Here is a 57,671-nt window from a genome sequence, read left to right as displayed (position 1 = left end):
TTGTCCATCAGTTAGCGGCAGTACGTTTAGTAGTTTATCAGTGTTCAGAGGCTTCACTACTTTTACAGTATCGTTGTAGGTAATCTCTACCTTAGCCTCCTTGTTGCCTGAGCGTCCGTAATAGAGTGCAGGAGCATATAAACTACTGATATGTTGTTGGTTAGACGATTTGTATTGCACCCACGTACCATTGCCTTGAGTGAAAAACACCTGCCCACACACCCCAAACGGACGTGTAGGGCGTTTTACATTCACATACGATTGTGTACGCCAAGTGTTAGAATAGGTATGCCATACACTTGCACGCGATTTAGCAGACTCAGAGGTGATAGGTAGAAAGCCGATTCCCGTACCCCCAAAAGCATCTTGAAAGAGCAAGCGCAAATCTTGTACTATTAGGTCGCCGTCTGTCATCGAGTCGCCATAATAGCCTATTCGTATTTTTCCTTCTTTGGTGGTTTCTAAATGTTGTAGTTTTTTGAAGAAAGCCAACAAATACTGGTCAGATTTCTTCAAATGTTTCTTTTTAGCCAATGAATCATTAGCCTGATTAAGTACTTTTTCTATTTCTTTACCTGAGATAGCCTCAAGCATAAGGCTATCAACCGCAGCATTTTCTACCTTACTTTCAGGAAAGATACGTGCAGGTAGCCACTCTTTGAAAGCCATAAAAATGGCAGTTGCTAATATAAGGGTGAAAAAAGATTGTTTAAAATAAGATGTTTTCACAAACTGAGTTGCTATTATGTTTAGTTCTTTTCAGGGGGCAAAGATAAAAAATAATTTTGAATTACAGTATATTTGTTATTTCATTTATTATTTGTACCTTTGCCTAAAATAGAAAAAATATGAGAACTACAAGTTATAACAAGATGATAAATTACAATGTGAGTATTCCTGAAGTTGATATTCCTATTTTTGAGTCTCTTTTCAAGAAGTACAATGTGATAGCAGAGCCTGTACATATAGTGTCTGATGCTATTGAAGAGTATATTCCCAATAAAGAAACTATTGAAGCTATTGAGGAAGGTGATGAGCTGGTAAAAAAGTATAAAAAAGGACTTGTAAAAGGGTATACTAACGCAAAACAGATGTTTAATGATATATTAGAAGAAGATGAATGATGAAATTGAAGACAAAGAGGCGCTATATACTGTTATCCCTACAACTCTTTATAAAAAAGAACTAAAGAAATACCTAAAGCAACCTAAAAAATTAGATAAAATAGAAAAGATAGTACAGATACTAATTGAGAAAGGAAGTGAAGGTATCCCTACAGATAAGAGTCCTCATATGTTAATAGGCAATTACAAAGGCTGTATGGAGTGTCATATAGAGCCTGATTTACTTCTGATTTGGAAACAATATGAAGAAGATAAACTTATCACTCTTAATAGAATAGGTACACATTCTGAATTATTTAGTTAATAAAAAAACATAAAAAAACCGCTAAGCACTCGCTTAGCGGTTTTTTTATATATCTATAATTTCCAAATCGGCAAATCGTCTTATGCTTTTGAAGTAAGCGACTTAAAGAATACAAATCCAAAGCCTAAAGTAAGCATACAGTGGAAAGGAAACATACCAAAGTCGTTTAGCTTTACAGCGCTATACAACCCAAAAGCAAAGTACAGCATTAGCAAAAACTCTACTATCATATTAGGTGATAGTTTGGTGTTGATATACTTATTATTTTTCCAGCTATCACTTAGCGAACTGATGTTAAACTTAGGTGTACGCACAAATTCACTTCGTTTGCCACTATGTCCTTCAAGTACGGCAATAGTATTGTGGAAAGAGAACCCTAAAGCTACCGAGAAGAAAGTAAAGAACAACTTCACATAGTTCAAAAAGTCATCAAAAGTCTTCCCTTGTAAGTTCTTATAGGTAAACCAGTAACAGATAAACAAGATAATAGTACTAGTGATAAAAAAGCTTGTAAAGTGGAATATCCATCCCAAATGTCCGTACTGATTTTTAAGGTATAGCATCGGTATACTAAAGATAGCGGTAATAAATACCCATAAGAACATCGAGCTGTTCAAAAGGTGCATTACCCCGTGGAATTTAGTCTTCCAACCAATATTTTTAGCAGCGAGCAAGCGACCTACTGTCTTGCGGAAGTTCTCAGCCCCTCCCTTGTTCCAACGGAATTGTTGAGAGCGTGCTGCCGAGATAACTACAGGAAGCTCAGCAGGAGTTTCTACATCTTCCAAATATTTAAACTTCCAATTCTTTAATTGCGCGCGATAGCTAAGGTCAAGGTCTTCAGTTAGAGTATCACCTTCCCAGTTTCCTGCATCGTAAATGCACGTTTTACGCCAAATACCAGCAGTACCATTGAAGTTGATAAAGTAACCTTTAGAGTTACGCCCAACTTGTTCAAGAGTGAAGTGTACGTCTAAAGCAAGCGCCTGTATTTTAGTAAGGATAGAATAATTGCGGTTGATATGTCCCCAACGAGTTTGCACCACCCCTATTTCAGGGTCTTTGAAGTAAATAACAGTGCGTTTAAGCCAGTCAGGTTGAGGCAAAAAGTCAGCGTCAAAAATAGCTATAAAATCACCTTTAGCCACAGCCAATCCTTCTTTCAGCGCACCAGCCTTAAATCCTTGGCGGTTCTCGCGGCGTATGTGTTGAATGTCTAAGCCTGTAGCTTGTAGTTTTTTGATGATTTCAGCTGTTTCTGCTACCGATTCGTCAGTAGAGTCATCAAGCACCTGAATTTCAAGCTTAGTGCGTGGATATTCAAGTTTGGCAATGTTTTCAAGCAGACGAGGTACTACGTATTTTTCGTTGTAAAGTGGTAGCTGAATGGTTACGTAGGGTATCTCCCTAGGGTCTAGTAGATTGAACTTAGGAGACTCGTCATTTTGTTTGCGATGCTTCAGATAATTCAGCAGCAAACTAAGCATTGAAAGGCTATACAAAAAGATGCCTATCAAAGCAGTGCAATAAATAATAATAATTGCGTAATTAATAAATGTTGCCATAAATTATTGTTTTATGTTCTTTCATTTTGCAAAAGTACGTGTTTTTTTATTACTGCCAAGAAAAAAGAAACATTTTTTTGAATAAAAAACTGTAATGTATTGTTAATTAGTTAATTATGTTTTTTACCAATTATGCATAGCGGCAAGAGGCAATTTACCTATAGGATGAGCGAAGGATCACCGAAGGATGAGCGAAGGATAAGCGAACAATAAACGAAAGATAAGCGAGCCTTATACAGCCTTATCTCATACAATCTTCGTATAGATTACTTTATTACTAACTTCTGATAACCAATAAGTTAAACGTTCTTGTTTAAAAATTATTGCTTTTTCTTTGGCTATTCTAATAAAACATTGTATCTTAGCGCGCTAAATTGTAATAAAAACCCTTACTTTCAAAGAGTAAAATAATTATGACAGAAGGAGAAAAACTAATTCCTGTAGATATCAGCGATGAGATGAAATCTGCGTATATCGACTATTCGATGTCCGTAATCGTTTCGCGTGCCCTACCCGATGTGCGTGATGGTCTCAAACCCGTACACCGCCGCGTATTGTACGGTATGTACGATATGGGCGTACTCAGTAGTAGAGCCTATAAGAAATCAGCCGCTATCGTGGGTGAGGTGCTCGGTAAATACCACCCACACGGCGATACCGCTGTCTATGACACTATGGTGCGTATGGCACAATATTGGAGCCTACGCTATATGCTCGTAGACGGGCAAGGTAACTTTGGCTCTATGGGGGGCGACTCTCCCGCGGCTATGCGTTATACCGAAGCACGTATGCGCAAGTTCTCTGAAGATATGCTTATTGATATCGACAAAGAAACAGTGGATCACCAGCTTACTTACGATGACTCTCGCGAAGAGCCTACCGTACTCCCCACTCGTATCCCCAACCTATTAGTAAATGGTTCAGCAGGTATTGCCGTGGGTATGGCTACCAATATGGCGCCTCATAACCTTTCTGAGGTCATCGATGGTACGATAGCTTATATTGATAATAACGATATAGAAATTGACGAACTTATCAAATATATTAAAGCACCTGATTTCCCTACAGGGGGGATTATCTATGGCTACGAGGGCGTAAAAGAGGCCTTCAAAACCGGTCGCGGCCGTGTGATTGTTCGTGCTAAAACCGAGTTCCAAGAAGTAAAAGGCAAGGAATGTATAGTGGTTACAGAGGTGCCTTATCAAGTAGATACATCTGTATTGCTTAAGAAAACTTCAGACTTGGTCAAAGAAGGCAAGCTTGAGGGTATTACCGATGTACGCGATGAGTCAGCACGTGGCAAAATACGCATTGTCTATTTCCTAAAACGCGATGCAGTGCCTAATGTGGTGCTGAACAATCTTTTTAAACACACCGAACTGCAAACTTCTTTCAGTGTCAATAATATTGCTTTAGTAAAAGGTCGCCCCGAGTTGTTAAACCTCAAAGACCTTATTTATCACTTTGTAGAGCACCGTCACGATGTCGTGTATCGCCGTACTGATTTCGAATTGCGCAAAGCCAAAGAGCGTATCCATATTTTGGAAGGGTTTATGAAGGTGATGGCTACTGAAGATACAATGGGCAAAGCTATTGAGATTATTCGTTTTCACGATAAGCCAAAAGAAGATTTGATAGCTGAGTTCGACCTTACTGATGTACAAGCCGAAGCTATTCTGGCTTTAGCGTTGCGTCGTATCAACAAAGCCCTCATTTTGCAAACCAAAGAGGAATACGAACAGAAGTTAGCCGAAATACGCGACCTCGAAGATATTTTAGCGCGCAAAGAACGCCGTGTCGAGATTATCAAACAAGAGTTATTAGAGATTAAAGAAAAATATGGTGATGAGCGCCGCTCTGTTATTGAGTATGCTGGTGGTGAGTTTAGCGTAGAAGATATGATACCAGACGACAAAATGGTGATTACCATTTCGCACGCAGGCTACATCAAGCGCACCCCACTAAGCGAGTATAAAACACAAAGCAGGGGAGGGGTAGGACAAAAAGCCTCTACCACCCGCGATCAAGATTTCTTAGAACACCTATTTGTAAGTTCAAATCACCAATACCTATTATTCTTTACCCAAAAAGGTAAATGCTTTTGGATGCGCGTATACGAAATACCAGAAGGTAGCAAGACTGCTAAAGGGCGTGCTGTACAGAACCTTATCAATATAGAGCAAGACGACAAGATTAAGGCTTTCGTGAGTGTGCAAAATCTCAAAGATGAGGACTATATCAGCAGCAACTACCTAATTATGGCTACTAAGCAAGGTATTGTAAAGAAAACACTACTCAAAGAGTACTCACGTCCGCGTCAGAATGGTATTAATGCTATTACTATTAAGGAGGGAGACGAACTGATAGAAGCAAAACTAACCTCAGGCAGCAGTCAGCTAATGTTAGCCGTGAAGTCTGGTCGTGCAATTCGTTTTGGTGAAGACAAAGTACGTGCGGTAGGGCGTAACTCGCAAGGAGTACGTGGTATCGACCTCGATACCGAAACTGATGAAGTAGTAGGTATGATAGCTATCGAAAACCCACTTGAAGAGACAGTATTAGTAGTGTCAGAAAACGGATATGGTAAGCGTTCATACATAGACGATCCTGAAACTCACGAGGCAGTATATCGTATTACTAACCGTGGAGGTAAAGGGGTAAAAACCATTTCTATTACTGATAAAACAGGGCAGTTAGTAGCTATTAAGAGCGTAGCCGAAGGCGAAGACTTAATGATTATCAATAAGTCAGGTATTGCCATACGTCTTTCAATTGATACCTTGCGCATTTCAGGGCGTGCTACCCAAGGCGTAAAACTCATCAACATCAAAGGCAAAGACTCTATAGCCGCTGTTACCAAAGTAATGAAAGAAGATGACGATGATAATAACGCTACTGAAGAAGTAGAACTTTCTACTGAAGAATAAAAATCTGTGTTTATTATAAAGAAAGGTCAAACGGAAGTTACTTCATTTCTCTTTAGGTAAGAATTACTTCCGTGATTACCTTTCTTTTTTTATTTTATACTATGGAAAAAACAACCGCTTTACTAAAAATTGCACTTAGGCAAAATGCGCTTTATATACCTGATAGTATGGTCGCACAAAGAGCTATACAACCAGGAACATTGGAATTGGTAGCTGCCTTGCGCCGACACGGCTTTGGTGTTAGCGAAGACCTCTTGCACGCTATCAACGGTACTAATAACGAGTATCGCCAATTGGTAGTGTGCACTATTAAGCAAATACTTAATGTAAAACTCAACTGGGCACCGCTTATTAAGAATTGGGAAGTGCCTACAGGAGAGAGTGCGGTAGACCATATCATCACTGCTTTCTACAACCAATTTCCTGATTTGGTAAAGAATGATGATTATATTTGTTATTGGTATGATTACGATGATTATTATGAGGCAAACGATATTAAATACTATAATAGAGAATATTTCACACCTAAACACGAGCGCTTTTTAGCCTGCGGGCACTATATTCCTTATGGTACCTTTCCGCTGTGGCGTTATAATGGTTGTCCTTTTTGTGGTACGCCTTTTCAGTTAGGTAAGATAGAGAGTACCGAGCAGGGTAGCAAACTCAAAATCCTCGATCTTTGGCGCGAACATGATGCAAACGCCTATTACCAAAACCTATTGGCTTCTAAAACAGCTTTAGATGCTACTCAAGTAGATTCGCTCAAACGTTTGTTGCCTTACTTTTCTGTAGATAAAAAAACTACTATCGAGATGAAAGAAACCCTTATCTTAGTAGTGGATAGTTATCTTCTTTCAGAAGGCAATGAAGTAGCAGCAGGAGCTTGTTTTCGCACTCCTACCGATATTCTGCGTTATTTGTGGTATAAGAAGACGGGGTTCTTGCAGCTATTACCTCCTAAAACAATTGTTGCTAAAAATGCTAAAAACTACAGTCATATTGTTTATCCTTTAAACAAGAGTGAAGAAGCAAAGATAGAAGCAAAAGAAGAACTTCGCTTGAAATACTCGCGTAAGGAATGTGCAAGAGTGGCGCGTTGGCTCAATACCTTGCCTCTCTCTGCAGAAAAGGCTTGCGAACTGATGCACCCCAAGCGCGAGATGTGGGTGCGCTTTATTCGCGCCTTGCGCTTGGCTGAGTATAGCAAGAAAAAAGGCTTTGAAAAGCTCGCTATGCTGTTAGATGTTTTTTATCATCAGAAATATGAGGTATGGCAAAGCAAGGTACAACAGGCTTACCTAAATGTAGATACGAATACTGTTTTGGGGTATCTAAAAGAACGTCCTTCTCAGTTTGCGCGCTCGCTATTTGCTACAATGTTATGGGTAGGTACTGAAGCTACTATTGCAGCTTTCAAAGAGGTAATAGACCAAGTACCTATGCGCTTGCTTTTTACCCTCAATAATTACGCCGACCTTTATTTTACACCACACGGTACGCGTTCTGTGAAAATCATTACGGGTGATTATGTAGAGGTGCCTAAAAACCAATGGGTGAATTTAGGCTATAACGAGGAACAATTAGCCCAGATGAAAACAGCGATAGAAGAGCTTTGCTTGTGGGTAATACGTCGAAAGTTCGCAGCATATCCCAATCCGCATAAAACGATATTTATAGACGAACAACTGTATCACCTTCCTTTGCCTATAGGCGATAGAAGTACTACTATACACGACTTTAACGCGACCTTAATGGGTACTAAATTCCCTTTAGAAGGCAATGAGGTACGCCTCTTTATGCAATGGGGTAAAGACCTACCTGCGCAGCATCTCGATATGGACTTGTCGTGCCATATCATCTTTGAAGAAGGGTGCAAAATGAAAAAAGATATATGCTTTTTTGATAGACTTACCGCTACGGGTTGCCAACATAGTGGTGATATTCGCAGTATTCCTAATAAAGTAGGTACTGCCGAGTATATCAATATCGATATAAATATCTTGCGCCGAAAGAAAGCTAAGTACGTAACTTTTGTGTGCAATGCTTATTCTAATGGGGCACTATCACCTAATTTAGTAGTAGGCTGGATGGATAGTAAACATAAGATGAAAGTATCTGAGCGCACGGGGGTAGCTTACGACCCTTCTACGGTTATCCATCAGGTGCGTATTACTCAGCCGTTGCAAAAAGGATTGCTGTTTGGAGTTTTAGATGTAGAGAAGAAAGAAATAATATGGTTAGAAGTGCCTTTTCAAGGGCAAGTAGCCAATGACTTATCTTTAAGTACAGTAAAAGCCTTGTTAAGCAAGTTGAGTGCTAAAACTACTATCGGCAACCTGCTAACCCTTAAAGCCGAAGCTCAAGGGTTGCAGGTAGTTAGTGATAAAGCTCTTGCCGATGAGGTATATGATAGGCAATGGGTAGCTCAGGGTAATGTGAGTGCTTTTTTCTTTTAAAACCGATAAGTTACACTGGCATTTATGTTGCGTGGAGCTCCAGGGAAGTTGCGTAAGTTATCATAACCGCTTATCCAATAAGTACGATTTAGCACATTATTAACGTTTAGCTGTAGCTGTACATCTTTCACCTTATAATAAAGTACCGCATTGAGTAGTGTATAGTCGGGGTAAGAAGCAGCGGTAGCACGGCGCCCTACCTGTCCGAGGCGTTCGCTGGCGTAGCTAACCCCTATACCTGCTCCGAGTCCTTTTAAACTACCATTTTCAAAGATATACTTCGTCCAGAGGTTAGCCGCGTGGCGGGGAGTACTAGGGCGTTGTACGTTTAGGTCTTTAATAGCTCCTTCTTCTTTTAGTTTCACAATACGAGCATCAGTATAAGCATAGTTCGCTACCACACTAAAGTTAGGCAATATCTGTCCCGCTACGTCCAATTCAAACCCGTTAGATTCTTCATCTACTGGCACACGCCAATCAGCTTTACCTGCTTTCGGACTTTGCTCTAAAGAGTTCTCTTGCATAATCTTAAATATGGCTAATGTAGCACTTAAGCGTTTGTTAAACCATTCGGTCTTCAATCCAACCTCGTATAATTCACTCTTCATATAATCAAAAGGCCCTCCATAGCGGTCAGGGTCAGATTGTATATTAGCCTCTTGTGGCTGAAATCCTTTTACCCAAGTCGAATAAAGATTAATGTTCTCCGATGCCTCTACTACCAATCCCACACGAGGTATAAAAGCACTTGTTTGCCTACTTATCTCTTTAGTAGTCTCTTTGTTTAGTGTTTCGGTGAACCACTCTTGGCGTAAGCCAATAAGCAACTTCACAATACTGATGTCTATCTGCTCTTGCACATATACCCCGTGAGAGTATTCCTCATAAGGGTTTAGCGTGTTTTGTTTCCAGATGTATTTGCTAATATCTTTATACGCATTGCCTGCTATAGGGTCGTATAGGTCAAATACAGGTACGTTAGTAGTAGGAGTCTGTACTGAGCCTGCCAATACATTAGCAGTAGTAGTATAGGTGCCTACGACTTTAGTTTTATCCTTGCTCAAATAACCTTGTGCCGAAATAGAAGATGAACCTGCTTTTTGTTCTGAAATAAAATAGTCATAACCTACTAATAGCTTGTGTTTCAATATACCAGTATTGAAGTTGAAATTGAAGTAAGTGTTGAAGCTATTGTTAGCAAAATACCGTTTGCGTTGATTAGCAGTCATCATCACTTTGTTAGGGTCAGCATAGCGGAAGGCGTTAGCCCCGTTGCCTATTTGCTTGTAGTATAGGTTAGCTTGGGTGTGCTCTAACATATCTTCGCTGTAAGAAGAGTTAAGGTAAATAGCGTTTAGCGAAATATGGTCAGAGAATTTATGAGTGAGGGCTATGGTAGTATTGAGAGTGTTTTCCTTTAAGAAATCATTAGCAGCACTTAGCGAGCGGCTGATAGGGGTAGAGTACACATTGCCATCAGCAGGCACAGACTGTCCGCGGTCTATCTTGCCGTTAAAGTTCTGATACACAAAATCAACGTTGATATGCGTTTTCTCGTTAGGAATATAAGAGAACGAAGGGGCAGCAATAATGCTTTCAGAGCCTTGCAAATCGCGGAAAGAGTCAGTTTTCTCATAACCTAAGTTTAGGCGGTAAAGCAGCGTTTTCTTAGGGTTTAGAGGGCCAGTAAAGTCACCGTAAGTTTTCAGGGTATTCCAGCTACCCACCCCCACGGTGATGCTATTTTTGTTTTCAAAAAGTGGTTTCTTAGTTACGCGGTTGATAACTCCTCCTGGGGCAGCATTGCCAAAGAGAGCAGAGGCAGGGCCTTTGATAACCTCTACACGCTCGATATTAGCAAGCGAAGACTGTTTCCACAAGCTCGTTTGGGCACGCATACCGTTTAGCAGGTTGCCCGAATTGCGGTTGCCTGTAGCGCGAAAACCACGAATAGAAAAGTCGTTGTACGAAGAGTTTTGGTTTACCCCGCTAATGTTTTTCACCACCTCATTTACGGTTGTAGCTCCTTGGTCTAAGATGAGCTCTTTGGTAACATAGCCTACCGATTGGGGTACTTCTTTCAGCGCAGAGGCTGTTTTGGTACCGATAAAAGAGTTAGTGTTTTTATAACTACTCTCTTTGCGCCCGATAACCTCTACTTCTTGCAGTGCAGTCAATTCTTCAGAGAGTTGTACATCTAAGTGCGTGTGGGTACCGCTGGGGTTAGGAGCTACATCGGTGCGTATTTTTAAAGTTTGAAAACCGAGGTAGCTAAACACTATAGTCTGTTTGCCTACAGGTACATTATGAAGCTCGTAAAAACCTTTGTCGTTGGTGCTAACACCTATAGAAGTGCCTTCTAGTACGACATCTACCCCTATAAGAGGTTGTTTATTTTCATCGGTTACCTGACCGCGCACTTCAGTAGTTTGTTGGGCAAAAACAGTAGTAAGGCTGAAGCAACAAAACATCAGCAAAGAAAAGAGTTTTTTCATATAGATTATTTTATTTAAAATGTTTCTTGTTTATTTCGGGGTGCAAAGATAATAAAATCATTATAAATAACAATTTTTTAGTAGTTAATCATTAGCTGAAGCTATTCTATTTACCTTATAAAAGTAGTATAAGAACAAGCCATTCAAAGCGAACGATGAGCGAACGATGAGCGAAGGATAAGCGAAGGATAAGCGAAGATTTAACTTTTTTCACTTTTTTCTTTTCTTTTCTATCTTTTTTTGTACCTTTGCAAAAATATTGAGATTAATGAGTAGAAAAATACTTTTATTAGGGCTGCTGATAGGGTTTTGCTTAGTAGCTTGCAATGATGGTGATTTAGAAGTTGAAACTATTTCGTTTGATAATTCTGATGTGCTTTCTTGCTCTAGCAATGATACAGCAGTGTCTTTTTTGTTTAAATACAGTCAAAAACAGGCACTTATACTTAAGTTGCCCGCTAATGTACTCGAAAATAAAGAAAAGACCGTAAGTGGTACAATACCTGATAGTTATAAATTGTATTACCGTACGTTCGACCAAGCTCCTACTACCTCTTATTTCTGTGCAGATTTTCCGCCTGCTTCTCCTATAGTAACTACTCAGATAGAAGCAACAGGAGGCACAGTATCTATCACCACAAGGGCTATTTATGATGAAAATACTCATACATTACTGCGTTATGACCACCTTATCCGTATCAATGATTTGGTGTTAATAAATAGGCAAGGCAACAAAGTAGTAGATTCAAACTTTATTTTTGGTACTTACCAAACGAGAAAATAAATCGTATTTTTCACCTTAGTACAACTTTATACTAATGAGTCAATTTGTAGTTTCGGCACGGAAATATCGCCCACAATCATTTAGAGATGTTGTGGGGCAGCAGGCTATTACCAATACACTGCTCAACGCTATCGAAAACAACCACTTAGCACAAGCACTCCTATTTACAGGACCACGTGGGGTGGGTAAGACTACTTGTGCGCGTATCCTTGCCAAAAAAATAAACGAACAAAGTGGGGTAACAGATGATAACGACTTTGCTTTCAATGTGTTTGAACTCGATGCTGCCTCTAACAATAGTGTAGATGACATACGAAAGCTCATAGAGCAAGTGCGCATCCCTCCCCAAGTAGGCAACTACAAAGTGTATATCATCGATGAGGTGCATATGCTCTCTACAGCGGCTTTCAATGCTTTCCTGAAAACGTTAGAAGAGCCACCTAAGCACGCTATTTTTATTTTAGCGACTACTGAAAAGCACAAGATTATCCCTACTATTTTGTCTCGTTGCCAGATATTTGATTTTAAACGTATTACGATAAGTGATATACGCGAATATTTGAAATATATAGCAGAACAACAAGGTATTGAGGCTGAAGATGAGGCACTGCAAATCATTGCTCAAAAGGCTGACGGAGCTATGCGCGATGCCCTCTCTATTTTCGACCGTGTAGTGAGTTTTTCAGGTGATAAGATTACCCGTCAAGCCACTTCCGAAATACTGAATGTGTTAGACTATGAGGTTTATTTTAAGGTAACAGACCTTATTTTAGATAATAAGTTACCAGATTTACTGCTTGAGCTCAATACGGTTATAGCGCAAGGTTTTGATGGCAATCACTTTATAGCAGGCTTGGCAAGCCACTTTAGAGATTTGATGGTGTGCAAAAATCAGGCGACTATTAGCTTAATGGAGGTAGGCGAAGAGACTCGAAAGAAATATACAGAGCAGAGTGAGCGTGCTACAGTGTCATTCTTAATGGAGGCTATACGCATCGCTAATGATTGCGATTTGAGCTATCGAAACAGCAAAAACCAACGTTTATTGGTAGAAATCGCCTTGATGCAATTAGCATCACTGACCTATGAGGGGGATAAAAAAAAAATGATGGACGCTTCATAATACCGGCTTATTTATTTAATGTTGAAGCAGCTCCTGTTGCTACACAGTCTCCGCCCCCAGCTCCAGCACCTACGCCGGTAGTTAGTGTGCCTACTATTACTAAGGCACAGCGCTCGGGAGTGGTGTCGGGCTTTTCAATAAAAAGTGTACACCTGAAGACTGAGCACCAAAGGCAGGCAAAAGAAGATACGATAGACCCTAATTCGCTACCTCGTGAACCTTTTACCTCAGAGGCTTTCCAGCAGTATTGGCAAGCCTATATACAACAATTATTGAGCAGAGGCGAACGCTTGCAAGCATCTATTTTGCAGATAGCCAATAAGCAATTAGAGGGTACCGTACTACACTTAGAGGTAGGTACTCAAACGGCTAAAACAGACGTAATAGAGATGGAGCCAAAATTATTGGCTTATTTGCATAAGCAATTGCGCAATTATGACCTGAAGATAGAAATACAAGTAAATGAAGAGATTAGTAAGCGTATATTGGTAACTCCTGAAGAGAAATACAATAGGTTGCTACAGCTCAACCCACTACTACAAGATTTTAGAAATGCATTTAGTTTAGCGATAAGCTAATAATGATTGAAGAAAAGATATTTTTGAAAAAAATAATAAAATTAGATAAGATATGAGAGTACTAAATGAACGTCAGGCTAAGATTTTAGAGAGTTTAGAGACTAAAAGATATATTAGCGTAAGTGAGCTAAGCGATAAGCTAAAGGTTTCGGTAGTAACTATCCGAAAAGACTTAACTCTTTTAGAACAAGAAGGCTATTTACACCGCACACACGGGGGAGCAAGTAAGCAAATGCGCTATGTATTTGACCAAACAGTGAGTGAGAAAGAAACGCTAAATGTAGAAGAAAAAACGCGCATCATTGATAAAGCTTTAGATTATATCAAGGAAAATGAGTTTATCATTCTTTCATCAGGCTCTACTGCTCATCTATTGGCACAGAAGCTTTATGGGTTGCGCAACCTAACAGTATTAACTCCTTCGTTACGAGTTGCTTTAGAGGTGTGCAAGAATCCTAATGTAAATACAATTCACTTAGGGGGTGAGGTGCGCAAGAACTCTACCTCTACAGTTGGGGTATTAGCAGAAGAAACCTTAAGCAATTTCTCTTGTACCACTTTATTCTTGGGTATTGAGGGCATCGATTTAGACTACGGATTGAGCTCTACTAACGTAGGTGAAGCCCATTTAAATAAAAAAATGATGGAGCGTGTAGATAAAACTATCGTTCTTGCCGATTCATCAAAAATACACAAACGCGGATTTGGGTTTATTTGCTATGTAGAAAAGATTGATATGCTTATCACTGATAGCAATGCCGACCCAGAGTTTGTAGAAGAACTTGAAAAACGCGGTGTAGAGGTAGTTATTTGCTAATTGACTAGACTATTGTAGTAACATTAAAATATGATACAAATATATCACAATCCTAAATGCTCCAAATCGAGATGTGCTTTGGAGCATTTAAAGAATACAGACAAAGAGTACGAGGTAATCGATTACCTTAAAAAAGGTGTAACCACAGATGAGCTGAAGTCGCTGCTTATTAAGCTGCAAATGCAGCCTATAGACTTGGTACGCACCAAAGAAGCTATCTGGAAAGAGCTTTATCAAGGTAAGACTTTGACAGACGAAGAAGTAATAGCCGCTATGGTGGCACACCCTCAGCTCATACAACGACCTATAGTTGTGGAGGGAGACAAAGCGCGCATTGAGCGATAGCTGATTTGTTAAATTGTAAATAAGTAATAAATATAAGAATGAAAAAAAAGTTATTGAGTGTAGCTGCAGTAGTATTGGGTATCGCAGCAATGCACGGACAAGCATACGTATCGCTAAGTGGTGGGTATGGATTTCAGTCAAACCAGAAAGTGGTAGGTAGAGATGCTACCAATCCAGCAGCCATCACCGACTTAAAAGGAAGTTATGGTGAGGGGTATCAAGCACAATTGCGTGGAGGGTATTTCTTTACTAAACGTTGGGGAGCTGAATTGGCATTAGGCTATCTGCACGGTGAAGATATAGCTACTAACAAAAACCAAATCCTTGATATGACTGCCCACGGACGTGCTTTCGGAGCATCGCTTTCAGCAGTATTCAATATTACAGATAATCTATATGTACGTGCGGGGGCTGTAACCAAAATAGGAGGGAAGACTGAGAGTACTACTAAGCTAAACGCTAATTTACCTTTGCGTGTATTTAATCCGTTGGCTTCTCCAACCGATGTTGTAAATATGAAAGCTGATTTCCAGACAAACTTTCACGGTAAGATACCTTTTGGCTTTATTGGTGGGATAGGCTATCGCTTCAACATAACCGATAAGATAAGTCTGTTTGTAGAAGGTGAATACCTCAATATCAATGTGCCTCGCAAGACTTCAAAATTAGAAAGCTTTTCAGCTTCTCGTACTATAGGTAGTGCAACTACTGAATTGAAATTGCAAGAATTTAAAGGATATATGGAGGTGCTTAAAAGAGTACCTTCTCTTCCTCAAACAGAAAGATTAAAACAATTAGCGAATCAGATTTCGCCCCTTTTGGAAGATGAATATAGCTGGGAGGGTAAAGGAGCTCCTGATGCACCTTATTCGTCTATAGGGTTCCACTTTGGAGTGACTTACAAATTATAATTAGCAATAAGATAATGAAAAATAGGCTGCTGAAATATAATCAGCAGCCTATTTTTTTGAGTATTTCATTTTGTAGCTTATAGTAGTTTATGAGCGATGAGGTACTCGGCTATCTGTATAGTATTAGTAGCAGCCCCTTTACGAAGGTTATCGGCTACAACCCATAGGTTAAGCGTATTGGCTTGCGACTCATCACGGCGGATACGCCCTACAAAAACCTCATCTTTGCCGTGTGCGTAGATAGGCATAGGATAGGTGTTAGTGTCGGTATTATCTTGTACCTTTATACCTGCTGATTTGGCGAGAAGAGCGCGTACTTCATCAATAGAGAAGTCAGTTTTTAGCTCTACATTTATAGACTCACTATGTCCGCCTACTACCGGTATACGTACCGCAGTAGCTGTAACAGCTATAGTATCGTCGCGTAATATTTTTTTGGTTTCGCGCACTAACTTCATTTCTTCTTTGGTATACCCATTGTCTTCAAATACATCACAGTGAGGGATAGCATTGCGGTGAATTGGGTAATGATAAGCCATCTCGCCTTTTTCGCCCTTGTATTCGTTTTCTAATTGACGTACCGCTTTTACCCCTGTACCTGTAATTGATTGGTAGGTAGAAACTACTATACGTTTGATACCATATTTGGCTTGCAATGGTGCTAAAGCTACCAACATCTGTATAGTAGAACAGTTAGGGTTGGCAATAATCTTGTCGTCTTTGGTAAGTACATCAGCATTGATTTCAGGAATTACGAGCTTTTTGGTCTCATCCATACGCCAAGCTGAAGAGTTATCGACTACTGTAGTGCCTACTTGAGCAAAGCGCGGTGCCCATTCTTTAGAAACAGATGCTCCTGCTGAAAATAGGGCTACATCGGGTTTGAGAGATACGGCTTGCTCTAAGCCTATCACAGAATATTCTTTCCCTTTGAAATTAATTTTCTTTCCTATAGACTTTTCAGAAGCTACTGGTATAAGCTCAGTTACAGGAAAATTGTGTTCTTTTAGTACTTCTAACATTACGTTACCTACCATTCCGGTAACGCCTACTACTGCTACTCTCATATTTAGTTATTAGTTCTTATTATTGTTTAATTCTTAAATTATTGTTCTAAGGCTTGTTTGAAATCGGCTATAAGGTCGTCGGCGTCTTCAATACCTACGGCTACTCTGATAAGTGTACGAGTTACCCCACGAGCTACTTTTTCCTCTTCAGGGAACTCCGTATGAGTAAGCGAACTAGGGTGAGTAACTAAGGTTTCAACCCCGCCAAGGCTTACCGCAAAAAGCGCTACTTTTAGACTCTCTAAGAAAGATTTGGCTTTGGCTTCACTCTTCACTGTAAAAGAGAATACTGAACCACCGCCTGAGGCTTGTGCTTCTTGAATGGCTTTGCCTTTGTTATGGGCTTCAGTAGGGTAATATACTTTTTCTACCTCAGGATGTGTTTTTAGGAAAGCAAGAAGTTTTAGCGTATTTTCTTGTGCTTTTTCTACTCTTAGTTTGAGGGTTTTTATACTGCGCAATAATAACCAGCTATCAAAAGGAGAAACTAAAGCGCCTAAAGCTATTTGAGCAAAAAGTATTTTTTCTGCTAACTCATCGCTATTGACTACGGCTGCCCCTGCAATAAGGTCGTTGTGGCCACCTAAGAACTTGGTAGCACTATGCAGTACTATGTCAGCCCCCAACTCTAAAGGACGTTGGAGTACTGGCGATAAGAAAGTGTTATCGACAATAGTGAGGAGGTTATGCGCTTTGGCAATGGCTACCACCCCGCGTATGTCGGTTACATCTAACAAAGGGTTAGAGGGTGATTCAACAAAGATAGCTTTGGTGTTGGAGCGCACAGCAGCTTCTATCTGGCTAAGGTCGGTGGTATCAACGAAAGTAGATTCGAAGCCAAACTTATTGAAGATGTCGTGCATAATGCGGTAGGTACCCCCATAGATGTCAAGCCCAAAGATAAAGTGGTCGCCTGCTTTGAACATAGTGAAGACAGATGAGGTAGCCGCCATACCAGAAGAAAAACCGAAGCCGTGTTTGCCATTTTCTAATTTGGCAATGAGGGTTTCAAAATCTTTACGAGTGGGACTTGATACGCGTCCGTATTCAAACTCTTGTTCCGCTCCATATTCTTTGATAGGGAAAGTAGAAGCCATATTAATAGTGCTTCCCCAGTTTTCTCCCTTATCATTGTTTCTTACGCCGTGTATGGCTTTTGTTTCAAACTTCATATTAGTGATAATAATAATTCTTAGAGCGACAAAAGTAGTACATTTTCTGTTATCTACCAAATTTATTTTACTAAAATTAGGGGTGGTGGTATATTTTTCTGTTTTAAGGTCGATTATTGGTTGTTTATTTTACGCTAAGCCTTCGTTTATCCTTCGTTTATCCTTCGCTCTTCCTGTATTCATCGTATATCCTTTGTATAGAGAAGCCCATAAAAGAAAAATTTTCTGTTTTGTTTATGTATAGGACTAATGATAATTTTGAAAAAAAATATGCTAAAGTGTTGCAGTGTATTATTTATTTTGTAACTTTGCAGCCTGAAACATTAGAAGTTTTACCACTTTAATATTTATAATCAAAATGTTTAGTGAACCTGCCCCAAAATCATCTAAGATTTTCGCTTGCTCAAAAAGTGTAGAGCTGGCTGAAAAAATTGCAGAAAAATACGGTACTACTCTTGGCGAAGTGAAACTGTCTTATTATAGCGATGGTGAATTTCAGCCTTCATTTGAAGAGTCGATACGCGGAACGAGAGTTTTTTTAGTATGCTCTACTTTTCCTAATGCTGACAACCTGATGGAGCTTTTGCTGATGCTTGATGCAGCTAAACGCGCTTCGGCTCGACACATCACAGCGGTTATGCCTTACTTCGGTTGGGCACGCCAAGATAGAAAAGATAAACCGCGTGTGCCTATAGGGGCTAAATTGGTGGCTAACTTATTGCAAGCCGCAGGTGCTACCCGCATAATGACAATGGACTTGCACGCTGACCAAATACAAGGTTTTTTTGAACGCCCTGTAGACCACCTTTTTGCTTCGAGTATTTTTCTACCTTACCTCGAAAGTCTGAACTTAGACAAACTGTGTATTGCTTCGCCCGATATGGGAGGTTCTAAAAGAGCTTACGCTTACTCTAAATTCTTAAAAAGCGAAGTGGTAATCTGCTACAAGCAAAGAAAACAAGCTAATGTTATTGAAACGATGGAGCTTATAGGCGATGTAGAGGGGAGAAATGTGGTGTTAGTAGATGATATGGTAGATACAGCTGGCACACTGGTGAAAGCAGCGCAACTGATGAAAGAAAGAGGTGCTGTGAGTGTGAGGGCGGTAGCTACACACCCTATCCTTAGCGGGAATGCTTATGAACGGATAGAAAATTCGGCTTTGGAGGAACTGATAGTAACGGATTCTATCCCTCTGAAACAGCCATCGAAAAAGATAAGAGTACTCTCTTGTGCAGAACTTTTTGCTGATGTAATGTATAAAGTGCATCACAATGAGGCGATTAGTTCGAAATTTATTATGTAACTTAATATTTATAAATAAATGCAATCAATTACAATCAAAGGATCTCAAAGAGAAAGCGTGGGCAAAGCAGCAAGCAAAGCCTTACGTAATGCTGGACAGGTACCTTGCGTATTATACGGAGGAGACGATGTTCTGCATTTTTCAGCACCAGAATTAGCATTCGCTGGCATCGTGTACACTCCTAACGTGTATACAGCTACGATTGAAGTAAATGGTAAGAGTTATACTGCCATTCTGCAAGACATTCAGTTTGACCCTGTAACTGACAAAATCATTCACATTGATTTCTATCAACTTAACAAAAACAAAGAAATCACTATAGAAGTGCCAATTCAAATACAAGGTACTTCGCCTGGTGTTATGGCAGGGGGTACTCTACGTGTGGTAAATCGTAAGCTAAAAATTAAAGCTTTACCAGATAATCTTCCTGACTTTATTCCAGTAGATATTTCAGCTCTTGAAATGGGTAACCGTTTGTACATCACTAAGTTGCCTCAAGAAAACTACAAGATTATGCACCCAGATAACACTGTAGTTTGCCAGATAAGAGTATCTCGTGCTGCTATGAAAGCCGCTCAAGATGCTGCTAAAGCTGAAAAAGGTAAGAAAAAATAATCTTATTTTTAGGGTAAATAAAAGAAAAAACCATAACAAATTTGTTATGGTTTTTTTATTGTGGTGTTTGATGCTGCTTAATTTAATGAAGGAAGACAATATCGTGGGCTGCTCTTTCTAAGGCTTCGCGATGGTCGGGGTGGGCGATAGCGATAAGGGCTTTGGCTCGCTCTTGTAGGCTCTTGCTGAAAAGCTCGGCTACCCCATATTCCGTTACGATATATTGTACGTGGGCACGGGTGGTTACCACTCCAGCTCCTTGCTTTAAGAAAGGTACAATCTTGCTTTCTCCTTTATTGGTAACCGATGGAAATGCAATGATAGACTTACCGCCCTCGCTGAGCATTGCTCCTCGCACGAAATCTATTTGACCACCAAAGCCAGAAAAGATAGTTGTACCTATAGAGTCGGCACACACCTGTCCGGTAATATCCACTTCGATAGCAGAGTTTATAGAAATCATTTTAGGGTTTTGCCTAATCACTGAAACTTCATTAGAATACGAGGCTTCTGTCATTTCAACAGAAGGGTTATGGTCGATAAAGTCATACAACTCTTGTGTGCCCATAGCAAAAGAGGCTATGATTTTTCCTTTGTCTATCTTCTTTTCATAGCCATTGATAACCCCTTTTTTCACCAAATCGAGTACCCCTTCAGTCAGTAGCTCGGTGTGGATACCTAAGTTTTTGAGGTGCCCCATTTCTGCCAATGTGGCATTGGGGATATTGCCAATACCCAGCTGTAGGGTGCTACCGTCTTCGATAAGTGGCACTATATGGCGGGCTATTTGGGTTTCGATAGCGTTGGGTTCGGTGAGGTGTAGCGAGAAAATAGGCGCATCGTGCTCTACGAGAAAATCTATTTCATCTACGTGCAAGAGGGCATCACCATAGGTGCGTGGCATCTGCCTATTGACTTTGGCAATTACGTATTTGGCGTTTCGGATAGCAGATTTTGAAGCCTCGACACTTACGCCCATAGAGCAAAAGCCGAATTTATCAGGAGGAGAAACTTGTATGAGAACAACATCTACTTTTATGTGTTTTCTATCAAAAAGCAAAGGCATATCGCTCAAGAAAATAGGGGTATACGAACCGTTACCCGCCTTGATGATATGCCGTACATTGCGCGAAAGGAAGAAGGAATTGACGTAGAAACTATCTTTGTATTTGGGGTCGGCGAAAGGGGCATCACCCTCGATATGGATATGCCCTATGGTAACATTGCGGAGCTCAGGAGCCCGTTTAACGAGGGCATCTACTAATATTTCGGGAACTGCGGCTCCCCCCTGTATATAGACAAAATCGCCACTTTTGACTACCTTTAAAGCCTCTTCAGCCGTTGTAATTTTTGTCATTATATTATCAATTTCAGTTAGCGGCTCAAAGATACTACATAAAAACCAATTGACAAAATGTTTCGTAATATAAATTTTTTTTACTACCTTTGCCGCAAATTAAAAAAAGCGAAATATTATGTATCCACCAGAATTGGTAAAACCTATGATAGAAGAACTGACTTCGGTTGGTTTTGAAGAATTAAAAACGGCAGCAGCTGTAAAACAAGCTATTGAGCAAGAAGGCACTACCTTAGTAGTAGTGAATTCGGTATGCGGTTGTGCTGCCCGCAATGCTCGTCCTGCGGTAATCTACAGTTTGCAAAACGCAAAGAAACCAGACCATCTGACCACTGTATTTGCAGGGGTAGATAGAGAGGCTACTGAGGAAGCGCGCCAATATATGTTGCCTTTTCCGCCATCATCGCCTAGTATTGCCCTTTTCAAAGACGGCGAATTGGTGCATATGTTAGAGCGCCATCACATAGAAGGACGTATGGCTGAAGTGATAGCAGAAAATCTTCAGCAGGCTTATAACGAATATTGTTAATAACTTTTTTCTACATTACACTTTGCTAAGGTATAGCTACTTTGGCAAAGTTTTTTATTTCAATACTTTTATGATGAAAATACTATCTTACCCTCTTAGTGTACTTCATTACTTGCTTTACGGCTTTTTATTGCTTATTTTTCACCCTATACAATGGGTGTGTATTCACTTTATAGGGCGTAAAGCCCACAAAGTAGTCGTCGATTTTCTGACGCTTATGCTTACTAAAATACTGTTAGTAAGTGGTAATTGGGTGCGTTTTTCGATAGAAGCTCCTTTACCTAAGAATGCACCTATCATATTTGTGCCAAATCACCAAAGTTTGTACGATATTCCGCCGCTAATATGGTATTTGCGCCATTATAGTGTGCGTTTTGTAGGCAAAAAGGAGTTAGGAGGAGGTATACCGAGCATTACTATCAACCTGCGCAATAATGGTTCGGTACTGATAGACCGTAGTCGTCCGCAAGATGCTGTACCGCAGTTGGAGGCTTTTGGTAAGGATTTAGCAGCTAAAAAAGAAGCAGGACTTATCTTCCCAGAAGGCACTCGTAGTCGCAATGGTGTACCACGCCCCTTTAAAACGAAAGGTTTGCATACTATTATGGAGCAGATGCCAGAGGGGTATGTAGTGCCTATTACTATTAATAACTCGTGGAAAATATTGCGTTATGGGCATTTTCCTTTGGGTATCTTCAATACGGTGAGTTTTTCTGTACACAAAGCTATCAAGATAGACCCTAACAGGATAGAGGAACAGATAGCAGAGGTGGAAGCTATTGTAAAGGCAGGAATTAAGGAATAATAAGGGAGTGTGTTAAATATTAGTTAAAGTATTTGGCGGTTATGATATTTCTTCTTTACTTTGCATCACAAAGTGCTTCGGTATGCAAGATAACAAATATTTAGACGACCTACACGAGATACGCCAGATGATGCGTAAGTCTACCTTATTTCTTTCGCTCAGCGGTCTTTCGGGGGTGTTAGCAGGGGTGTATGCCCTAATAGGGGCGGCAGTGGTATATAAGTTACTGCAACATCATTACCTCTATTATCCTTATGTGATTATAGAAAGTAAGACTTTTAAAGCTATTATAGCTGTTGCGCTATTAGTACTCGTAGCCTCTGTGCTGACTGCTTATCTGTTTTCGATGCGCAAAGCTAAACGCAATGGCGAAAAATTAATAACCCCTACTGCTAAAAGAGCATTTTATAACTTTGCTTTGCCGCTGCTTACTGGTGGAGCACTGTGTATACTGCTTATCAATAATGGGCACTATGGTTTGCTTGCGCCAATGACGCTTATTTTTTATGGATTGGCGTGTGTGAATGTGAGCAAATACACTTTTGGTGATGTACATTACCTCGGTATTACAGAGATAATATTAGGGCTGTTGGCAGTGCAATTTTCGGGTTATGGTTTGTTGTTCTGGGTTTTAGGTTTTGGCGTTTGCCATATTCTTTACGGTGGCGTAATGCACTTTAAATACGAACGAAAATAATAAATGATGACTGAAATCTTAAAACGCTATATCGATGCTTCTAATGCTTTTCGCAAAGCAGGAGGTTCTCACGAGGGAGCTATCGCATTGTACGATTTGTTGTACGATTTGCAAGCTAAAACCCAGCGCACTAAAGAGGAAGAGCGTATTCTCGCTGATACTTACACCTTATTAGAATACCACCTCTCAGCTTATGAGACTTTCTTACGCATTGCCGACACTACTAATTATAAGGAGAAAAGCAAACTATTAGTTTTGGAAGATAAAGCCAAAACGCATAAAAATACTTTTTGTATCAAGGATGTTCGCAAATTGAAAGCGAAGAAAAAGCCGAAAACTCTTAAAGTTGCTGATTTTGAGAAAGTAAAAGATTTTGAATCGGAATGCGAATATATACTCTCAACGAAAAAAGTAGTGATTTTCAACAAAGAGGTAGAAGGAGAGGATTTTTCATTCTTTATAAATAAAGAAACATCCTTAGAAAGCTGCTTGGATAGTATAAATAAATATTTAGAATGGCTTTCGGATGCTAAAGCGATACTCATTAACTACTACAATGAGCATTGTGCTGAATATACACCTCAAGCTGATGACAATTGGTACAACACTTTGGAGGTATATAGCGGTAGTATATGGGTAGGTGGTAAAGAGATTTCGGTACATATCTCGGCAGGAGATATTTTTACCTCTGACCATTTGTTAGAAATAGATTTTAACGATAAAGAAATCACTGATATAGGTTGGGAAGGATAGAAATGAAGACTTTTTTAGCACATATCAATAAGGCTTTTGACCACCGCATTCGCTTAGCAATAATGTCGGTGTTGATGGTGAATGATAGTGCCGACTTTAATACCCTAAAGGAACTCTTAGGGGTAACTGACGGCAATCTGGCAAGCCATACCCGTGCCTTAGAAGCTGAAGAGTATATCGTTATAGAAAAATCGTTTGTAGGACGGAAAACAAATACTTCATATAAGGCTACTAAAAAAGGACGAGAAGCGTTTCAAGAGCATTTAAATGCATTGGAGAAATTAGCAAACTTGTCGATTAGCCGATGAGTAGATTTGTTAGTTAGCAAATAAGAAGGGAGTTCCCTTTTCTTTTTTAGCTATATACTTTGAATTTCAAAGTGCTTTTATTAGTTATTAATTGTAAATTATTATATTATGTATTCACAAAAATCATCAACATCTAATCTATTTCAGTCAAACACATTTCGTTTGATGCTTATTGGGGCACTTACTTTAATATTGCTCATTCCTTTGCTATTGGTACAGAACCTCATTGAGGAACGCAAAGATAGGCAGCAGTCGGTTATAGACGAAATCGACAGTAAATGGGGACGAGAAGTCTTCTTTTACGGGCCTATCCTCAAAATTCCTTATAAGGTTTATACTAATAAAGAAAAAAACGCATACGAGACTCAGTATGCTTATTTCTTTCCAGAGGAGCTTAAGAATACTTCGAATGTAAAAACAGAGGTAAAAAAGCGTAATAATTATGAATCGGTAGTGTTTAATGCTACAATGGACTTTAATGGTAGCTATATAACTCCTGATTTCTCGCAAAAAGGGATTGCTAATGACGATATAGAGTGGGGGAGAGCTACTATTCTTATTCGCACTACTAATCTTGCGAGTATTAAGAACAGTGTGGCTATTAAGATAGGCGGTAAAAGCTATAATTTTGAGCCAATCTATGAGCAATCTGCTGATAGTGCTAACTATTATGACGGCAATAGTAGCACATCTATAGAGGTAGCATCGCTTGAGACAGGTTTTATTAATTATCAGGAATTTCTAGCAGACCCTTCTTTTCAACTGTCAGTACAGTATGACGGTAGTAGGAAAATAGCGATAGTACCTATCGGTAAGACTACAGAAAGTACACTGACCTCTAATTGGGCTAATCCTAGTTTTATGGGTAACTTTTTGCCTTACGAAAAACAGATTAATACCAGTGGGTTTAACGCATCGTGGCGTGTGCTACACATTAACCGTCCGTTTTCTCAACAGTCGTTTGGGGCATTGCCTAATATCTCGCAATACACTTATGATGTAGATTTTATTATCCCTGTAGATGAATATCAACAGAATGAGCGTGCTGCCAAGTATGGTTTTTTGGTTATAGGGCTTACTTTCTTAATATTCTTCCTTATCCAAAGTATTAGCAAGATAAAAATACATATATTCCAATATACAATGATAGGTTTAGCTCTTGTATTGTTTTACACCTTGCTTATTTCTATCACAGAGCATAGTAGTTTTTCATTTGCTTATTTTATAGCTTCACTGATGACAGTAGGGCTTATCAGTCTATATGCTATTTCAATACTGAAAAACAAGAAGTTCCCTGCTTTTATCTTCGCTGCTTTGGCTGCTCTATATGGTTTTATATATGTAATTATTCAGCTTGAGAACTATGCTCTTTTAGTAGGAAGTATTGGACTGTTTGCTATATTGGCAGTAGTGATGTACGTTTCGCGTAAGGTAGAATGGTCGGCTACTGAAGTGGAAAGGGTAGAAGAGCCTAAAGATGAAAATAGATAGTAAAAAAGTTTTTACTTTCCGTTTTTTTTATTACTTTTGCTTTTCTAAACACTAATTAAGAAAAAAATGTCAGAAAAAAAAGAACTATCTTTTGATGTATTGATAGAAATTCCTAAAGGGAGTCGTAACAAGTATGAGTATGATTTTATTTTGCGCAAGGTGCGTTACGATCGTATGATTTTCTCTTCGATGATGTATCCTGCTGATTATGGATTTGTACCAGAATCATTAGCGTTAGATTCAGACCCTTTAGATGTGTTGGTATTGGTTACTGAACCTACTTTCCCAGGTTGCGTGATGGAAGTAAAACCTATAGGGGTTTTCCATATGGCTGATGAAAAAGGGCCTGATGAAAAAGTGATTTGTGTACCAGTATCAGACCCTATTTGGAATAAAATGAATGACCTGAGCGACCTAAACCCACACCTTATCAAAGAAATTGAACACTTCTTTAGCGTATATAAGGACTTAGAGAAGAAAAAAGTAGCTATTAATGGTTGGGGCAATGTAGAGGAAGCGGTGAGAATATACCACGAATGCAAAGAGCGTTATATAGGTAGCCGTAAGAATTTTTCAATCAATTAATGAACAAAATTTGCCAATGAGTCAATTAGTTATAAGCTTAATTGATTCATTGGCATTTTTATTAACTTACTAATGATACTTGACCAATGGCTTTATTTAAAAAAGACCCTTTCGGACATACCCTTTTTATCAAACGTTGGCTTATCCGCGTATTTGGACTTATCACGCACAGTCGTTATGACGGGTTTAATCAGTTGAAGATTGAGGGTTCGGATATTATACGCTCCTTGCCACCTCAGAATGTGTTGTTTATCTCTAACCACCAAACGTATTTTGCTGATGTTACGGCTATGTATCACGTGTTTAATGCTAGCCTAAAAGGTCGTAAAGACACCTTAGATAATGTGGGTTATCTTTGGAACCCTAAACTGAATATTTACTACGTAGCTGCTTCAGAGACGATGAAATCAGGTATATTACCTAAAATATTAGGTTATGCAGGGGCTATACCTGTGAATAGAACGTGGCGCGAAAAGGGTAAGGAAATACACCGAGAGGTGCGCCAAAGTGATGTAGAAAATATAGGTGTTGCGCTTGCTGATGGTTGGGTAATTACCTTCCCGCAGGGCACTACCTCACCTTGGAAGCCTATTCGAAAAGGGACGGCTCACCTTATCAAGCAATATAAACCGATAGTGGTGCCTATAGTGATAGACGGTTTTAGGCGCTCGTTTGATAAGAAGGGTATCAATATTAAAAAGAAAGGGGTTCAACAATCGATGATTATTAAACCCCCTTTGCAGATAGATTATGAGAATGATACTGTAGAACAAATTGTTGCCCAAATAGAAATGGCTATTGAGCAGCACGAATCGTTCTTAAAAGTAAGAAAATTAGAATCTGATAATGCGCTTCAGGTAGAAAGTAAGCAGTAACCCCATAAAGGCTAACCCTGCCCCCATTAGTGAAGGATAGTTAGTACTGAGTCCATAGAGCAAAGGCAATCCACCTACATAGGCTCCGATAGAGTTAGCAGTATTAAAGCCTGCCTGCATAAAAGCAGCTCCCATCATCTCCGACTGCGGTGCACAACGGAAAATAAGCATATTAAGGGGTGAACCTAATGACATTGACATAGCACCACATACAAACGTTAGTACCCACGCTATAGGTTGAATGTGAGAGAAAAAGAAGACTAACAGCAATACACTGATAAGTGATAGCGAGATACAAATAGTAGCTTTAATAGGTGATAAACGGTCTGTAAGCCATCCTCCTAAGAGGTTGCCTACTACCATTCCAGCTCCTGATACTATCATTACAGCCGATTTCATATTGGGGTTTATATGAGCTGTTTCTAACATCAAAGGCTGTATATAGCTAAACCATGCAAAAAGTCCGCCGCAACCTAAAGCGGTGATAGCCAACACTAATAAAGATCTCGGATTGAAGAATAAACGCACTTCGCGCTTCACACCGAGGTCTCTTTTATTTTCTACATTAGGCAAGAAAAAGAATATGGATAGCATGGTTAGTAACCCTAATGCCGACACGCAGCCCATTGCAATACGCCAACCTACTAAGGCACCTACGTAGGTGAGAAGAGGTATCATTACCAAATTAGCAACGGTAAGCCCTGCAAACATAATTGAGATAGCAAAGGCTTCTTTGCCTTTAGGAGCTAACTGTTTAGCTACAATGGCACCTACTCCAAAGAAAGCACCGTGAGGCAATCCTGAAAAGAAACGAGCTAATAATAGGGTCGTGTAATCTGGCGAAAAAGCAGAAAGTCCATTGAAGAGAGTGAAGAGTGCCATGAAAAACAAAAGTATCTTCTTGGGGTTGTACGAGGCTGCTAATGCGATCAGGGTAGGAGCTCCTACTACTACACCTATAGCATAAGCTGAAATAAACCTACCAGTAATAGCATCGGTTAATCCCATATCTTCACCTATAACACGCAATAGACCCATTATTAGGAACTCTGTAGCCCCTAATGCTAAGCCTCCTATAGCCAGAGGCCAAAGTTTTTTTATCATAGTTTTTATTTTTAAGGGCGCAAAGGTATGAAAAATTATTGATGATGATAAGGTTCATTCCTCAAAATTGTAAAAGCACGATAAAGTTGCTCTACAAAAAAGAGTCTTATCATCTGGTGAGAAAAGGTGAGTTTAGATAGTGATAGCTTGCTGTTAGACCGCTGATATACTGCTTGTGAAAAACCATAAGGACCACCAATAACAAAGGTTAGCTGCTTAATACCAGTGTTCATTTTCTTTTGAAGTTCATCAGCAAAAGCAATAGAAGTATATTCTTTACCTCGTTCATCTAAAAGGATAAGGTGATGAGAGGGTTCTACATAGCTGAGTATAAGCTCGCCTTCTTTTATCTTTTGCTGTTCTTCAGATAGCGATTTGCTATTCTTAATGTCAGGTAGTAATTGCAGCTCAAAGTTGATATAATATGAAAGCCTTTTTTCATAAGTACTAATAAGTTGTTGTAGAGCTGGGTTATCAGTCTTTCCTACAGCGATAAGTTTTATATTCACAGGAAGAATTTTATGAATTTTGAATTATGAAGTAATAAAAACTTTGTCAGAGTCCTAGAACTCTGACAAAGTCTATTAATTATTAATTATTAAAAGAAAAGTCTTTCTTTTTCTCCTTTATCATTCAGTATTTCTAATGAATTACGATCGCGTGCCGAAAGTCCTGCCATTATGCTTTTCAGTTCATCTACATCTTTAATAGCTTTACCGTTGATAGATAGTAATACTTTTCCAACGATATTGATATTATTATATTCGTAGAATTGTCCAGCCCCAGTTACTTTTACACCTGCTTTAGTTTTAAATCGTTTGTGGTCAGCCTCTGATAGATTTTTTACCTCTAAGCCTAACGACTGTATGATATAAGTATTGTTTTTCTTCAAGGTGATATCAGCAGTTTTCTCTTTACCATCGCGTATGTAGGTAGCTTTTAGTACATCACCAGGACGTTTAGAAGCTATATAACCGCTGAGGTCAGAATATGTGTGTATTTTCACATTGTCAAGCTGTTTAATGATGTCGCCCTTCTTAAGTCCAGCAGCACCAGCTCCAGAATCTTCTTCTACACTAGCCACGTAGAAACCTTCCGTTTCTTTCACATTAAGAGTTTTAGCCACTTCAGAGTCTAATCCTTGTCCACGTACACCCATTACTCCGCGTTGTACATTGCCGTATTCAATTAGGTCTTCTACTACTTTTTTAGCGATATTGCTTGGTACAGCAAAAGAGTAACCCATATACACGCCTGTAGTAGATGAGATAGCAGTATTAATACCTATAAGGTCGCCGTTTAGGTTTACTAAAGCACCACCGCTATTACCCATATTCACAGCAGCATCGGTTTGGATAAATGATTCTATCTTATCACTACCGCGCTCACTAATATTGCGTGCTTTAGCACTGATAATACCAGCTGTTACAGTCGAGTTAAGATTAAAAGGGTTACCCACTGCCAATACCCATTCACCTAATTGAGTGTTGTCAGAGTTAGCAAAGGTAAGAAAAGGCAACTTCTCTTCAGCTTCTATTTTTAGTAGAGCTATATCGGTTGAGGTATCTGTACCTATCAGTTTAGCAGGGTAAGTTTTGTTGTTGTTTAGGGTTACTTCTAGCGTAGTAGCATTAGCGATTACGTGGTTGTTAGTCACTATATAGCCATCAGGGGTAATAATCACGCCAGAACCAGTACCTACTTGAGTCTGATCGCCTCCGCCGTTACCATAGAAAAGGTCAAAAATAGAGGTAATCCCTTGCGATTTCACAGTGTTTTTTACGTGCACCACACTATTCACTGTTTTATTAGCTGCTTCTATAAAGCTATCTTCTTTTAGCTCAAACTTCCCGTTAGCAGCGTTGTAATTAGTTTGCACCACAGCTGGGCGCGATAGCAGTTCAAGGGCTTCTTGTTTAGCATCGTGTTTGTCTATAAATAATTTGTAACCTCCTAAAGTTATAGCACCACCCAAAATAGCAGTAGCTACCATACTTGCATAATTCTTTATCATATTCTTTTGTTTTAGTATTTTGTTATTTCATACTACCGTTAGGCAACAATTGTGCCAAATTCATAATTAACTATTCAGAATTGATAATTAAAAAAAGCTGTTTGGTGAAAAACCAAACAGCTTTTTTCTACAAATATGTCCTTTAAAGCAAATTACAATTTAGGAGCACCAGCAAGAACGTCAGCACTTGCACCTTCAGCAAATTTCTTATCGTTGAAGTTTTGTACGAATGACTCAGCTAATTCTTTTAGTTTAGCACTAAATTGAGCTTTGTCATCCCAAGTGTTTTCTGAGTTCAAGATGCTTTGGTCAGAAACACCTTCGCAAGATTGAGGTACTTTGAAGCCGAAGATAGGAAGATCTTTGTACTCAACGTTGTTAAGTTTGCCTGTAAGAGCCGCAGTGATAAGCGCGCGGGTATCTTTTAGGCTGCATCTCTTCATTTTTCCGTTGTATCCAGTGTTTACTAACCATACGTTTACGCCAGTTTCTTTAATTTTTTCAGCCAAACGTTTTCCGTATTCAGCTGGGTGAAGTGGCATAAAGGCAGCGCCAAAGCAAGCAGAGAATGTTTTTTGTGGAGTAGTAATTCCTACTTCAGTACCTGCTACTTTTGAAGTATAACCAGATACGAATTGGTAAGCCGCTTGCTCAGGAGTTAATTTAGAGATTGGAGGCAATACACCATAAGCATCAAAAGTAAGGAAGAAAATGTTTTTAGGATTGTGTCCTATAGATCCTGGTTGGATATTAGCGATGTGGTAAATAGGATAAGAAACACGAGTGTTTTCGGTGATATCAGTACGAGCGAAGTCTACTACACCTTTATCATCCATAATTACGTTTTCAAGGATAGCTCCTTTTTTAATAGCTGCAAAGATTTCTGGTTCTTTTTCAGCGGTTAGGTCTACTACTTTAGCATAGCAACCTCCTTCAAAGTTGAATACAGTATTTTCTGGAGTCCAACCGTGTTCGTCATCACCGATTAAGTGGCGGTTAGGGTCAGCAGAAAGAGTAGTTTTACCAGTACCAGAAAGACCAAAGAAGATAGCTGTATCGCCGTCTTTACCTACGTTAGCAGAACAGTGCATTGGCATAGTGTTGCGGAACACTGGCAATTCAAAGTTCATAGCAGAGAAAATACCTTTTTTAATTTCTCCGGTATAACCTGTACCACCTATTAGGGCGATTTTTTTAGTAAAGTTAAGGATAGCGAAGTTTGCTTGGCGTGTACCATCTACTGCAGGGTCAGCTTCAAAACCAGGAGCATTAACTACTAACCAATCTTCTTTGAAAGAAGCAAGTTCGCTATCTTCTATACGTAAGAACATATTTAAAGCGAAAAGGTTGCTCCAAGGAAGTTCAGTAATAGTACGAATATTAGTACGATATTTAGGGTCAGCACATACATACCCATCGTGTACATAGATTTCTTTGTTTGAAAGATAAGCTACTACTTTTTCGTATAGTTTATCAAATTTCTCAGGATCAAAAGGAATGTTAATATTTCCCCACCATACGCGATCTTTAGTAATGTCATCTTTTACGATGAAACGGTCTTTAGGAGAACGACCAGTAAATTTACCAGTGTTGATAGCAATAGCTCCTGAAGAAGCCTCAACTCCTAATTTTTTGTCTAAAGTTTCTTGGTGTAGTTCGTCTGCTGAAAGTTGGTAACGAACGGTAGCGTTTTTGATGCCGTATTTATCTACAGCAAGTTTTTTTGAATTACTCATAATGTCTTATATTTAGAAATTTGTAATTTACAAAACTTATAATTTTCAGTCTTCCCTTAAAGGGTCTTTCCTCTGAAAAGCGGTGCAAATGTACGCATTATTTTTCTAACAAAAAAATATTTTTAACATTTTTTTAGGGGGTATATATGTAAAACCATAGGTCAGGGTCTTTTACACTTGTCACCCCAGTATAATTATCATTATATACCGTTACTTTATAAGGGCCAGCCTTGGCTAAACTTAAGAATAATCGCTCTGCTTCTCGGTAGTAATAAAGACTATTTTTGTAAACTGGGTCTCCCTCATTAGGCATATCTTTTATCAGTATTTCTACCTGCCGTTCATTGTTGTTATTCGCTAATCCCACAAAGTCCATTTCGTAGTATACACTGCTCGTATTATTGAGGTTGTTTTTTTCTGCCACATAACCCTGTATGCCTGCTGTTTGTGCTTGGTCATTACCCATTACATTTGCTAATCTAATGTAGTTTAACAGAGTATAACTTTTATCTCTCGACCGTTCTACAGCTCTTTTAGCTCTATTAAACATATTGATTGCTTTGTCAGAAGCATTATCGTTGTCAAAAGTTATGTACGAAGCGTTACTGCTTAGCGTGATAGCCGAGGTTACAAAATTACTGCTAATACTGCCATCAGCAGTCACTAAGGCTGTTTTGTCATCATTGAAATGAAATTCATCAAAAGTTACCCCATTTATCTTCACAGGTTCGTAAAATTTGATACCTTTTTCAGTGATTATAAAAGGTGATTGTACGTACTTTTGGTTATTGTCGTATATAAAAGTAAGCTGTCGGTAGCTGGGGAAGAGTTTAAGGGTTACCTCAGTACCTCCTACATTTATGGGTGAAAGCCCTTTGTACTGTAGAGCATTGCTATTTTCGCGTATTTTGTTCAAAAAGGTTTCTCTATCTCCAGTAAATTTCTTCAAAGTCATAATATTATTAGAGGTACGACCACGCAAGGTGAAAGTATCGTTTTCGTACTTCAGAATAATGAAGTCAGTTTCACCTCCTCTCGCATTAGGGAAAGTGGGTGATACAAACCTAAAATGATGTAGTACACTGTTGAAAGTGTCAAAGCTAAGGGTTGGTCCTTCTGTGATGTCATAGGTGAAGAAAGAGGTCTCTTCAGCATTGGTATAACTTACCTCTGATGAGGCGGTTACCTCACCATTTTTCAGTTTTATCAAAAAGTTATAACCTCCTATGCTTCTATGAAATTTAGGAAAGTCTTTGTCGGTAGCAAAAACCTCTGGCTGATAGGGGTATACCCAATATCCTACGCGGTATTGTTCAGGGTAGTAAGTCAGCACCCAATAGCCGTCGTTCTCTAAAGTATTTTTATAGCTATTGAGTGAATTTACAGTACGTTCTGAGGCTTTTTTTGTAAAAGTCTCCTCCTCCTTATAATTACAACTTATAAAGGCGAGAAATGATAATGATAAGAATATATATTTTTTCATTGTTGTATTAACGGGTTAATCGGGTGAAATCTTTTCGTTGTACAGGTACGCCATCAAAGGTTTTACCAGCTACGTATGGATATCGACTGCGTATTTCAGCACGCAGTTCATCAAGATTGATATTCCATTCTTCTTGTAGGTATTTCTTCATTATGGCTATTTTTTGTTCTATTTTTTGTTTACCGGTATAGGTTTCAGTAGGTCTGATTTTTCTGTCTGCCTCTTTTAGTACCTCTTCCCATACGCTAGTTGATTCATAGGGGGTATAGTATTCTGTTAGGGTATTGCCATAGTTGCTAAATTTAGCTTTCCAAGCAGTGTATAGTGCATCATCAAAACCATCACCATCAGCGTCTAAAGTACGGTTAGTAGTAGCACAACCGCAGTCTAAAGAGGCGTTGTAATACACTATATAGCGGGCTAATAGCTCTACGAAATCCTCATCGTGGTCAAAACTCGAGTAGGCAGTTATAAAACCTGCTTTTAGGTAGTTTTTAGTGCTTAAGTTCCACTCGTTTACCCAGCGGTCGTTCTTGTAGTCACTTGCTGATATTTTCTCATAATCAGTAGTGTATAACTTTGCCTGATGCCAAGTGTGAGCATTTTCGTGGTAAAGAGTAGCCAAAATATTATCATTCAGCCAATAAATGTTGTTAGCCTCTAAGTGGTTTATATCGGTTAGGTGTATTTTTATACCTGCTGCAGCTAATCCCACCAATTTGGTACCAGTAGGGTTGAAAGTGGGTTCACCTATCAGTATAAGAGTGTTAAACGAATGCTCTTTCATAAAGGGTTTAGAGGTCAGTTTCACGTATGGTTCTATAAATAGATAGTTAAATACGTTAGCAAACTCTATCGCCTTGTTGTATTTAGTAGGGGTATAGGTATAAATCCTACTGATTTCTCGTTCCAAAAAGCGGTATAATATCTGTATATTGTACGGTTTGGCAAAAGTCTCATCTAAATACTTGTCCAAATCGTTTTGGGGGTTCAAGCTCTGGCTTTCTTCTCCATTGTGAATGATAACACTCTCATCTGCGAGCTTATCGTCATTATCACAGCCTAAAAATGATAAGGCTAAAAGGGTGTATAGTATTTTTTTCATAGTTTATATTTTATTTTATCTTGGGTTTTCTTGCATACCTTTACCTATTACGGCATCAGGTAGCTGAATAGCTCTGCGCAAATCGTTTGCAGGTAATATCGCTTTCACAGTAGCATCGTTTCGGTTTGAGTTATCGCTCTGGTAGCGTGCTACTTCTATATTGTAGCGGCGTACGTCTTGCCAGCGCAAACCTTCACCTAAGGTTAGTACACGGCGGCACTGCAGTACATAGTGCAATAGGGGTTCTTGTACCCCATCGCTACTAATAGTGAATGACGGATTGAGGTGCTTCTTTTGGGTAGCACCATTTACAGTACTTTCTGAGTAGGCAATACCGTTATAAAAGTCTATAATTTCGTCTTTTGTTAAAGTATTGCTACTCGTATAGCCATTGATAGTGGTTTGTTGAATAAATTTGGAGGTAAACATATTCAGGTCGGTTACAGCATTGTCATACTGACCTAAGAGTATTTTTGCCTCAGCTCTTACCAATAAAGTTTCGTCTGTAGTAAAAGGTATCATTATCGTACGAGTACTACCATCTTTGAAATTAGGGAATTTACCATAAACTACCGCATCACGTCTGTTGTCAAACACATCAAAAGGAGTAAACCAGTAAAATTCATAACCATAGTTAGCTTTACCCGAATTGCCTTGTTTATCCCAAGGGTTAGCCGTAGCCAAGGTTTCTCCCGCTATACGGTGGTTGTGAATAAATCGGCTGGCATAAGAAGTTACAAAGTAGCTAGATGAAATTACAGAGATAACCGGTTGTAGCATTAGGTTAGCAGTTTCATCTTCTCGAGAGTAATAGATGGCAAACTTCTCTATATCAGTACCGCCTGTTTTAGTAGCATCTCTAAAGTCTTTCCAATTGCGTAGCATATTCTTAGTAGTAGTGTTATTAGTAGTAAGCACTACATTAGCAGCGTCTAAAGCTTTTTGCCATTGTTGGTAATACAGATAGAAACGTGCTGCAAAAGCGTAGGCAGCTTTCTTGTTGAAGTGATATTTAGGCATCTCATAGTTGCTATCATTTATTAACGGCAGACCTGCTGTTAGGTCAGCATCTATTTGTGCGTATACTTGCGCTACAGTACCTCGGCTATATCTACCGTCTAATTCGGTTTCAGAAGCTAACATATAAGGGATACCTAAATCACTCGCGCTGGTAGTAGGGTTATAAGGTTTGCAGAAAAGATTTACTAACGAAAAGTGCGCATAAGCTCTTGCTACTAAAGCTTCTCCTTTGCTAGCATTGGTAGATTCTGGGTTACCCATTTTTTCAATAGCTTCCAAAGCTGTGTTAGCGTGATTAATAGCCTCGTAGTGGCTCGTCCATATATTCTGAAGTCCATCAGCATTCGAATATTCTCTTATTCGTTCCCAGTAAGAAGCTTCCTGACTGAAGAAGTTAGAAGATGATATTATAGTACCTATATCAGCTATATTGTCTGATGATAGTTCGCTTACTACTGCTGTACTAGCTGTAGGGTAAGCATTAGTAACTACTCTTCTTACTTTTTCAGGGGTATCAATCCGTACCTGATTATCTGGTAGTTCATCAAGCAATGAGTTACAAGCAGTAAGGCTTAGGGCAGTAATACCTATTAATATATATATCTTTTTCATTTCTTTTGTATTTAAAAAATTAGAGACCTACACGTAAGGTGAAAATAAGTCGTTTAGCAGCAATAGGCGAATAGCCGTTAGCTAAATAGTCTGGGTCATCACCATTTAGTTTTTTATCAGCGTAAAGCAGTGCAAGGTTAGTGCCTTGTAGTTTTACACTGAGTTGGCGCAATTTATTTCTCTTTAGAAAATCTCTGCCAAAGGTATAGCCTATAGAGATTTCTTTCAGGCGTATATTATCACCTTTAGCTACGCGTACGTTAGAGTAATCGTAAGTGTTGTAAGCTTGTATGATGTTGTTATATCCTCCGTAAAGGTCGTACATATAGGTAGTGTAGAGTACCGGTATATTGGTGCGCTGTTCATCACCAGGGTATTGCCAACGGTTGTTGAGTTCGCGAGGAGCTACCCAAAAGTCGTTATAAGAATTGGTTAGCTTGCGCAAGCGTACCACATTGCCATAAGAATAGGTAAATACCACTCCTAACGATAAGCCCTTATAGCTGAAAGAGTTACTGAAACTTCCTTTGTCAGTAGGAATAAGGGTGCCTGAGTACTCTAAGAAATCTACATTCCGACTGTCAAAGCGGATACCGCTCACAGTGCTGTTGCCATCACTATCTAAGAAAGTAGGTAAACCCTTATCGTTCAAACCATTAAAAGGTACTGAGAAGATAGAGCGCAGTGGGTAACCTTCTTTAGCAAATCCCGCTACTGATTTAGAACTGCTCGAATAGCCTATCATATTACGTACCGTAGGGTTAGTAAGCAGTTTCGTAATTTCGTTTTTAGAGCGTGAGTAGATGAAAGAGGTTTTCCAACTGAAGTCTTTACTCTTGATGTTAGTAGTCTCTAATCCTAATTCTACCCCGTGAATACGTAGCTCTGCCATATTTCCTTTTTTAGTGATAGTACCTCCCACCCCTTGGGTTACGATGTTGCCTATTAGGTCGTAACTTCTACGGTTAAACCATTCTGCTGATACATTGATGCGGTTGTTAAACAAACCAAACTGGGTACCTAAGTTTAGCTCTTGGTTTTTTTCGTAGGTAAGATCGTGATTAGCATTATCAACTATCTTTAGCCCAATTTCACGTTTAGGCGAGTTGCGCCAAGGTGTATTGGTATAGATTTGCGAAAGAGAGTTGCTAACTGATGGCGAAATAGCGGTGATACCAAATGAGGCTTTGAATGAAAGGTGCGAAAGAGGTTTTAGACGAGGGAAGAACTTTTCGTTGCTTACACTCCAATTTACTCCTACGTTCCAGGTAGGCATCCAGCGTATATAGCGCGATTCGGCAAATTTGTTAGAAGCATCATAGCGTAGTGTGCCATTTATAGTATAACGATTGCCAAAGGTATAACTACCATTAGTAAAAAATGCTTGGTTGTTATTTATAGTATTGTAAATGCTGTAGTAAGTGCTGTTTTCTTCTTGTAGTTTTTTGAAAAAAAGATAGGTGTAATAACTATAGTTGCCCGAGCCAAATAGCACACCATAATTATGATTTTTATCATCAGTGTTTTTATAGTTATCCATTTCTACCCCTGCAAATAGCGATACGTTGTGAAGACCTCCTTTGAAGCTATCGTTATAGCGCAAAGTAGCGCGGAAGCTATTGCCTATAGTAGTACGGTCTCTTCGCTCGCGTATCCCACCTTCAGGTAGTACGATACTTGGTAAGTCATAAGGGTCATTAGGGTCGTCATATAATCTAGGATTATAGGTGCGTACTAATGAGTTAGGCATTGCTCTGTATGACTGTATGTAGTTCGAATTTTCTTTAAACTCAGTGTTTTGCTGGTTGATGTAGTATCTGATAGCCCCCATCATAGTAGCCTCTACTTTTTTAGTGATTCTATAGGTCAACTCTGCTTGTAGTCTAAGATTAGCAATGTTGATGTTTTTATAGGCATTATCTATTTCATTGAAGATATTATAAGGAGCAAAGTCATTTACGTAGTATTCTTTAGGGTCCATACTGCGCGAGTGCGTTACAGCATAGTCGTATATATCTTGCTTAGGGGTCGTTTCTTTTCTGTAGGAAAGGTCAGAAATTACATTCAACTTAAACTTAGATGATAAGTTATAGTTAGCGTTTAAGTTGCCCGAATATTGGCTTAGTTGGTCTCCTTTTGTCCATCCTGGGTCAAAAAGCCCACTTAAGGAAGCGTAGTAAGATGATTTTTCAGTACCTGACGAGAAAGAAAGCGTATGGTTCTGCATTATGCTCGTTTGGAATAGCTCATTAAACCAGTTGGTATTGCGGCGTTCAGCAGCTTGCAAGTAAGCGGTGCGTCCTGCTTCAGTATTGGGTACTACCGAGTTTCCATTGCGGTCTAATACATAAAACAAATCGTACATTCGCCCTATAATTCCCTTGTTTTTGCTCGTAGATTGAACTTCTGATTTAAAGTGCCCTCCTCTTATAAGTTCTTGTATTACCGACATTTGGTCTTGCGAGTTCATTATATTATACTCACCATATGTAGGTATAAACCTAAAAGTTGATTCATTGGTATAGGTGATACTACTGCCGCCCGTACTACCGCGTTTAGTGGTGATAGCTACTACCCCGCCTATAGCGCGTTGCCCATAGATAGCCGTAGCCGAAGCATCTTTTAGTACCTTAAAGCTCTCTATACTTTCAGCGGTAAGCCCTGGTATAGCGGCAGCTATAAGCATTTTAGCATCGTCCGATACTAAGTCTTCAGGTTTTAGGTCTACAGTACCTTGTAGTACCACCCCATTTAGCACCCATAGCGGTTTAGTAGAACCCGATATAGAGGTAGCTCCCCGAGTGTTAGTATTCATAGGCGTCTGAGCCGTGGTTGTAGTTTGCGTAGTGGTTTTAGTAACCGTCTGAGTACCATTAGCTACTGACGACAGTGTTTTTTTAGGTTGCTGGGCAAAGGCTTGTCCTACAGTAGCTAACCACCCGAAAAAAAGCAGTTTGCTTAGTTTTAGTGTATTCATTATTTTAGTTTTAATTTTTATAGTTGTTTTCTTTTAGAAAATAGGTCGCAAATATACGTCATAAAACGTAATAATGCAAATTTTTTTTCTAATTTGTATTCCACGCCCATTCCACCATCTTGTTTAATGAAAAACAGAAAAATTTTCTCTTTAGCTTTTCCCTATACAAACGATATAGGAACGATACAGGAAGAGCGAAGGCTTAGCGAACAATTACCGAAGGATAAACAACTGATAATAGTCTGTTAAATGGGAAAATGTACTATTTTAACGCCCGATAATAAATAAAGTAGGTCGTTTTTGTAGGTCTACAGAAGTGTGCTTCCATTGGCGAATAGGCAGTGTTCTGATACTTTCAGTAGGTAGTGTCAGGTCGGTAGCTATACACAAAAGGGTGTCAGCTTGCAGCGTCTCAATAAGGTCAGAGAGCAACTGCTGATTGCGGTAAGGCGTTTCTATAAAAAGCTGTGATTGCCCTTCTTGTACTTTTCGTTCCAATATTTTCAAGGTTTTGCGGCGTACTTGTTTGTCTATAGGTAGGTAACCGTTAAAAGCAAAGTTTTGTCCATTAAGGCCGCTCGACATCATTGCTAATAACAGAGACGAAGGACCTACTAATGGTATAACTCTAAGTGCCTTCTGATGGGCAACTCGCACTATTTCAGCACCTGGGTCAGCTACACCAGGGCAGCCTGCCTCAGAGATGATGCCAATAGAGTGTCCTTGCAGACAAGGAGCGAGATAAGCCGCGTAATCAGGGGTAGATTGGTGCTTGTCAATAACGCTTATCTGTAGTTCACTTTGTGGTTTGTCAGGAGCTATAAGCTTGATAAACTTGCGTGCTGACTTTTCGTTTTCAACTACAAAGTAAGTAAGGTCTTGCACCGCTTGGGCTACTTGTGGTGAAAGCACAGTCAGCGCACTTTCACCTAATAAATTGGGGATTAAATATATACTTGCCATTATTTTTTAGCTATAAATTGGCGCAAAGATAAGAAATAATGCCTTATTATTCGTTTTTTTGTGCTATTTTTGTGCCCTAAAAGATGATTAAGAACAAATGAACGGACTTTATACAAGCGATACAATAGTGGCACTCGCTACCGCTACAGGAGCAGGTGCTATAGGGGTGATACGCCTTTCAGGTAAGGAAGCGATTGCTATAGCCGACACTATTTTCAAGGCACACCACGCTAAACCGTTAGCAGAGGTCGCAACTCATACGGTACATTTGGGAGTGATAGAAGCAGAGGGTCAGCAGATAGATGAGTGTTTGGCTACCGTCTTCAAAGGGCAGCGTTCTTATACAGGCGAGCCAGTGGTAGAGTTTTCTTGTCACGGTAGTAGCTACATTATCGCTCAAGTAATGAAGAGCTGCTTAGCAAAAGGAGCGCGTTTGGCTGAGGCGGGCGAGTTTACTAAAAGGGCTTTCCTCAATGGAAAAATGGCTCTCAGTCAAGCCGAAGCAGTAGCAGACCTAATAGCTTCTGACTCTGAGGCTTCGCATAGGGTAGCACTACAGCAGATGCGAGGAGGTTTTGCTTCTGAAATAGAAACTCTTCGGGGTGAGTTGCTCAACTTTGCTTCGCTTATAGAACTCGAATTAGATTTTGCAGAAGAAGATGTTGCTTTTGCTGATAGAGATAGTTTCAAGGCGCTTCTCAGCCATATCAAGCAGACGATTACGCAGTTAGTAGCTTCTTTTTCAGTAGGCAATGTACTCAAAAATGGTATGCCGGTAGCTATTGTGGGTAAGCCAAATGCCGGAAAATCTACTTTGCTAAATGCATTGTTGAATGAAGAGCGTGCCATAGTGTCAGATATAGCAGGCACAACGCGCGATACCATAGAAGAGGTACTGCATATAGGCGGCATTGCTTTTCGCTTTATAGATACAGCAGGTATCCGAGAGACGCACGATGCTATCGAAGCTATAGGAGTACAACGAGCTAAGGAAAAGATAGCCAAGGCACAAATAGTCATTTTCCTTTATAATCAGCACGATGACACAGTAGCCGATGTAGTAGCATTTGTAAAAGAGCACTACCGCGAAGGAGTGTTTTTTGTATTGGTACACAATAAAATAGACTTATATACTGAAGGGGTAGATACTTTTGATGAGCAGGTGCGTCACGCTTTAGTAGGCTATAATATAACATTGCTAACCCTCTCAGCTAAAGAGCGTGTATATTTAGAAGAGTTGAAACAATCGCTTACTAATTATGCGCAGCAAATCAATAAGGCAGCAGCGGGCAATACAGTAGTAACGAACCTACGGCATTACGAGGCACTGCAGCAAGCACTGACGGCAGTTGAAAGGGTAGAAGAGGGGTTAGCATCAGGACTTTCAGCCGATTTGCTAGCTATAGACATACGCGAAACACTTTACTATTTAGGTAGTATCACAGGAGCAGTAAGCAATGATGAGGTACTAGGAAACATATTTTCGAAGTTTTGTATCGGTAAATAATTTGTAATTTAAATTTGTTATAATATGGATAAACCTTCTGTAAAAAAAGGAATAGGTACTGTGGTGGTAGTTGTGCTACTTATTTTAGTGCCACTATTTTCATTGTTGGTGTTAAATGCCTCTTACGAAGCACTCTACCTATTCTTAGTCGGGTTGGTCATTAGTGCGATTCTGGTACTTGGTTTTTTCGTTTACTACAGCTTTTACTACCGCTGGGCACGATGGTGTATGGGGGGTATAGGCGTCTTTCTGCTTTGGATACTTGTAGTAATCTGTCTTGATGATATAAAAAAAGTATATTCTGATTGGTCAATCCCCGATAAGTATGCACGCTATAAAATATTAGAATACGAAACTTCTTATCGCGAACAAGGTAAAGAAATACAGTTTCTGATAGAAGATGATGTATATAATTATTATTTTCTAAACGCTAAGAACGAATTAGTATGCTTTGATCATTATTTAGGAGCTATGTACAAATATGATATAGGCGGAAAAATGATAGATAAATTTGTATCTGAAAAGCTGAAAAATCATAGCCGTGAAGGATTTTTCTTAAATCATTACTTTGTCAATACTATTCGCAATTTTTATACCTCGTGGGCTATTGATGGTGATACACTGATGAAACCTATTACTTTTGTAGAAGGTTCTGATAAGTGGAGTGCCAAGCAGCGTTTAGAGCACCTCAATATAGTAAAAGAAAAAGCTGAATGTTATGTGTTAAAAGAAATAATAATATATGACGACGATGTAAGTGCAGCCCTCAACAAAGATAAATTAGGTGCTAAGGTAGTATATAGGCAAGACCAAAAATGGCAGTTTTTCTATCTGCCTACTGATAGTTTTGGAGATCTCTCTGTCTATTCATTACGAGAGAAAGGCTTAGAAAAGGGCTGGAATGATAATTTGTTCAATGATATAATGGATACAGGACAAAAGACAGAGAGTCATAAAAGAGGAATGATACATCCGCAATATATTAGTTATGACGGTGAAAATCAGTATTATGACTTAGTGATAGACAATGTGACTTTTAGACTGAAAAATACACCCTATTATTATGATAAAGGTAATAGAGAAGTATTTATGCAAAATGAAACCATCTACAGGAAAAATAAAGAGGCAAGTACAGAATCATTAGGTGACTATGAGGTGTATCAGAATGTACATTTGTACTACAAACTCCTAACAAATAGTAATAAACTCTATATTATTAAGTAATTTTTTTGCTACTTTTGCCCCGTTAAAAAATAAAGAAATGAAAAATACTTTACTGATAAGCCTACTGATAATAGGTAGTAGTGCAGTAGCACAAAAAACAACTACTATTGATACACTACAAGAGCTTCCAAGAGAAGAAGCTGTGATAAGCAAGACACTTCAATTAGAGCGTATCCTTTCGAAAAACTGGGAACTCGACCGCGAAGACCAAAGGGGTACTTTTAAGTTTGTAGACTATATGCCTATGTATGTGATGCCGTTTCGTTTTACCGATGTGCCCACGGAACAACCCCAGAGCCTCAATCCTGACCGCCCTGTGCCTGAGTGGCGTGACTATCAGCATATTGAAACTAAATTTCAGGTGAGCCTTAAAGCTAAGGTTATGCAAGATGCTTTTGGTAAAGGCGATGTATGGGTAGCTTTCACCCAACAAGCGTATTGGCAGATGTACAACGGCAAATTGTCGCGTCCTTTCAGAGAGATAAACTATGAACCAGAGCTTATTTTTACCTATCCGCTGAATTTTTCAGCAGGAAACCTCAAAATGAAAATGGCAGGTTTTTCAATTAATCACCAATCTAACGGCAAAGAGGCTGCTCATTCGCGCAGTTGGAATCGCTTTATTCTAATGGGTATTTTTCAGTGGAATGAGGTGCTAATAAATGCGCGTTTATGGAAACGTTTTACTGAAAAGCCTCGCGAAGACGATAATCCCGATATAGAGAATTACATAGGTAGATGCGAGCTCTCCTTGATTTTTCCTTTCAGAAAGAATGCCTTTTCTCTAAAGCTCCGCAATAATCTGAATCTCAACCATAATCGAGCGCATATAGAGTGTAATTGGATATATCCTCTTAGCCGAGATTTACGCATTGCTTTGCAAGCCTCGCACGGTTATGGCGACTCACTGATAGACTATAATTACAAGCAAACAGTAGTGGGTGTAGGATTTACCTTCTTGAGTTTATAATGGTTAAAAAATATAAAGTTTCTTACAAAAGTAGGAAACTTTTTTTGTTTATTAAGTTTTTTATACTACCTTTGCCCCCGAATTCAAGATGATTAGCAATTGGTAAATTGCTAATTAGCAAATTGACAAATTAATATAGATATGAAAGAAGAAATAGTAAAGCGCGCATTGAATGATTTTATGCAGTATGGGTTTAAAACCTTTACAATGGACGATTTAGCAAGCAAAATGGGAATATCAAAAAAAACGCTTTATGAGCACTTCCCTTCTAAAAACGACTTAGTAGAGGCAGTATTAGATTACGCCTTAGATATGAGTTGCAAAAATGTAGACGCTTTTGTACAAGGCGATGGCTCGGTAATAGAAAATGTATACCGCAATCAGAAAAAAGTAAAAGAGATGTTCAATATCAATAGCGACCGTCCTATTTGGGAACTCCGAAAATATTACTCCAAAACCTACGAGCGTATGGAGATAGAATTTGCTAAGTCTGATGCCCGTTTTATAGATAAACTCTTAGAAAAAGGTTGGAAAGAAGGACTTTTTAGAGAGGATATCAATGTAAATTTTTATAAAACCTTTTACTCTAGTGTACAACGTTCGCGTTCTGTTGCCAATACTTTTCCTGAGAGAGAATTTCCTTTTGGGGATACTGTTTATACCCTTATGGAGTATTTTTTCAGGATATTAGTAAACGAAAAAGGTATGAAAGAATTAGAGCGTGTATTACAGCTTAAAAATGAAAAATTAATATAAAAAAGCTTGTTTAAAGCCTATCTAACATATAAAAACAAATATCAATGAAAAGAATCATTACAACTATTTTGCTGTGCGCTACAGCAATTTCTTTTGCACAACAAAAAGAACTTACGCTAAAAGACGCAATACATTACGCTTTAGAACACAAAGCCGATGCTGAGAAAGCGCGCTTAGATGTGAAGAAGAGTGAATACCAGATACAAGAAGTACGTGCCAATGCACTGCCTAACCTTGCAGCTTCAGGTGGTATGGTATACAACCCTAAGTTACAAGCCACTTATATTGATCCTAGTACTTTTGCATTTCCTGGTATGCCTATAAGCAATGAGCCGTTAAAAATGGAAATGGGACAAAAATGGTCAGCTAATGCTGAAGCTAAACTTACTCAAATGCTCTTTAGTCAAGCTGTATTTATGGGGCTTAAGGCGGCGCGCACTACTCGCGAGTTTTATCTGCTTAATCAACAACTTACTGAGAATGAGATTATCGAAAAGGTAGCTAAAGCCTATTATCAGGTATATCAAACCCGTCAGATGTTGCAAAATGTAGAAGCAAACCTAGCCCTTACCGAGAAGACAGCAGGGGTAGTAAAAGGTCTTAACGAAGCTGGTTTAGCTAAAAAAATAGACCTAGATCGTACCACAGTAGCGCTGAATAATCTTAAGTCTGCAAGACAGCAAGCCCTTAACGGACTACAACTCTCTGAAAATGCGCTTAAATATATGATAGGAATGCCTATGAATGAGCAAATCATACTTCCTAAAGAAGGTTTTGAAGCTAATTACGATCTTGCTTTTGCCAAAGGGAGCTCTAACAATCGCATAGAGTTACAAGTCCTCGAAAAACAGAAACAACTTTTGGATATCAATGTAAAGGTAAAACGTGCAGCTCTCTATCCTTCTTTGATGTTACAAGCTACTTATGGCTATTTGAGTATGGGGCCTAAAATGCCAATTGTTTATGGTAAAAAGGATAAAGTATATGGGGCTGACTATTCGTCTATTACATTAGGGGTTAGTGTACCTATTTTTTCAGGTTTTGGTACTACAGCTAAAATACGCCAAGCTCAGATAGAGAGCCAAGCTTTAGAAGCTACCCTCAAAGATACCCACCTTGCTATGGATTTGGCTTATGAAAATGCACATAGCCAACTAAATAATAATCTACTTACAATAGATTCACAAAAGGAAAATGTAAAGTTAGCTGAAGAGGTGTTGCTCAATACGCAGAATAATTACCAGCAGGGCTTAGCTTCTCTCACCGATTTGTTAGATGCCGAACGTTCTTTGTCTGATACAAAAAATAACTATACAAATGCACTTTTAGATTATAAGTTAGCAGAAATAGAGTTGCTCAAATCACAAGGGAAGTTAGATACTATAAAATAAGTACTAAATAAAGACAATAAAAAAAGCTACCCTAATTAGGATAGCTTTTTTTGTACCTGAGGAGGGAATCGAACCCTCACTCCGAAGAACACGAGTTTGAGTCGTGCGCGTCTACCAATTCCGCCACTCAGGCCTACTCTTTAAATCGGCTGCAAAGGTACATAACTTTTTTTAATATGCAAAAAAAAGAGCAACTTTTTTGCATATTATTTTCTAACTACTTATATTTCAATACTTACTGATTTGTTTTTCACTAATATATTTTCTTCAAAATAGAAGTCTATGCGCCCTAAATTGATGCCATAGCACCCTACTTGGTTTACTAAAGTAGTATTGCCACTTCTGTTAGTTACCAAGGTAGGACGTTCTAAGAAAGTGTGTGTATGTCCTCCAATAATAAGGTCTATATGCGAAGTTTGGGCAGCTACTTTTAGATCGTTTACCTTTTTAGGGTTATCTTTATAGTCATAACCTATGTGCGAAAGACAGATAATAAGGTCACACTTTTCTTCATTGCGTAATTTTCGCTCCATATCTTGTGCTATTTCTATAGGGTCAAGATATACAGTTTCCCCATAATTCTGCTTAGTTACCAATCCTTCCAATTCAACACCAATACCAAAAACTCCTATTTTTATACCATCTACTAAGTATATTTTATAAGGCTTTGTATGTCCGTTGAGTATTGTGTTGCTTACATCGTAGTTCGAGATGATAAAATCAAATTTAGCGTGAGGCAGTTGGGCATAAAGTCCTTCTAAGCCATTATCAAAATCGTGATTGCCTAATGTGGCAGCATCATATCGCAACATCGACATTACTTTAAACTCCAATTCTCCTCCGTAGAAGTTGAAATAGGGTGTTCCTTGAAAAATATCACCAGCATCAAACAGCAGCGTATTAGGGTTTTCTTTTCTAATGCGTTCTATCAGTTGTGCTCTACGGGCAGCCCCTCCCTTATTGGGGTTAATGGGGTCATTTAGGGGTAGAGGGTCTATATGGCTATGAGTGTCATTAGTATGCAAAATAGTGATATGCTTTGCATTATTAGGCTTCATAGATAGCGAGCCAAGTCCTCCTAAGCCTACAAGTAGAGAGGAAGCTCCTATATTTTTAATAAATGTTCTTCTTTCCATAATAATTCTAAGGTTTGTATTCAAAACGGTGGTCTTCTTTAGCGCCTATCACATCTGTTTTTTTAAAGTAATCAATCAATACGTTGCGTATTTTATAGCCCGTATCCTCTTTTTGTATAGGGTTACCGAAAAAGTACATAGCATCACCACCGTTGAATAGGTAGTCTGAAGTAGCTACTCTGTAGGTGGCGTTGGGGTCAAAAGGCTTGCCATTAATGGTGAATTTTACAATTTTTCCATCTTGGGTTATTTGCAGAGCTACTTGTTTAGAGAGAGGGTGGGGGAGGCGGTGTTTGATAAGGTAATCAACTAATTCTTGCACTTTTTCACCTTTCATTGTTACGATTACTACCTCGTTTTCAAACGGCATAAGGGCGTAGGCATCACCCACTGTTACAGGACCTTTAGCAAGGTCAGCGCGAATGCCACCCCAGTTCATCAGTACAAAATCTATATCGTTCCCAGTACGTTTTTTATAAATAGGCGATACAATTTCGTAAGTAGCATCACCAAATAGGTTAGAGATAGCAGTATTTAGCCGAGGGTGTTTACGGTCTTTCACTAAGTCATTTGCATTTTGGCTCAGCACTTTGTTCATCTCTTCCTCTACGTGTTTCCTGTAGGGCATAACAAACTTATCTACCTGATTTAGAGAAGGTATAGTATCGGTAATTACTATGTTTTTTGCTGTTACTTTTGTCAATTCTGGTTTGTTGATATGGGCAGCGCAAGCACTAAGAAGCCCTATCGCAACCAATGACACGATGAAGTAATGATTTAATTGTTTAAACTTTCTCATAAATAATCTTTTAAATTTAAAATTTATTGTTACCTTTGCAATCACACGCAAAATTACAAATATTTTGGAAATAGTAAAGAATTATTATATAAAAAATAAAATTCGCAAGAATTTTAAAGCTTTGGATAATTATAATAAATTGTTTAACAATGAATTAACCAAAGTGGGCTGTATAGTGGATATGGACGTTGTAAAAGATGTTAATCCGCTTTTGGGGCTTATTAAGCATTATGCTATACGTCCCGAAAACTATATCATTTTAGGGTATAAACGTGTATCAGAAGAAACACACGCTAATGGTACACCTATTCTCATTGATAAAGAAATCAATTGGCAGGGCAAAATACGCAATTACCACGCCGACCGTTTGGCTGAACAGGAGTATGATTTGCTTATCAATTATTTTAATGAACCTAAGCTGCCATTGTTGCTGCTTTCTTCGTCTATCAGAGCCAAATTACGCATTGGTTTTCAGGGTATTGACTTACAATATAATGATATAGTCATCGGTTGTACCCCTAATCAGGAAACCGTATTCGTAAACGAAGTGAAAAAAGTTTTAAGTACAATTATTCATAAATAGAAAAATTATGACAAGCCAACTAAAAGGGACAGGTGTTGCCCTAATTACACCTTTTACTGCCGATGGGCAGGTAGACACTAAGGCATTAGCCAATATAGTGAACTATGTGATTGATGGTGGGGTAGAGTTCATAGTAGTTTTAGGTACTACTAGCGAAGCTCCTACGCTTACTAAGGAAGAAAAAAAGATAGTGCGCAGCACTATTATTGAGGCAAATAAAGGGCGTTTGCCTTTGGTCTTAGGTATCGGTGGTAATAACACGCAGAATGTAATTGATGAAATCAAAACTACCGATTTAACTGATTTTGTAGCGATACTCTCGGTTACGCCTTATTATAACAAACCTTCGCAAAATGGCTTGTATGCACACTTTGCGGCAGTAGCTACAGAAAGTCCATTACCTATAATTCTTTATAATGTACCAGGACGTACAGGAGTATCACTTACAGCTGAAACGATACTGCGTTTAGCTAATGATTTCGAGAATATAGTAGCCGTAAAAGAGGCCTCTGGTAATTTGCAACTCGATATGAATATCTTCAAAGATATGCCTGCTAATTTTACCTTCCTTTCTGGTGATGATGCTACTACGCTACCTTCAGTATATATGGGGGGTAGTGGGGCTATTTCAGTGATTGGCATTGCTTATCCAAAAGAGTTCTCAGAAATGGTGCGCTTAGGCTTACAAGGTAAGACGGTTGAAGCTAATAAATTGCACTATGCATTAATGCCTAAGATGGCTGCCGCTTTCAAAGAGGGAAATCCTACAGGTATCAAAGCTATTTTGGCAGCTAAAGGCTTATGTCAGCCTTATGTGCGCTTGCCATTAGTAGAAGCCTCTGAGGCGTTAAAAGAAGAAATAAAAAGGATTGAAGCTTAATTCAAAATTCAAAATTCATAATTGATAAAGCGGTTTGAAAGCTAACTTTCAAACCGCTTTATTTCGTTTAGCTGAGGGGTGTCAAGCTCGTAAATATCGTTCTTTATAACTACCTCTCCGTTGTTATCTACCCAAGCTGTGTAGTAGATAATGTTTACTTTATATTTAGTCTTCAGTGCAATGCGATACTGACTTCTTTTAGTATTCTGCATCGCTTCAGTTACTTTTTCTATTGTCCAAGGAGTCTCGCTCTCTTCATTTTTTAGTAAATGATAGGCAAGTTCCGAAGGATTTTGCACCCGTATACACCCGTGACTCAAGGCGCGGTAATCGCGGTCAAAAAAGTGCTTAGAAGGAGTATCGTGTAGGTAGATACTCATACCGTTAGTCAAGATAAACTTCACTAAGCCTAACGAGTTGTTGGCTGAAGGGGCTTCTACAAAGTAGAATCCTCTCTTATGTACTGCTGGGTCATTCCAATTTACTTGGGTAGGGTCTACTTTTTTACCATTTTCATACATCGTATAACCGCGATTTTTATATTTTTCAGGGTTAGCTTGTGATACTATTTGGGGTATCATTTCTTTTTTGATGATACTTTGCGGTACTGACCACGTAGGTCTGAACTCCACATACTGTATAGTGTCCGTAAAAATAGGGGTAGAGGTAGCCGATTTTCCAACTACTACTCTCGTTTCAAATAGTATAGAATCCTTCTCAAATAACAAGAGCTTAAAATCAGGAATATTTACTATAGCGTAATGATCGCCTAAGTAGTTGTTAAACACCCGCATACGCTCCATATTTAGCTTTAGTAGGTCGCGTGTTCTTGTATCATTCATATTGATAAAGTAGAGCGTTTGTTTGCCCAATACCCCGTCAGGGGTAAGTCCTTTGCTCTCTTGGAAACGCTGTACTGTGCGTATTAGAGTGCTATCTACAGTCTGTGGGTCAGCTTCTGCTATAGCTTCAAAACCTTTTTGTTTAAGTCCTTTGCGCAACTTTTCTATTACAGGGGCAGTATAGCCATATACGAAATCTTTAAAGTTTGCAAAATCAATAGTCTCAGCAGAATCAAGGGTTTGTTTTTTCAGCAGAACGTATTTCTCTCTCATCTGCTGATATTGCTTACTTTGGGGTAATAAACTGTTAATTACAGTGCTTAGAGGCTGCTTATCATCTATGTTCAAAAGTAAATCTATGTTTTTCCTTTTACTTTTAGGAGGAATCCACGAGTGATTGCCATAGTTTTTTCTGCTAAGTCGTCCTTTGCTGAGGTGTTGTGTTAGTAAAAAGAATGAAGCTGTGATTTCCTTATCTAAATTAGCCTTGTATTCATCTGATAATTGGTGGGTATAAGCACTGTCTACCGCTTTTGCTAAGGCATTGCGCCTATAAGTTTCAGGGTTTAATCCATCGTTAGTAACGCTGTCTAATACGCTGAGATATTCAGCAAACAGCCGCGAAGGCATATCTTGATACAGCCAACGTGTTTTATTTCCATTTTGTGTATAATAGTTATAAGTATCTGATTGTACACCTTTTTTTTGGTCAGCATCAGCTATAAACAGTTTTTCAAAGGTAGCAGCAGAAGTATCTACGCCAATGGTTAGCGCTTCTTTATAAATCTCTTCTCCCGTGTCTCTTAAGGATGAATCGGGGTGCGAAGCAGGATTTTTCTTACAGCTTTGCAGCAGTAAAAAGGCAGTAAGTAGTAACCAAATCGTTTTTGCGTTTCTCTTGTTCATATCAAGCAATTGTGTAATTAGCACGCAAAGGTATTCTTTTTTTCTAAAATAACAAAATTAGTGCCATAAAAAAAATCGCTGCAAGCCATAAGCCGCAGCGATTTTTCTTCCTTTTCTCTGTTATACTATGCAAGCATAGTTACAGGGTTTTCAATATATGATTTCAGTGTTTGTAAGAACTGAGCACCGGTAGCACCGTCTATAGTACGGTGGTCGCACGCAAGGGTTACTTGCATAGTGTGTCCCACTACTATTTGTCCGTTTTTCACTACTGGTTTTTCAATGATAGCACCTACTGAAAGGATTGCTGAGTTAGGTTGATTGATGATAGAGGTAAATACATCTACTCCAAACATACCTAAGTTAGACACTGTGAAAGTACTTCCTTCCATTTCGGCAGGAGTTAATTTCTTGTTGCGTGCCTTACCAGCTAAGTCTTTTACTAAAGCACCTATTTGGGTAAGCGTTAGGGTATCAGTAAATTTGATTACTGGTACTACTAATCCGTCTTCTATAGCTACTGCAACCCCTACATTTACGTGTTTGTTATACACGGTTACATCTCCTTTCCAAGAAGTGTTTACTTGTGGGTGTTTCTTAAGAGCCATAGCACACGCTTTTACTACCATATCGTTGAATGATATTTTTGTATCTGGCAAACTGTTAATTTGAGCACGCGATGCCATCGCATTGTCCATATCTATTTCTATTGCCAAATAGTAGTGAGGTGCTGTAAATTTAGATTCTGATAGACGTTTAGCAATTGTCTTACGCATTTGTGAGTTCTTCACTTCTTCAGTTACTTCTACACCTACAGGTATTACTGTTGGTATAGCAGCCGATACAGCTGCAGGGGCAGGAGCCGCTGCTTTAGCACTTGGAGTAAAGTTTTCTACGTCTTTTCTTATGATGCGTCCATTTTCACCACTACCTTTTACTTCTGTTAGGTTGATACCTTTATCTTGAGCTATTTTTTTAGCTAAAGGCGAAGCAAATACACGGTCATTAGCATTAGTAGCTGCTGGGGCAGCAGCAGGAGCTGCAGGAGCCGCTTCTTTACTTTCAGCTTTAGCAGCAGGAGCTGCTGGGGCAGCACCACCGCCTTGTACAGCCGCTAATACTGCATTAACATCAGTACCAGCAGGGCCTATAATAGCTAAAAGCGAATCTACTGAAGCACTTTCGCCTTCTTTCAAACCTATGTATAATAGGGTACCTGCATAGAATGACTCAAACTCCATTGTAGCTTTATCTGTTTCAATCTCAGCTAAAATATCGCCTTCTTTTACAGTGTCACCTACTTTTTTCAACCAAGAAGCTACAGTACCTTCTGTCATAGTATCGCTCAAGCGAGGCATAGTTACTATTTCTACACCTGCAGGTACAGCAGCACCAGCAGCAGCAGGGGCAGGAGCTGCAGCAGGAGCAGCCGCTTCAGCTTTGGCAGGGGCAGGAGCTCCACCACCAATAAGAGCCGAAATATCTTCTCCCTCTTTACCGATGATAGCTAATAGGGTATCTACTTTTGCACTTTCACCTTCTTGTAAACCTATGTACAATAGGGTGCCTGAATGAAACGATTCAAACTCCATTGTAGCTTTGTCTGTTTCTATCTCAGCCAAAATGTCGCCTTCGTTTACTTTATCGCCTACTTTTTTTAGCCACTTTGCTACAACACCTTCTTCCATGGTGTCGCTGAGTCGTGGCATATTGATAATTTCTGCCATTTATGTTGTTATTTATATTAGTGTTTTACTTTAATTACAGTCTACTGCGCAAGAATGGGTAGTTTTCTTGGTCGTATACTACATCGTACATTATATGGTGTTCTGGGTATGGCGACTCTTCTGCAAATTTCTCGCATTCTGCTACCAAGTTCTTCACGCGTTCGTCTATAGCTTCCAATTCAGCGTCTGTAGCGTATTTTTTATCTTTTATTACGCTTAGTACGTTGGTGATAGGGTCTTGTTTCTTGTACTCTTCTACCTCTTCTTTAGTGCGGTAGTGTTGAGCGTCAGACATAGAGTGTCCTCTGTAGCGGTAAGTTCTGATATCCAATAAAGTAGGTCCATCACCTCTTCTAGCACGTTCTACAGCTTCGTATACTGCCTCAGCTACTGTTTCAGGGTGCATACCATCTACAGCTTGGCAAGGCATTTCATAGCCTAAACCTAATTTCCAGATGTCTACGTGGTTAGCAGTTCTTTCTACTGAAGTACCCATTGCGTAGTGGTTGTTTTCTACGATGAAAACTACTGGTAGTTTCCAAAGCATAGCCAAGTTAAGCGTTTCGTGAAAAGCTCCTTGGCGCACAGCTCCATCACCCATAAAGGTAAGGGTTACTCCATCACGGTTTAAGAATTTATCAGCAAAAGCTAAACCAGCTCCTAAGGCTATTTGTCCGCCCACGATACCGTGACCACCATAAAAATGATGTTCTTTTGAGAAAATGTGCATTGATCCACCCAAACCGAGCGAAGTACCAGTACCTTTGCCGTATAATTCAGCCATTATCCTACGAGGGTCTACGCCCAAACCAATAGGGTGTACGTGGCATCTGTACGAAGTAATCATCTTGTCCTTAGTAGGGTCTATAGCGTGCAAACATCCTGCTGCTACCGCTTCCTGACCGTTGTATAGGTGCAAGAATCCTCTTACTTTTTGCTGAATGTAAACCGCTGCCAGTTTATCTTCAAACTTCCTCCAAAAGAGCATGTCCTCGTACCATTTTAGGTACACTTCTTTATCAAATTTTTTCATTTGTTTTTATGTATATATAAAAAAGTCTATTACTATTTTTTAGCTAATCTGTTGATAATAAAAGCCTTCTCATCATCTCTCTGGTGGAAGTCTTTAAAAATATTTGCAAAGATGCAAAAAAAATATCACGTAACCAAGAAAAAAATGAAAAAAAATATATTTTCATTTTTTAAAGTATCATTGAAAGCGATATCCGATGCCTTGCCTCATCTACTTCCGTCACCTTTACCTCTACTTGTTGGTGGAGTTTTACTACTTCATTTACATCAGATACATAACCGTCTTTCAGTTGCGAAATATGTACTAAACCACTCTCTTTCAGTCCTATATCCACAAAGCAACCAAAAGCGGTGATATTATTCACTATCCCTGGCAATACCATTCCTACCCTTACATCATCAAAAGTCTTTACATTAGGGTCAAAAGCAAAAGCTTTAGCAGCCTGTCTAGGGTCAAGACCAGGTTTCTCAAGTTCTTTTAATACATCTTTCAGATATAATACCCCCACTTCATCAGTGATATATTTCTGAATATCAATGGTTGCAATAGCTTGTTTGTTGCCTATAAGTTTCTCCGTAGGCAATCCCAAATCATTTGCCATTTTGTGTACTATGGGGTAGGCTTCAGGGTGTACAGCCGAATTGTCTAACGGATTATCTCCTTCTTTGATGCGCAAGAAAGCTACAGCTTGCTGGTATACTTTATCTCCCAGGCGCGGTACTTTTTTCAAGGCTTCTCGTTTGTTGAAGGCTCCGTTAGCCGATCGGTACGCTACTATATTCTCTGCCATTTTGTCACCTATACCCGACACATAGCTCAATAGCGACTTGCTGGCGGTATTCAGATTAACACCTACTTTATTTACACAGCGCATCACAGTAGTGTCAAGCTCTTCTTTCAATAGCGTTTGGTTCACATCGTGCTGATATTGCCCCACACCTATACTCTTAGGGTCTATTTTTACTAATTCTGCCAAAGGGTCTGATAGACGCCTACCGATAGATACCGCACCTCGTACAGTAACGTCTTCGTTAGGGAACTCCTCTCGTGCTATCTTAGAGGCTGAATATACCGATGCTCCTGCTTCACTCACTACAAATATTTCTATTGGCTGAGAGAATGCTACCGATTTTACAAAGGCTTCTGTCTCGCGCGAAGCAGTACCATTACCTATACTAATAGCCTCTATTTTATACTGAGCAACCATTGTGCGCAGCTTTTTAGTAGCAGTAGCTGTATCTTGCTGAGGCGCGTGAGGATAAATAACATCGTGGTGTAGTAGGTCGCCTTTCTCATCTAAGCATACCACCTTGCAGCCGGTTCGATAACCAGGGTCAATAGCCAAAATCCGCTTTTCACCCAGAGGGGCAGCCAATAATAGTTGCGATAAATTCTCACTAAACACGGCAATCGCTTTGCTATCAGCCTTATCTTTAGCTTCCTGAAGCGTTTCATTGGCAATTGAAGGCTCTAAAAGGCGTTTGTAACTATCTTTTATAGTTTTCTGCAAAAAGTCAGCTATTTCTCCGCTACTCTTGATGATATTTTTTTCTATGAAAGGCAAAGTTTCCTCTGTATCAACTTGTACTTTCATCTTTATAAATCCCTCTTTTTCAGCTCTGAGCATAGCCAGCACTCTATGCGAAGGGGCTTTGGCTAATGACTCGTTCCAATCAAAATATTGTGAGTATTTTTGAGCTTCCTCTTCATCAGCTTTTCCCTTGGCTACCTCAGTAACAATGAGGGCTTTGCGTTGAAAAACTTTCCTAAGAGTACGCCTGATAAACATATTCTCATTAATCCATTCAGCTATAATATCCGAAGCCCCTTGTAGAGCTTCAGCTTCAGTAGTTACCTTATCAGATAGGTAACGAGAGGCAAGCGAAGACAAGTCAGCTGGGCGTTGTGCCATAATCTGTCTGGCAAGAGGCTCCAAGCCGTTTTCTTTAGCCACATCACCTTTAGTTTTGCGTCTTTTTTTATAAGGTAAATAAAGGTCTTCTAACTCATTTAGTTCAAAAGAAGTCTCTATACGTTGGCGGAGTTCATCGGTAAGTTTTCCTTGCTCTTCTATCGATGATAAGATGGTTTCTTTGCGCTTACAAATATTGTCATATTCATTCTGAGCTTTAGCGATACGTTCAATTGCCACCTCGTCCAGATTACCAGTTTTATCTTTGCGATAGCGAGCTATAAAAGGGATAGTACAGCCTTCGGAAAGCAGTTCTAGAGTATGCTCAATAGCCCGTTCTGTCAGTTGTGTTTGATTTTTTATAAATAAAATATTGGTCATATTTTTGAAATTATGAGGCGGCAAAGGTAACACAAAAAAGCTAAAAAAACAACAGCCATTACCACCCTCTATTTATCTCACTTTAGCTACTAGTCAGCCCCTCTAATTCACCGAAGGATGACCGAACGATAAGCGAACGATAAGCGAAGGATAAACGAACAATAACCCTAATTACTATAAATTTTCTTTTTTTTCTTTTGCAGGTAAAAATAATTGTATATATTTGCCACCGAAATAAGAAAAAGAAATCTTTATAGATTTTCTAAACAAAAGGAAATACTATGGAGTAATAAAACAAATTATAAAAAACTTCATTAAATGAGAGATTTAACTAAAATGACAAACATTGAGGACTTGCGTGTAGTTTGCAAACGCAATGTTCCTAAAATGTTCTACGAATACGTAGATACTGGTTCGTGGACACAAGCGACTTATCGCGATAACGTATCCGATTTCAACCCTATCAAATTTAAGCAAAGAATATTGGTTGATATGGATAATCGTACCCTCGAAAGCACTCTTTTAGGCAAAAAGGTAAAATTCCCTGCAATGACTGCTCCAGTAGGCTTTATGGGTATGATGTGGGCTGATGGCGAGATTCATATGGCTAAAGCAGCTCAAAAGTTTGGTATTCCATTTACGCTATCTACTATGTCTATTTGTTCTATTGAAGACTTAGCAGAAGCAGGAGTAGAGCCTTTCTGGTTCCAGTTATATGTAATGCGCGACCGTGAGTTTATGAAAGATCTTATCAGACGTGCTAAAGAAGCTAAATGTTCAGCTTTAATGGTAACTGTAGATTTACAAGTACTTGGTAATCGTCACCGCGATATTAAAAATGGACTTTCTACCCCTCCTAAATTTACAATTCCTAATATTATCAACCTTTCTACTAAAATTCCTTGGGGAATGCGTTATATCTTAGGAAACCGCCGTTGGACATTCCGCAATATAGCAGGACACGCTAAGAACGTATCAGACCTTTCTTCACTCTCTTCTTGGACGAAAGAACAATTCGACCCAAGTCTTAGTTGGAAAGATATTGCTGAAATAAAAGAATTATGGGGAGGTCCTATCATCTTAAAAGGTATTATGACACCTGAAGATGCTATGGATGCTGTGAAGTATGGTGCTGATGCCATTATCGTATCAAATCACGGAGGTCGCCAAATGGATGATACTATTTCATCTATCAAAGCTCTTCCAGATATTGTAAGTGCGGTAGGCAGTCAAACTGAAGTATGGATTGACTCTGGTTTCTATACAGGTCAGAATATGTTAAAAGCGTGGGCTATGGGTGCTCGTGGTATTATGCTTGGACGTGCCCCTGTATACGGATTAGGTGCTTATGGTGAAGAAGGTGTAACCCGTGCACTACAAATCCTTTATGATGAAATGGATACTACTATGGCTTTCTCAGGTCATAGGAATTTACAAGATGTAGATAGCAGTATCTTAGTAGAAGGTACCTACCCTCTACCGAGCAAAAAGTAGTTAAAGTATTAAATAATAAAAATTGAGGTGTCAAAATAATTTCATATATTTGCACTCTGAAAATTAATGTATTATGGAATTATTTAAGGGACAAAGCCTCTTAGAGTTTACTGAACGCTTTAAAACA

At 39.1% G+C, this 57,671-nt stretch carries 49 protein-coding genes and 1 tRNA gene (1 of these 50 running past the window's edge); 28 read left to right on the top strand and 22 right to left on the bottom strand.

The genetic code is table 11. The features are described from left to right. Positions 1-669 carry the 5' portion of a GDSL-type esterase/lipase family protein gene (locus tag C8P65_RS08360; protein WP_425430561.1) on the bottom strand. 642 nt of this gene lie to the left of the window's left edge, so the window shows 669 of its 1,311 coding nt (coding positions 1-669); its start codon is at positions 667-669; its stop codon lies off the left edge, out of view. 179 nt (positions 670-848) lie between these two features. Here C8P65_RS08360 and C8P65_RS08355 point away from each other — a divergent pair, with 179 nt between their 5' ends. Then, entirely contained in the window at positions 849-1,124 is a 276-nt protein-coding gene (locus C8P65_RS08355; RefSeq protein ID WP_107782408.1) for a flagellar motor switch protein FliM, read from the top strand. Further along, positions 1,117-1,428: a type II toxin-antitoxin system YafQ family toxin gene (locus tag C8P65_RS08350; RefSeq protein ID WP_107782407.1), complete on the top strand. Its 312-nt coding sequence runs from the start codon at positions 1,117-1,119 to the stop codon at positions 1,426-1,428. The genes C8P65_RS08355 and C8P65_RS08350 overlap by 8 nt, the downstream gene beginning before the upstream one ends. Before the next feature lie 80 nt (positions 1,429-1,508). On the opposite strand, the gene C8P65_RS08345 is transcribed toward C8P65_RS08350, so the two are convergent. Next, the gene (locus C8P65_RS08345) at positions 1,509-2,993 is read right to left on the bottom strand and encodes a cellulose synthase family protein (RefSeq protein ID WP_107782406.1); all 1,485 of its coding nucleotides are present in this window, start codon (positions 2,991-2,993) and stop codon (positions 1,509-1,511) included. A gap of 413 nt (positions 2,994-3,406) precedes the next feature. On the opposite strand from C8P65_RS08345, the gene gyrA reads away from it, so the two are divergent. Together gyrA and C8P65_RS08335 are read left to right on the top strand one after the other, a co-directional pair. After that, positions 3,407-5,920, top strand: a complete 2,514-nt coding sequence (gene gyrA / locus C8P65_RS08340; RefSeq protein WP_107782405.1) for a DNA gyrase subunit A — start codon at positions 3,407-3,409, stop codon at positions 5,918-5,920. Positions 5,921-6,021: 101 nt separating this feature from the next. Next, entirely contained in the window at positions 6,022-8,376 is a 2,355-nt protein-coding gene (locus tag C8P65_RS08335; RefSeq protein ID WP_107782404.1) for a hypothetical protein, read from the top strand. Here the strand turns inward: C8P65_RS08335 and C8P65_RS08330 are convergent. Then, the gene (locus tag C8P65_RS08330; RefSeq protein ID WP_107782403.1) at positions 8,373-10,871 is read right to left on the bottom strand and encodes a TonB-dependent receptor; all 2,499 of its coding nucleotides are present in this window, start codon (positions 10,869-10,871) and stop codon (positions 8,373-8,375) included. The genes C8P65_RS08335 and C8P65_RS08330 overlap by 4 nt on opposite strands. A gap of 268 nt (positions 10,872-11,139) precedes the next feature. Between C8P65_RS08330 and C8P65_RS08325 the strand changes: the two genes are divergently transcribed. The 6 genes from C8P65_RS08325 to C8P65_RS08300 all read left to right on the top strand — a co-directional run bounded on the left by C8P65_RS08325 (position 11,140) and on the right by C8P65_RS08300 (position 15,429). After that, on the top strand, positions 11,140-11,655 hold the full coding sequence (locus C8P65_RS08325; RefSeq protein ID WP_010164525.1) for a hypothetical protein: 516 nt from the start codon (positions 11,140-11,142) through the stop codon (positions 11,653-11,655). A gap of 34 nt (positions 11,656-11,689) precedes the next feature. Then, complete coding sequence (gene dnaX, locus C8P65_RS08320; protein WP_107782402.1) at positions 11,690-12,778, top strand: DNA polymerase III subunit gamma/tau; 1,089 nt, start codon at positions 11,690-11,692, stop codon at positions 12,776-12,778. An 86-nt stretch (positions 12,779-12,864) separates the two neighbouring features. Further along, positions 12,865-13,356, top strand: coding sequence for a hypothetical protein (locus C8P65_RS08315; RefSeq protein WP_245887371.1), 492 nt, complete (start codon positions 12,865-12,867; stop codon positions 13,354-13,356). Positions 13,357-13,408: 52 nt separating this feature from the next. Then, the gene (locus tag C8P65_RS08310) at positions 13,409-14,173 is read left to right on the top strand and encodes a DeoR/GlpR family DNA-binding transcription regulator (RefSeq protein ID WP_009389795.1); all 765 of its coding nucleotides are present in this window, start codon (positions 13,409-13,411) and stop codon (positions 14,171-14,173) included. A 30-nt stretch (positions 14,174-14,203) separates the two neighbouring features. Then, positions 14,204-14,518 (top strand): arsenate reductase (glutaredoxin), encoded by a 315-nt coding sequence (arsC, locus tag C8P65_RS08305; protein WP_107782401.1) that lies wholly within the window; start codon positions 14,204-14,206, stop codon positions 14,516-14,518. Positions 14,519-14,556: 38 nt separating this feature from the next. After that, the gene (locus C8P65_RS08300; RefSeq protein ID WP_107782400.1) at positions 14,557-15,429 is read left to right on the top strand and encodes an outer membrane beta-barrel protein; all 873 of its coding nucleotides are present in this window, start codon (positions 14,557-14,559) and stop codon (positions 15,427-15,429) included. Positions 15,430-15,506: 77 nt separating this feature from the next. Here C8P65_RS08300 and C8P65_RS08295 read toward each other — a convergent pair whose 3' ends face one another. Together C8P65_RS08295 and C8P65_RS08290 are read right to left on the bottom strand one after the other, a co-directional pair. Next, on the bottom strand, positions 15,507-16,496 hold the full coding sequence (locus C8P65_RS08295; RefSeq protein ID WP_107782399.1) for an aspartate-semialdehyde dehydrogenase: 990 nt from the start codon (positions 16,494-16,496) through the stop codon (positions 15,507-15,509). A gap of 38 nt (positions 16,497-16,534) precedes the next feature. Beyond that, complete coding sequence (locus C8P65_RS08290; protein WP_107782398.1) at positions 16,535-17,668, bottom strand: trans-sulfuration enzyme family protein; 1,134 nt, start codon at positions 17,666-17,668, stop codon at positions 16,535-16,537. 358 nt (positions 17,669-18,026) lie between these two features. On the opposite strand from C8P65_RS08290, the gene C8P65_RS08285 reads away from it, so the two are divergent. Together C8P65_RS08285 and C8P65_RS08280 are read left to right on the top strand one after the other, a co-directional pair. Further along, positions 18,027-18,974, top strand: a complete 948-nt coding sequence (locus C8P65_RS08285) for a ribose-phosphate pyrophosphokinase (protein WP_009389804.1) — start codon at positions 18,027-18,029, stop codon at positions 18,972-18,974. 18 nt (positions 18,975-18,992) lie between these two features. Beyond that, on the top strand, positions 18,993-19,589 hold the full coding sequence (locus C8P65_RS08280) for a 50S ribosomal protein L25/general stress protein Ctc (RefSeq protein WP_009389805.1): 597 nt from the start codon (positions 18,993-18,995) through the stop codon (positions 19,587-19,589). An 82-nt stretch (positions 19,590-19,671) separates the two neighbouring features. On the opposite strand, the gene C8P65_RS08275 is transcribed toward C8P65_RS08280, so the two are convergent. Beyond that, a complete protein-coding gene (locus C8P65_RS08275) occupies positions 19,672-20,946 on the bottom strand; it encodes an acetyl-CoA hydrolase/transferase family protein (RefSeq protein ID WP_009389806.1) in 1,275 nt (424 codons plus the stop codon). A 118-nt stretch (positions 20,947-21,064) separates the two neighbouring features. On the opposite strand from C8P65_RS08275, the gene C8P65_RS08270 reads away from it, so the two are divergent. The 8 genes from C8P65_RS08270 to C8P65_RS08235 all read left to right on the top strand — a co-directional run bounded on the left by C8P65_RS08270 (position 21,065) and on the right by C8P65_RS08235 (position 26,989). Continuing rightward, positions 21,065-21,475 carry a BrxA/BrxB family bacilliredoxin gene (locus tag C8P65_RS08270; RefSeq protein WP_009389807.1) on the top strand — a complete coding sequence of 137 codons (411 nt, stop codon included), beginning with the start codon at positions 21,065-21,067 and terminating at the stop codon, positions 21,473-21,475. Between the two features lie 70 nt (positions 21,476-21,545). After that, on the top strand, positions 21,546-22,280 hold the full coding sequence (locus C8P65_RS08265) for a lysophospholipid acyltransferase family protein (protein ID WP_107782397.1): 735 nt from the start codon (positions 21,546-21,548) through the stop codon (positions 22,278-22,280). Positions 22,281-22,362: 82 nt separating this feature from the next. Further along, positions 22,363-22,977 (top strand): hypothetical protein, encoded by a 615-nt coding sequence (locus tag C8P65_RS08260; RefSeq protein ID WP_009389809.1) that lies wholly within the window; start codon positions 22,363-22,365, stop codon positions 22,975-22,977. A gap of 6 nt (positions 22,978-22,983) precedes the next feature. Beyond that, entirely contained in the window at positions 22,984-23,730 is a 747-nt protein-coding gene (locus C8P65_RS08255; protein ID WP_107782396.1) for a hypothetical protein, read from the top strand. Between the two features lie 2 nt (positions 23,731-23,732). Then, positions 23,733-24,038, top strand: coding sequence for a winged helix-turn-helix domain-containing protein (locus C8P65_RS08250; protein ID WP_107782395.1), 306 nt, complete (start codon positions 23,733-23,735; stop codon positions 24,036-24,038). 108 nt (positions 24,039-24,146) lie between these two features. Continuing rightward, positions 24,147-25,529 carry a cell envelope integrity protein CreD gene (creD, locus tag C8P65_RS08245; protein ID WP_107782394.1) on the top strand — a complete coding sequence of 461 codons (1,383 nt, stop codon included), beginning with the start codon at positions 24,147-24,149 and terminating at the stop codon, positions 25,527-25,529. Between the two features lie 66 nt (positions 25,530-25,595). Next, positions 25,596-26,114: an inorganic diphosphatase gene (locus C8P65_RS08240; RefSeq protein WP_095912962.1), complete on the top strand. Its 519-nt coding sequence runs from the start codon at positions 25,596-25,598 to the stop codon at positions 26,112-26,114. An 86-nt stretch (positions 26,115-26,200) separates the two neighbouring features. Continuing rightward, on the top strand, positions 26,201-26,989 hold the full coding sequence (locus tag C8P65_RS08235; protein WP_009389814.1) for a lysophospholipid acyltransferase family protein: 789 nt from the start codon (positions 26,201-26,203) through the stop codon (positions 26,987-26,989). On the opposite strand, the gene C8P65_RS08230 is transcribed toward C8P65_RS08235, so the two are convergent. The 9 genes from C8P65_RS08230 to C8P65_RS08190 form a co-directional block, all read right to left on the bottom strand. Next, positions 26,948-28,093, bottom strand: a complete 1,146-nt coding sequence (locus C8P65_RS08230) for an MFS transporter (RefSeq protein ID WP_107782393.1) — start codon at positions 28,091-28,093, stop codon at positions 26,948-26,950. The genes C8P65_RS08235 and C8P65_RS08230 overlap by 42 nt on opposite strands. A gap of 35 nt (positions 28,094-28,128) precedes the next feature. After that, positions 28,129-28,602, bottom strand: a complete 474-nt coding sequence (rlmH, locus tag C8P65_RS08225) for a 23S rRNA (pseudouridine(1915)-N(3))-methyltransferase RlmH (RefSeq protein WP_107782392.1) — start codon at positions 28,600-28,602, stop codon at positions 28,129-28,131. An 89-nt stretch (positions 28,603-28,691) separates the two neighbouring features. Beyond that, positions 28,692-30,107 (bottom strand): trypsin-like peptidase domain-containing protein, encoded by a 1,416-nt coding sequence (locus C8P65_RS08220; RefSeq protein ID WP_107782391.1) that lies wholly within the window; start codon positions 30,105-30,107, stop codon positions 28,692-28,694. 152 nt (positions 30,108-30,259) lie between these two features. Next, positions 30,260-31,843, bottom strand: coding sequence for a phosphoenolpyruvate carboxykinase (ATP) (gene pckA / locus C8P65_RS08215; RefSeq protein WP_107782390.1), 1,584 nt, complete (start codon positions 31,841-31,843; stop codon positions 30,260-30,262). A gap of 133 nt (positions 31,844-31,976) precedes the next feature. Then, complete coding sequence (locus tag C8P65_RS08210; protein ID WP_107782389.1) at positions 31,977-33,326, bottom strand: DUF4302 domain-containing protein; 1,350 nt, start codon at positions 33,324-33,326, stop codon at positions 31,977-31,979. A gap of 7 nt (positions 33,327-33,333) precedes the next feature. Next, positions 33,334-34,431: a substrate import-associated zinc metallohydrolase lipoprotein gene (locus C8P65_RS08205; RefSeq protein WP_107782388.1), complete on the bottom strand. Its 1,098-nt coding sequence runs from the start codon at positions 34,429-34,431 to the stop codon at positions 33,334-33,336. Between the two features lie 15 nt (positions 34,432-34,446). Next, complete coding sequence (locus C8P65_RS08200) at positions 34,447-36,063, bottom strand: RagB/SusD family nutrient uptake outer membrane protein (RefSeq protein WP_107782387.1); 1,617 nt, start codon at positions 36,061-36,063, stop codon at positions 34,447-34,449. A gap of 19 nt (positions 36,064-36,082) precedes the next feature. Continuing rightward, a complete protein-coding gene (locus tag C8P65_RS08195; RefSeq protein ID WP_107782386.1) occupies positions 36,083-39,040 on the bottom strand; it encodes a SusC/RagA family TonB-linked outer membrane protein in 2,958 nt (985 codons plus the stop codon). Positions 39,041-39,307: 267 nt separating this feature from the next. Next, the gene (locus C8P65_RS08190) at positions 39,308-40,003 is read right to left on the bottom strand and encodes an SAM-dependent methyltransferase (RefSeq protein ID WP_107782385.1); all 696 of its coding nucleotides are present in this window, start codon (positions 40,001-40,003) and stop codon (positions 39,308-39,310) included. 97 nt (positions 40,004-40,100) lie between these two features. Between C8P65_RS08190 and mnmE the strand changes: the two genes are divergently transcribed. From mnmE to C8P65_RS08165, 5 genes are all read left to right on the top strand, one after another. Beyond that, positions 40,101-41,510, top strand: coding sequence for a tRNA uridine-5-carboxymethylaminomethyl(34) synthesis GTPase MnmE (mnmE, locus tag C8P65_RS08185; protein ID WP_107782384.1), 1,410 nt, complete (start codon positions 40,101-40,103; stop codon positions 41,508-41,510). Positions 41,511-41,534: 24 nt separating this feature from the next. Continuing rightward, the gene (locus tag C8P65_RS08180) at positions 41,535-42,734 is read left to right on the top strand and encodes a hypothetical protein (protein ID WP_107782383.1); all 1,200 of its coding nucleotides are present in this window, start codon (positions 41,535-41,537) and stop codon (positions 42,732-42,734) included. Between the two features lie 37 nt (positions 42,735-42,771). Next, positions 42,772-43,704 (top strand): phospholipase A, encoded by a 933-nt coding sequence (locus C8P65_RS08175; RefSeq protein ID WP_107782382.1) that lies wholly within the window; start codon positions 42,772-42,774, stop codon positions 43,702-43,704. 141 nt (positions 43,705-43,845) lie between these two features. Beyond that, positions 43,846-44,460 carry a TetR/AcrR family transcriptional regulator gene (locus C8P65_RS08170; protein WP_107782381.1) on the top strand — a complete coding sequence of 205 codons (615 nt, stop codon included), beginning with the start codon at positions 43,846-43,848 and terminating at the stop codon, positions 44,458-44,460. A gap of 44 nt (positions 44,461-44,504) precedes the next feature. Next, a complete protein-coding gene (locus C8P65_RS08165; protein WP_107782380.1) occupies positions 44,505-45,851 on the top strand; it encodes a TolC family protein in 1,347 nt (448 codons plus the stop codon). 53 nt (positions 45,852-45,904) lie between these two features. Here C8P65_RS08165 and C8P65_RS08160 read toward each other — a convergent pair. From C8P65_RS08160 to C8P65_RS08150, 3 genes are all read right to left on the bottom strand, one after another. Next, positions 45,905-45,984: transfer RNA gene (locus C8P65_RS08160), tRNA-Leu, on the bottom strand. 88 nt (positions 45,985-46,072) lie between these two features. Further along, complete coding sequence (locus C8P65_RS08155; protein WP_107782379.1) at positions 46,073-46,987, bottom strand: bifunctional metallophosphatase/5'-nucleotidase; 915 nt, start codon at positions 46,985-46,987, stop codon at positions 46,073-46,075. 7 nt (positions 46,988-46,994) lie between these two features. Then, positions 46,995-47,786, bottom strand: a complete 792-nt coding sequence (locus tag C8P65_RS08150) for a 5'-nucleotidase C-terminal domain-containing protein (RefSeq protein WP_107782420.1) — start codon at positions 47,784-47,786, stop codon at positions 46,995-46,997. Positions 47,787-47,850: 64 nt separating this feature from the next. On the opposite strand from C8P65_RS08150, the gene C8P65_RS08145 reads away from it, so the two are divergent. After that, positions 47,851-48,369: a DUF6913 domain-containing protein gene (locus C8P65_RS08145; RefSeq protein WP_107782378.1), complete on the top strand. Its 519-nt coding sequence runs from the start codon at positions 47,851-47,853 to the stop codon at positions 48,367-48,369. Positions 48,370-48,376: 7 nt separating this feature from the next. Next, positions 48,377-49,249: a 4-hydroxy-tetrahydrodipicolinate synthase gene (gene dapA / locus C8P65_RS08140; protein WP_107782377.1), complete on the top strand. Its 873-nt coding sequence runs from the start codon at positions 48,377-48,379 to the stop codon at positions 49,247-49,249. Positions 49,250-49,290: 41 nt separating this feature from the next. Here the strand turns inward: dapA and C8P65_RS08135 are convergent, their stop codons facing one another. The 4 genes from C8P65_RS08135 to C8P65_RS08120 form a co-directional block, all read right to left on the bottom strand. Beyond that, complete coding sequence (locus C8P65_RS08135; RefSeq protein ID WP_107782376.1) at positions 49,291-50,997, bottom strand: L,D-transpeptidase family protein; 1,707 nt, start codon at positions 50,995-50,997, stop codon at positions 49,291-49,293. 125 nt (positions 50,998-51,122) lie between these two features. After that, positions 51,123-52,724, bottom strand: coding sequence for a dihydrolipoamide acetyltransferase family protein (locus C8P65_RS08130; protein ID WP_107782375.1), 1,602 nt, complete (start codon positions 52,722-52,724; stop codon positions 51,123-51,125). Between the two features lie 34 nt (positions 52,725-52,758). Next, a complete protein-coding gene (gene pdhA, locus C8P65_RS08125; RefSeq protein ID WP_009389836.1) occupies positions 52,759-53,757 on the bottom strand; it encodes a pyruvate dehydrogenase (acetyl-transferring) E1 component subunit alpha in 999 nt (332 codons plus the stop codon). A gap of 169 nt (positions 53,758-53,926) precedes the next feature. Beyond that, entirely contained in the window at positions 53,927-56,050 is a 2,124-nt protein-coding gene (locus tag C8P65_RS08120) for a Tex family protein (protein ID WP_107782374.1), read from the bottom strand. Between the two features lie 318 nt (positions 56,051-56,368). Here C8P65_RS08120 and C8P65_RS08115 point away from each other — a divergent pair, with 318 nt between their 5' ends. Then, entirely contained in the window at positions 56,369-57,544 is a 1,176-nt protein-coding gene (locus tag C8P65_RS08115) for an alpha-hydroxy acid oxidase (RefSeq protein ID WP_107782373.1), read from the top strand. Positions 57,545-57,671 lie beyond the last annotated feature (127 nt).

The sequence above is a fragment of the Capnocytophaga leadbetteri genome, assembly GCF_003054025.1.
Lineage (GTDB): Bacteria > Bacteroidota > Bacteroidia > Flavobacteriales > Flavobacteriaceae > Capnocytophaga > Capnocytophaga leadbetteri.
The sequence above is the reverse complement of the archived record's forward strand: the minus strand, read 5'-3'. Positions and strand labels throughout refer to the sequence as shown.

What these genes read in the sequence shown, in the direction of transcription:
- C8P65_RS08200 (WP_107782387.1), bottom strand. Translation starts at nt 36,063, where the DNA reads ATGAAAAAGATATATATATTAATAGGTATTACTGCCCTAAGCCTTACT.
- gyrA (WP_107782405.1), top strand. Translation starts at nt 3,407, where the DNA reads ATGACAGAAGGAGAAAAACTAATTCCTGTAGATATCAGCGATGAGATG.
- C8P65_RS08255 (WP_107782396.1), top strand. Translation starts at nt 22,984, where the DNA reads ATGACTGAAATCTTAAAACGCTATATCGATGCTTCTAATGCTTTTCGC.
- C8P65_RS08235 (WP_009389814.1), top strand. Translation starts at nt 26,201, where the DNA reads ATGGCTTTATTTAAAAAAGACCCTTTCGGACATACCCTTTTTATCAAA.
- C8P65_RS08220 (WP_107782391.1), bottom strand. Translation starts at nt 30,107, where the DNA reads ATGATAAAGAATTATGCAAGTATGGTAGCTACTGCTATTTTGGGTGGT.
- C8P65_RS08290 (WP_107782398.1), bottom strand. Translation starts at nt 17,668, where the DNA reads ATGAAGTTTGAAACAAAAGCCATACACGGCGTAAGAAACAATGATAAG.
- pdhA (WP_009389836.1), bottom strand. Translation starts at nt 53,757, where the DNA reads ATGAAAAAATTTGATAAAGAAGTGTACCTAAAATGGTACGAGGACATG.
- C8P65_RS08335 (WP_107782404.1), top strand. Translation starts at nt 6,022, where the DNA reads ATGGAAAAAACAACCGCTTTACTAAAAATTGCACTTAGGCAAAATGCG.
- C8P65_RS08275 (WP_009389806.1), bottom strand. Translation starts at nt 20,946, where the DNA reads ATGACAAAAATTACAACGGCTGAAGAGGCTTTAAAGGTAGTCAAAAGT.
- C8P65_RS08345 (WP_107782406.1), bottom strand. Translation starts at nt 2,993, where the DNA reads ATGGCAACATTTATTAATTACGCAATTATTATTATTTATTGCACTGCT.
- C8P65_RS08175 (WP_107782382.1), top strand. Translation starts at nt 42,772, where the DNA reads ATGAAAAATACTTTACTGATAAGCCTACTGATAATAGGTAGTAGTGCA.
- C8P65_RS08285 (WP_009389804.1), top strand. Translation starts at nt 18,027, where the DNA reads ATGTTTAGTGAACCTGCCCCAAAATCATCTAAGATTTTCGCTTGCTCA.
- C8P65_RS08325 (WP_010164525.1), top strand. Translation starts at nt 11,140, where the DNA reads ATGAGTAGAAAAATACTTTTATTAGGGCTGCTGATAGGGTTTTGCTTA.
- pckA (WP_107782390.1), bottom strand. Translation starts at nt 31,843, where the DNA reads ATGAGTAATTCAAAAAAACTTGCTGTAGATAAATACGGCATCAAAAAC.
- C8P65_RS08230 (WP_107782393.1), bottom strand. Translation starts at nt 28,093, where the DNA reads ATGATAAAAAAACTTTGGCCTCTGGCTATAGGAGGCTTAGCATTAGGG.
- arsC (WP_107782401.1), top strand. Translation starts at nt 14,204, where the DNA reads ATGATACAAATATATCACAATCCTAAATGCTCCAAATCGAGATGTGCT.
- C8P65_RS08135 (WP_107782376.1), bottom strand. Translation starts at nt 50,997, where the DNA reads ATGAACAAGAGAAACGCAAAAACGATTTGGTTACTACTTACTGCCTTT.
- C8P65_RS08350 (WP_107782407.1), top strand. Translation starts at nt 1,117, where the DNA reads ATGAATGATGAAATTGAAGACAAAGAGGCGCTATATACTGTTATCCCT.
- C8P65_RS08330 (WP_107782403.1), bottom strand. Translation starts at nt 10,871, where the DNA reads ATGAAAAAACTCTTTTCTTTGCTGATGTTTTGTTGCTTCAGCCTTACT.
- C8P65_RS08355 (WP_107782408.1), top strand. Translation starts at nt 849, where the DNA reads ATGAGAACTACAAGTTATAACAAGATGATAAATTACAATGTGAGTATT.
- C8P65_RS08210 (WP_107782389.1), bottom strand. Translation starts at nt 33,326, where the DNA reads ATGAAAAAATATATATTCTTATCATTATCATTTCTCGCCTTTATAAGT.
- C8P65_RS08205 (WP_107782388.1), bottom strand. Translation starts at nt 34,431, where the DNA reads ATGAAAAAAATACTATACACCCTTTTAGCCTTATCATTTTTAGGCTGT.
- C8P65_RS08300 (WP_107782400.1), top strand. Translation starts at nt 14,557, where the DNA reads ATGAAAAAAAAGTTATTGAGTGTAGCTGCAGTAGTATTGGGTATCGCA.
- C8P65_RS08130 (WP_107782375.1), bottom strand. Translation starts at nt 52,724, where the DNA reads ATGGCAGAAATTATCAATATGCCACGACTCAGCGACACCATGGAAGAA.
- C8P65_RS08155 (WP_107782379.1), bottom strand. Translation starts at nt 46,987, where the DNA reads ATGGAAAGAAGAACATTTATTAAAAATATAGGAGCTTCCTCTCTACTT.
- C8P65_RS08310 (WP_009389795.1), top strand. Translation starts at nt 13,409, where the DNA reads ATGAGAGTACTAAATGAACGTCAGGCTAAGATTTTAGAGAGTTTAGAG.
- C8P65_RS08240 (WP_095912962.1), top strand. Translation starts at nt 25,596, where the DNA reads ATGTCAGAAAAAAAAGAACTATCTTTTGATGTATTGATAGAAATTCCT.
- mnmE (WP_107782384.1), top strand. Translation starts at nt 40,101, where the DNA reads ATGAACGGACTTTATACAAGCGATACAATAGTGGCACTCGCTACCGCT.
- C8P65_RS08270 (WP_009389807.1), top strand. Translation starts at nt 21,065, where the DNA reads ATGTATCCACCAGAATTGGTAAAACCTATGATAGAAGAACTGACTTCG.
- C8P65_RS08260 (WP_009389809.1), top strand. Translation starts at nt 22,363, where the DNA reads ATGCAAGATAACAAATATTTAGACGACCTACACGAGATACGCCAGATG.
- C8P65_RS08150 (WP_107782420.1), bottom strand. Translation starts at nt 47,786, where the DNA reads ATGAGAAAGTTTAAACAATTAAATCATTACTTCATCGTGTCATTGGTT.
- creD (WP_107782394.1), top strand. Translation starts at nt 24,147, where the DNA reads ATGTATTCACAAAAATCATCAACATCTAATCTATTTCAGTCAAACACA.
- dnaX (WP_107782402.1), top strand. Translation starts at nt 11,690, where the DNA reads ATGAGTCAATTTGTAGTTTCGGCACGGAAATATCGCCCACAATCATTT.
- C8P65_RS08250 (WP_107782395.1), top strand. Translation starts at nt 23,733, where the DNA reads ATGAAGACTTTTTTAGCACATATCAATAAGGCTTTTGACCACCGCATT.
- C8P65_RS08120 (WP_107782374.1), bottom strand. Translation starts at nt 56,050, where the DNA reads ATGACCAATATTTTATTTATAAAAAATCAAACACAACTGACAGAACGG.
- C8P65_RS08180 (WP_107782383.1), top strand. Translation starts at nt 41,535, where the DNA reads ATGGATAAACCTTCTGTAAAAAAAGGAATAGGTACTGTGGTGGTAGTT.
- C8P65_RS08280 (WP_009389805.1), top strand. Translation starts at nt 18,993, where the DNA reads ATGCAATCAATTACAATCAAAGGATCTCAAAGAGAAAGCGTGGGCAAA.
- C8P65_RS08190 (WP_107782385.1), bottom strand. Translation starts at nt 40,003, where the DNA reads ATGGCAAGTATATATTTAATCCCCAATTTATTAGGTGAAAGTGCGCTG.
- C8P65_RS08295 (WP_107782399.1), bottom strand. Translation starts at nt 16,496, where the DNA reads ATGAGAGTAGCAGTAGTAGGCGTTACCGGAATGGTAGGTAACGTAATG.
- C8P65_RS08170 (WP_107782381.1), top strand. Translation starts at nt 43,846, where the DNA reads ATGAAAGAAGAAATAGTAAAGCGCGCATTGAATGATTTTATGCAGTAT.
- C8P65_RS08265 (WP_107782397.1), top strand. Translation starts at nt 21,546, where the DNA reads ATGATGAAAATACTATCTTACCCTCTTAGTGTACTTCATTACTTGCTT.
- C8P65_RS08115 (WP_107782373.1), top strand. Translation starts at nt 56,369, where the DNA reads ATGAGAGATTTAACTAAAATGACAAACATTGAGGACTTGCGTGTAGTT.
- dapA (WP_107782377.1), top strand. Translation starts at nt 48,377, where the DNA reads ATGACAAGCCAACTAAAAGGGACAGGTGTTGCCCTAATTACACCTTTT.
- C8P65_RS08195 (WP_107782386.1), bottom strand. Translation starts at nt 39,040, where the DNA reads ATGAATACACTAAAACTAAGCAAACTGCTTTTTTTCGGGTGGTTAGCT.
- C8P65_RS08165 (WP_107782380.1), top strand. Translation starts at nt 44,505, where the DNA reads ATGAAAAGAATCATTACAACTATTTTGCTGTGCGCTACAGCAATTTCT.